Source organism: Microbacterium sp. CH1, assembly GCF_001595495.1.
Classification (GTDB): Bacteria; Actinomycetota; Actinomycetes; order Actinomycetales; family Microbacteriaceae; genus Microbacterium.
On the sequence record NZ_LOSO01000004.1, the window covers coordinates 25,040 to 81,091 of the forward strand.

The 56,052-nt window shown below is 71.9% G+C and carries 53 protein-coding genes, 1 tRNA gene and 1 riboswitch (1 of these 55 running past the window's edge); of the genes, 31 read left to right on the top strand and 23 right to left on the bottom strand.

Going from position 1 to position 56,052, the window contains the following annotated elements:
- A partial coding sequence (locus AUV07_RS02110) for an amidohydrolase family protein (protein ID WP_062633475.1) occupies nt 1-1,228 on the bottom strand: 1,228 nt, incomplete at its 3' end.
- A 164-nt stretch (nt 1,229-1,392) separates the two neighbouring features.
- On the opposite strand from AUV07_RS02110, the gene AUV07_RS02115 reads away from it, so the two are divergent.
- Nucleotides 1,393-2,835 carry a glyceraldehyde-3-phosphate dehydrogenase gene (locus AUV07_RS02115; protein WP_062633478.1) on the top strand — a complete coding sequence of 481 codons (1,443 nt, stop codon included), beginning with the start codon at nt 1,393-1,395 and terminating at the stop codon, nt 2,833-2,835.
- Between the two features lie 98 nt (nt 2,836-2,933).
- Nucleotides 2,934-3,977, top strand: a complete 1,044-nt coding sequence (locus AUV07_RS02120) for a winged helix DNA-binding domain-containing protein (protein WP_062633480.1) — start codon at nt 2,934-2,936, stop codon at nt 3,975-3,977.
- Between the two features lie 89 nt (nt 3,978-4,066).
- Here the strand turns inward: AUV07_RS02120 and AUV07_RS02125 are convergent, their stop codons facing one another.
- Entirely contained in the window at nt 4,067-5,509 is a 1,443-nt protein-coding gene (locus tag AUV07_RS02125) for an XRE family transcriptional regulator (RefSeq protein ID WP_025103893.1), read from the bottom strand.
- Between the two features lie 109 nt (nt 5,510-5,618).
- Between AUV07_RS02125 and AUV07_RS02130 the strand changes: the two genes are divergently transcribed.
- On the top strand, nt 5,619-7,481 hold the full coding sequence (locus AUV07_RS02130; RefSeq protein WP_025103894.1) for a phosphoenolpyruvate carboxykinase (GTP): 1,863 nt from the start codon (nt 5,619-5,621) through the stop codon (nt 7,479-7,481).
- Nucleotides 7,482-7,733: 252 nt separating this feature from the next.
- Here the strand turns inward: AUV07_RS02130 and AUV07_RS02135 are convergent, their stop codons facing one another.
- Nucleotides 7,734-9,620, bottom strand: coding sequence for an ABC transporter ATP-binding protein (locus AUV07_RS02135; protein ID WP_062633482.1), 1,887 nt, complete (start codon nt 9,618-9,620; stop codon nt 7,734-7,736).
- Between the two features lie 76 nt (nt 9,621-9,696).
- On the bottom strand, nt 9,697-9,903 hold the full coding sequence (locus AUV07_RS02140) for a hypothetical protein (protein ID WP_062633485.1): 207 nt from the start codon (nt 9,901-9,903) through the stop codon (nt 9,697-9,699).
- A gap of 119 nt (nt 9,904-10,022) precedes the next feature.
- Here AUV07_RS02140 and AUV07_RS02145 point away from each other — a divergent pair, with 119 nt between their 5' ends.
- A complete protein-coding gene (locus AUV07_RS02145; protein ID WP_126894495.1) occupies nt 10,023-10,268 on the top strand; it encodes a FitA-like ribbon-helix-helix domain-containing protein in 246 nt (81 codons plus the stop codon).
- Complete coding sequence (locus AUV07_RS02150; protein ID WP_082802820.1) at nt 10,265-10,651, top strand: type II toxin-antitoxin system VapC family toxin; 387 nt, start codon at nt 10,265-10,267, stop codon at nt 10,649-10,651. Before AUV07_RS02145 ends, AUV07_RS02150 begins: the two co-directional genes overlap by 4 nt.
- A gap of 72 nt (nt 10,652-10,723) precedes the next feature.
- Here AUV07_RS02150 and AUV07_RS02155 read toward each other — a convergent pair whose 3' ends face one another.
- Nucleotides 10,724-12,184, bottom strand: a complete 1,461-nt coding sequence (locus AUV07_RS02155; RefSeq protein ID WP_060923458.1) for an MFS transporter — start codon at nt 12,182-12,184, stop codon at nt 10,724-10,726.
- A 145-nt stretch (nt 12,185-12,329) separates the two neighbouring features.
- Here AUV07_RS02155 and AUV07_RS02160 point away from each other — a divergent pair, with 145 nt between their 5' ends.
- Nucleotides 12,330-12,827, top strand: coding sequence for a metallophosphoesterase family protein (locus AUV07_RS02160; protein WP_062633489.1), 498 nt, complete (start codon nt 12,330-12,332; stop codon nt 12,825-12,827).
- A complete protein-coding gene (locus AUV07_RS02165; RefSeq protein ID WP_062633492.1) occupies nt 12,824-13,327 on the top strand; it encodes a hypothetical protein in 504 nt (167 codons plus the stop codon). Before AUV07_RS02160 ends, AUV07_RS02165 begins: the two co-directional genes overlap by 4 nt.
- An 8-nt stretch (nt 13,328-13,335) precedes the next feature.
- Here AUV07_RS02165 and AUV07_RS02170 read toward each other — a convergent pair whose 3' ends face one another.
- The 7 genes from AUV07_RS02170 to AUV07_RS02200 all read right to left on the bottom strand — a co-directional run bounded on the left by AUV07_RS02170 (nt 13,336) and on the right by AUV07_RS02200 (nt 19,052).
- Entirely contained in the window at nt 13,336-13,695 is a 360-nt protein-coding gene (locus AUV07_RS02170; protein ID WP_062633800.1) for a hypothetical protein, read from the bottom strand.
- Nucleotides 13,696-13,780: 85 nt separating this feature from the next.
- Nucleotides 13,781-14,254: a 6,7-dimethyl-8-ribityllumazine synthase gene (gene ribH, locus AUV07_RS02175; protein WP_062633494.1), complete on the bottom strand. Its 474-nt coding sequence runs from the start codon at nt 14,252-14,254 to the stop codon at nt 13,781-13,783.
- The gene (gene ribA, locus AUV07_RS02180; protein WP_025103904.1) at nt 14,251-15,519 is read right to left on the bottom strand and encodes a GTP cyclohydrolase II; all 1,269 of its coding nucleotides are present in this window, start codon (nt 15,517-15,519) and stop codon (nt 14,251-14,253) included. Before ribA ends, ribH begins: the two co-directional genes overlap by 4 nt.
- Nucleotides 15,516-16,241, bottom strand: a complete 726-nt coding sequence (locus AUV07_RS02185) for a riboflavin synthase (protein WP_062633496.1) — start codon at nt 16,239-16,241, stop codon at nt 15,516-15,518. Before AUV07_RS02185 ends, ribA begins: the two co-directional genes overlap by 4 nt.
- On the bottom strand, nt 16,241-17,299 hold the full coding sequence (gene ribD, locus AUV07_RS02190) for a bifunctional diaminohydroxyphosphoribosylaminopyrimidine deaminase/5-amino-6-(5-phosphoribosylamino)uracil reductase RibD (RefSeq protein ID WP_062633498.1): 1,059 nt from the start codon (nt 17,297-17,299) through the stop codon (nt 16,241-16,243). The genes AUV07_RS02185 and ribD overlap by 1 nt, the downstream gene beginning before the upstream one ends.
- 64 nt (nt 17,300-17,363) lie before the next feature.
- Nucleotides 17,364-17,508: riboswitch (FMN riboswitch) on the bottom strand.
- A 67-nt stretch (nt 17,509-17,575) separates the two neighbouring features.
- A complete protein-coding gene (locus AUV07_RS02195) occupies nt 17,576-18,439 on the bottom strand; it encodes an Fpg/Nei family DNA glycosylase (protein ID WP_062633500.1) in 864 nt (287 codons plus the stop codon).
- 49 nt (nt 18,440-18,488) lie between these two features.
- The gene (locus tag AUV07_RS02200; protein ID WP_062633502.1) at nt 18,489-19,052 is read right to left on the bottom strand and encodes a GNAT family N-acetyltransferase; all 564 of its coding nucleotides are present in this window, start codon (nt 19,050-19,052) and stop codon (nt 18,489-18,491) included.
- 143 nt (nt 19,053-19,195) lie between these two features.
- Between AUV07_RS02200 and mfd the strand changes: the two genes are divergently transcribed.
- Together mfd and AUV07_RS02210 are read left to right on the top strand one after the other, a co-directional pair.
- Nucleotides 19,196-22,762, top strand: coding sequence for a transcription-repair coupling factor (mfd, locus tag AUV07_RS02205; RefSeq protein ID WP_062633504.1), 3,567 nt, complete (start codon nt 19,196-19,198; stop codon nt 22,760-22,762).
- A gap of 61 nt (nt 22,763-22,823) precedes the next feature.
- On the top strand, nt 22,824-23,420 hold the full coding sequence (locus AUV07_RS02210) for a gamma carbonic anhydrase family protein (protein WP_025103909.1): 597 nt from the start codon (nt 22,824-22,826) through the stop codon (nt 23,418-23,420).
- Nucleotides 23,421-23,492: 72 nt separating this feature from the next.
- On the opposite strand, the gene gdhA is transcribed toward AUV07_RS02210, so the two are convergent.
- Complete coding sequence (gdhA, locus tag AUV07_RS02215) at nt 23,493-24,863, bottom strand: NADP-specific glutamate dehydrogenase (RefSeq protein ID WP_062633506.1); 1,371 nt, start codon at nt 24,861-24,863, stop codon at nt 23,493-23,495.
- A 132-nt stretch (nt 24,864-24,995) separates the two neighbouring features.
- Nucleotides 24,996-27,809, bottom strand: coding sequence for a phosphoenolpyruvate carboxylase (locus AUV07_RS02220; protein ID WP_062633508.1), 2,814 nt, complete (start codon nt 27,807-27,809; stop codon nt 24,996-24,998).
- Nucleotides 27,810-27,887: 78 nt separating this feature from the next.
- Between AUV07_RS02220 and nhaA the strand changes: the two genes are divergently transcribed.
- The 4 genes from nhaA (at nt 27,888) to AUV07_RS02240 (ending at nt 31,919) form a co-directional block, all read left to right on the top strand.
- The gene (nhaA, locus tag AUV07_RS02225) at nt 27,888-29,054 is read left to right on the top strand and encodes a Na+/H+ antiporter NhaA (protein ID WP_062633510.1); all 1,167 of its coding nucleotides are present in this window, start codon (nt 27,888-27,890) and stop codon (nt 29,052-29,054) included.
- A 19-nt stretch (nt 29,055-29,073) separates the two neighbouring features.
- Nucleotides 29,074-29,736 (top strand): MazG family protein, encoded by a 663-nt coding sequence (locus AUV07_RS02230; RefSeq protein WP_062633512.1) that lies wholly within the window; start codon nt 29,074-29,076, stop codon nt 29,734-29,736.
- Nucleotides 29,737-29,803: 67 nt separating this feature from the next.
- A complete protein-coding gene (gene hisS, locus AUV07_RS02235; RefSeq protein ID WP_062633514.1) occupies nt 29,804-31,054 on the top strand; it encodes a histidine--tRNA ligase in 1,251 nt (416 codons plus the stop codon).
- Nucleotides 31,055-31,115: 61 nt separating this feature from the next.
- On the top strand, nt 31,116-31,919 hold the full coding sequence (locus AUV07_RS02240; RefSeq protein ID WP_231868176.1) for an SGNH/GDSL hydrolase family protein: 804 nt from the start codon (nt 31,116-31,118) through the stop codon (nt 31,917-31,919).
- Here AUV07_RS02240 and AUV07_RS02245 read toward each other — a convergent pair.
- A complete protein-coding gene (locus AUV07_RS02245; RefSeq protein ID WP_062633518.1) occupies nt 31,888-32,415 on the bottom strand; it encodes a VOC family protein in 528 nt (175 codons plus the stop codon). The two genes, AUV07_RS02240 and AUV07_RS02245, sit on opposite strands and share 32 nt — an antisense overlap.
- A gap of 92 nt (nt 32,416-32,507) precedes the next feature.
- Between AUV07_RS02245 and AUV07_RS02250 the strand changes: the two genes are divergently transcribed.
- A complete protein-coding gene (locus tag AUV07_RS02250) occupies nt 32,508-33,287 on the top strand; it encodes an AraC family transcriptional regulator (protein WP_062633520.1) in 780 nt (259 codons plus the stop codon).
- A 5-nt stretch (nt 33,288-33,292) separates the two neighbouring features.
- Here the strand turns inward: AUV07_RS02250 and AUV07_RS02255 are convergent, their stop codons facing one another.
- Together AUV07_RS02255 and AUV07_RS02260 are read right to left on the bottom strand one after the other, a co-directional pair.
- A complete protein-coding gene (locus tag AUV07_RS02255) occupies nt 33,293-34,531 on the bottom strand; it encodes an APC family permease (protein WP_062633522.1) in 1,239 nt (412 codons plus the stop codon).
- 41 nt (nt 34,532-34,572) lie between these two features.
- A complete protein-coding gene (locus tag AUV07_RS02260) occupies nt 34,573-35,043 on the bottom strand; it encodes a PaaI family thioesterase (protein WP_062633523.1) in 471 nt (156 codons plus the stop codon).
- A 99-nt stretch (nt 35,044-35,142) separates the two neighbouring features.
- Between AUV07_RS02260 and AUV07_RS02265 the strand changes: the two genes are divergently transcribed.
- From AUV07_RS02265 to AUV07_RS02315, 11 genes are all read left to right on the top strand, one after another.
- Nucleotides 35,143-35,550 (top strand): GntR family transcriptional regulator, encoded by a 408-nt coding sequence (locus AUV07_RS02265; RefSeq protein ID WP_062633527.1) that lies wholly within the window; start codon nt 35,143-35,145, stop codon nt 35,548-35,550.
- Nucleotides 35,537-36,592, top strand: a complete 1,056-nt coding sequence (locus AUV07_RS02270) for a DUF1648 domain-containing protein (protein WP_062633530.1) — start codon at nt 35,537-35,539, stop codon at nt 36,590-36,592. Before AUV07_RS02265 ends, AUV07_RS02270 begins: the two co-directional genes overlap by 14 nt.
- Complete coding sequence (locus tag AUV07_RS02275) at nt 36,589-37,548, top strand: CPBP family intramembrane glutamic endopeptidase (RefSeq protein ID WP_062633533.1); 960 nt, start codon at nt 36,589-36,591, stop codon at nt 37,546-37,548. The genes AUV07_RS02270 and AUV07_RS02275 overlap by 4 nt, the downstream gene beginning before the upstream one ends.
- A 4-nt stretch (nt 37,549-37,552) precedes the next feature.
- Complete coding sequence (locus AUV07_RS02280) at nt 37,553-38,212, top strand: O-methyltransferase (protein ID WP_025103923.1); 660 nt, start codon at nt 37,553-37,555, stop codon at nt 38,210-38,212.
- Between the two features lie 112 nt (nt 38,213-38,324).
- On the top strand, nt 38,325-39,605 hold the full coding sequence (gene eno, locus AUV07_RS02285; protein WP_062633535.1) for a phosphopyruvate hydratase: 1,281 nt from the start codon (nt 38,325-38,327) through the stop codon (nt 39,603-39,605).
- Nucleotides 39,606-39,682: 77 nt separating this feature from the next.
- Nucleotides 39,683-40,216, top strand: coding sequence for an FtsB family cell division protein (locus AUV07_RS02290; RefSeq protein WP_172400116.1), 534 nt, complete (start codon nt 39,683-39,685; stop codon nt 40,214-40,216).
- Nucleotides 40,217-40,263: 47 nt separating this feature from the next.
- Entirely contained in the window at nt 40,264-40,806 is a 543-nt protein-coding gene (locus tag AUV07_RS02295) for a DUF501 domain-containing protein (RefSeq protein WP_062633538.1), read from the top strand.
- Nucleotides 40,803-42,122, top strand: coding sequence for a S8 family serine peptidase (locus AUV07_RS02300; RefSeq protein ID WP_062633540.1), 1,320 nt, complete (start codon nt 40,803-40,805; stop codon nt 42,120-42,122). The genes AUV07_RS02295 and AUV07_RS02300 overlap by 4 nt, the downstream gene beginning before the upstream one ends.
- A gap of 25 nt (nt 42,123-42,147) precedes the next feature.
- Complete coding sequence (locus AUV07_RS02305; RefSeq protein WP_062633542.1) at nt 42,148-43,644, top strand: NAD(P)/FAD-dependent oxidoreductase; 1,497 nt, start codon at nt 42,148-42,150, stop codon at nt 43,642-43,644.
- A 160-nt stretch (nt 43,645-43,804) separates the two neighbouring features.
- Nucleotides 43,805-44,863 (top strand): hypothetical protein, encoded by a 1,059-nt coding sequence (locus AUV07_RS02310; RefSeq protein WP_062633544.1) that lies wholly within the window; start codon nt 43,805-43,807, stop codon nt 44,861-44,863.
- Between the two features lie 196 nt (nt 44,864-45,059).
- Nucleotides 45,060-45,926 (top strand): hypothetical protein, encoded by an 867-nt coding sequence (locus AUV07_RS02315; protein ID WP_062633546.1) that lies wholly within the window; start codon nt 45,060-45,062, stop codon nt 45,924-45,926.
- Between the two features lie 3 nt (nt 45,927-45,929).
- Here AUV07_RS02315 and AUV07_RS02320 read toward each other — a convergent pair.
- Nucleotides 45,930-46,002, bottom strand: a tRNA-Leu gene (locus AUV07_RS02320).
- A gap of 64 nt (nt 46,003-46,066) precedes the next feature.
- Here AUV07_RS02320 and AUV07_RS02325 point away from each other — a divergent pair.
- The 3 genes from AUV07_RS02325 (at nt 46,067) to AUV07_RS02335 (ending at nt 49,274) form a co-directional block, all read left to right on the top strand.
- Nucleotides 46,067-47,311, top strand: a complete 1,245-nt coding sequence (locus AUV07_RS02325; protein ID WP_062633548.1) for an alanine racemase — start codon at nt 46,067-46,069, stop codon at nt 47,309-47,311.
- The gene (locus AUV07_RS02330; protein ID WP_062633550.1) at nt 47,308-48,621 is read left to right on the top strand and encodes a D-arabinono-1,4-lactone oxidase; all 1,314 of its coding nucleotides are present in this window, start codon (nt 47,308-47,310) and stop codon (nt 48,619-48,621) included. The genes AUV07_RS02325 and AUV07_RS02330 overlap by 4 nt, the downstream gene beginning before the upstream one ends.
- Before the next feature lie 86 nt (nt 48,622-48,707).
- Nucleotides 48,708-49,274, top strand: a complete 567-nt coding sequence (locus AUV07_RS02335) for a LemA family protein (protein ID WP_025103933.1) — start codon at nt 48,708-48,710, stop codon at nt 49,272-49,274.
- A gap of 9 nt (nt 49,275-49,283) precedes the next feature.
- Here the strand turns inward: AUV07_RS02335 and AUV07_RS02340 are convergent, their stop codons facing one another.
- Together AUV07_RS02340 and AUV07_RS02345 are read right to left on the bottom strand one after the other, a co-directional pair.
- On the bottom strand, nt 49,284-50,183 hold the full coding sequence (locus tag AUV07_RS02340) for a hypothetical protein (protein ID WP_062633552.1): 900 nt from the start codon (nt 50,181-50,183) through the stop codon (nt 49,284-49,286).
- Nucleotides 50,180-51,439 (bottom strand): winged helix-turn-helix domain-containing protein, encoded by a 1,260-nt coding sequence (locus tag AUV07_RS02345; protein ID WP_062633554.1) that lies wholly within the window; start codon nt 51,437-51,439, stop codon nt 50,180-50,182. Before AUV07_RS02345 ends, AUV07_RS02340 begins: the two co-directional genes overlap by 4 nt.
- Nucleotides 51,440-51,524: 85 nt before the next feature.
- On the opposite strand from AUV07_RS02345, the gene AUV07_RS02350 reads away from it, so the two are divergent.
- Nucleotides 51,525-52,721, top strand: coding sequence for an AI-2E family transporter (locus AUV07_RS02350; RefSeq protein WP_082802822.1), 1,197 nt, complete (start codon nt 51,525-51,527; stop codon nt 52,719-52,721).
- Nucleotides 52,718-53,947, top strand: a complete 1,230-nt coding sequence (ilvA, locus tag AUV07_RS02355; protein WP_062633556.1) for a threonine ammonia-lyase — start codon at nt 52,718-52,720, stop codon at nt 53,945-53,947. The genes AUV07_RS02350 and ilvA overlap by 4 nt, the downstream gene beginning before the upstream one ends.
- A 61-nt stretch (nt 53,948-54,008) precedes the next feature.
- Here ilvA and greA read toward each other — a convergent pair whose 3' ends face one another.
- A complete protein-coding gene (gene greA / locus AUV07_RS02360; protein WP_025103938.1) occupies nt 54,009-54,500 on the bottom strand; it encodes a transcription elongation factor GreA in 492 nt (163 codons plus the stop codon).
- Between the two features lie 97 nt (nt 54,501-54,597).
- Nucleotides 54,598-54,984 (bottom strand): DUF4307 domain-containing protein, encoded by a 387-nt coding sequence (locus AUV07_RS02365; RefSeq protein ID WP_025103939.1) that lies wholly within the window; start codon nt 54,982-54,984, stop codon nt 54,598-54,600.
- 68 nt (nt 54,985-55,052) lie between these two features.
- On the opposite strand from AUV07_RS02365, the gene AUV07_RS02370 reads away from it, so the two are divergent.
- On the top strand, nt 55,053-55,331 hold the full coding sequence (locus AUV07_RS02370; protein ID WP_062633558.1) for a hypothetical protein: 279 nt from the start codon (nt 55,053-55,055) through the stop codon (nt 55,329-55,331).
- A gap of 7 nt (nt 55,332-55,338) precedes the next feature.
- Here the strand turns inward: AUV07_RS02370 and trhA are convergent, their stop codons facing one another.
- Nucleotides 55,339-56,052: the 3' portion of a PAQR family membrane homeostasis protein TrhA gene (trhA, locus tag AUV07_RS02375; protein WP_062633560.1), read on the bottom strand. Its footprint extends 18 nt past the window's final position; the window shows 714 of its 732 coding nt (coding positions 19-732); the start codon falls outside the window, past its right edge; it ends in the stop codon at nt 55,339-55,341.

The window sequence follows — 56,052 nt, forward strand, 5'->3', positions numbered from 1 at the left end:
TGCCGGGCTCGAGGGTGCCCTTCCAGCTCGCGGCGCCGTCCTGGATCGCGGCGTCGGCCGTCATGGTGCGCAGCAGCCGGCGCCGGGTCGCGGCGTCGTCCGCGCGGCCGTCGGCGGCGAGGAGGGCGAGGGACGCGTCGAGGCTGTGGCGCCAGTCCGGCGTGGCGATCGGGGCGTCGCTCGTCACGGTGGTCAGCGCCCCGGTGGAGAGCATCTCGGCCAGCGGCCACGCGGCGGCGACCCGGACCTCGCCGAGCTGCACCGCCGCCCAGGAGTGCGTGTGGGCGGCGATGAGGGGCTGCACGGCGAAGCCGACGCCGAGGCGTTCCGCGCGACGGATCTGCGCGGGGGTCGCGAGGTCGCCGTGCACGATGTGGTGGGGCGCCGGCGGCGGGGGCGTCTGGCCGTGCCGTTCCAGTGCGGTCAGGAACTCCTCGATCGAGCGGTCGCCGGTGGCGTGCACCGCGATCTGGAGGCCGCGACCGGCGGCCAGCGCGATCATCTGCTGGAAGGCGCTGAGCGGATCCGCATCGCCGCGCGTGAGGAGATGCCCGGTCGTCCCGTCGGGGTAGGGGTCCGACGTCCAGGCGGTGGCCATCGGCGGGATGCCGTCGGCGAAGATCTTCACGCCGGGGATCGCGAGCCAGCGGGAATCGGTCGACGGGGGCGGCACCGGGAGTCCGGCGGCGAAGTCCTCCAGGGAGCTCTCGCCGTCGATCGTCCCGAACAGACGCAGCAGTGTCACGCGCGAGGTCTGCGCGCCCTCCCGGTGCAGCTCCACGTACGCGTCGAGCATGTTGGTGCCGAAGCAGCCGGTCTCACCGCGGTCCTCTCCGGGGCCGATGCCCGGCTCCGTGTAGCTCGTGACGCCGAGCTCCGCGAGGAGCGCCCAGGCCCGGCGCAGGGCCGCGCGTCGCTCGTCGGCCGTGGCCACGAGGCGGCCGGTGGGCTGCTCCTCGGGCGGGGTGTCGGAGAAGAACAGGTGCGGCCAGCGTGCGCCCAGCCAGGCGGCGTGGAGGTGGGCGTCGTTGACACCGGGGATCGCGGTGCGACCGTCGAGCTGCACCACTTCGCGGGCCGAGAGGGCTTCGGCAGCGGCGTCGGTGGCGACGATCACCCCGTCCCGGACGGCGATCGCGGTGGCGACGGAATCGGTGGCGTCGACGGTGTGGATCCGGCCGCCGCGGACGAGGAGGTCGGCGTCGTCGCCGAGGAGTGCGCTGCTCATTATTCCACCAGTGTAGACGTAAAACTCTGGTGTGCGGGAGGCCCCGCGCCGGCCGATTCGGCGCGCGGTTCCGCGGCTTGTACCCTGGAGTCATCCCCCGAACACCCCGGCAACCTCGTGCGCGCCGGCGATCTCGGCGCGCGCTCACACATGCAAGGACGCAGATGAACGATTCCGCGGCACACCGCGACGAATGGACGGCGAGCGAAGAGCTGGCGGAGCGGATGATCCCGCTCATCGGGGCTCTCAAGCGCGAGCGCGACGTGGTCACCTCGTTGCACGGCCACCGCCTGCTCGGACTCTCGGCGACCGGCCTCGTCGAGGTGCACGAGCGCGTGGCCCAGCTCGGGCACGAGCGCCTCGAGGTCGAGGACAGCTTGGCCGTGCTCGAGGGCATCCACGCCCTGGCCCCCGGCGCCTCGTCGATCGACGTGGCCCGCCTCGTGGAAGGGTACGCGGAGAGCGGCCGCCCGCTCGAGGAGTACCTGGCCGAGACCCTGGCCCCGGCCGTCGGCGCGGTCCCGGCGCCGCCGACCGACGTCGTGCTCTACGGCTTCGGGCGCATCGGCCGCCTGCTGGCCCGCATCCTCATCGCGCACACCGGCGGCGGGAGCGGACTCCGGCTCCGCGCCATCGTCGTGCGCCGCGGCTCCGAGAACGACCTCGTCAAGCGCGCGTCGCTGCTGCTGCGCGACTCGGTGCACGGCCGCTTCGCGGGCTCGGTCACGGTGGACGAGGATGCCGAGCAGATCATCGCCAACGGCACGCGCATCCAGGTCATCTACTCCGACGACCCGGCCGCCGTCGACTACACCGCCTACGGCATCGACGACGCGATCGTCGTCGACAACACCGGCCGCTGGCGTGACGAGGCGGGGCTCTCCCAGCACCTCCGCGCGAAGGGCGTCGCCCGCGTGCTGCTGACCGCCCCCGGCAAGGGCCCGCTGAAGAACATCGTGCAGGGCATCAACGACGACACGATCACCGACGAGGACCGCATCGTCTCCGCGGCGTCGTGCACGACCAACGCCATCACCCCGGTGCTCGCCGCGATCGACGAGGCCTACGGCGTCGTGAAGGGCCACGTCGAGACCGTGCACTCGTTCACGAACGACCAGAACCTCATCGACAACTTCCACAAGGGCGACCGCCGCGGCCGCTCCGCCGTGCTGAACATGGTCATCACCGAGACCGGGGCGGCGAAGGCCGTGGCCAAGGCCCTCCCGCAGCTGGAGGGCAAGCTCACAGGCAGCGCGATCCGCGTCCCCACGCCGGACGTCTCGCTCGCGGTGCTGCACCTCACGCTGGAGCGCCCCGCCACCAAGGACCAGGTCAACGACTACCTGCGCCGGGTCTCGCTGCACTCGAAGCTCCGGCAGCAGATCGACTACGTGGAGAGCCCCGAGGTGGTCTCCACGGACTTCGTCGGCTCGCACCGCGCGGGCATCGTCGACGGCCTGGCCACGATCGCCGACGAAGACACCCTCATCCTCTACGTCTGGTACGACAACGAGTTCGGCTACTCCTGCCAGGTGATCCGGGTGCTGGAGACCATGGCGGGTTCGCACCCCGTCGTCCTCCCCGCCCGCCGCGAAGTCACCCTCTGACCGTCGACCCACACCCTTCCGCTCGACCCGGCCCCCTGCGCGCGCACGCAACGGGCCGGGGCGCGCGAAAGGGGGTGGGTCGCGGCATGATGAGGGGCATGAAGACCTCACGATGGCGGGAGGAGCGGCTGCGGTTCCAAGGGCTCACGGCGCCGGCGGCGGACGTGACGGGGGCGGCGGCGCGGCTGCTCGCGACGCAGAGCCAGGACTTCACGGCCGGACGGTGGGCGCTGGCCGTGCGGACGAAGGGCAATGTACGGCTTCGGGACGTCGACGCCGCGTTCGACCGTGGGGACCTCGTCCGGGCCTGGACCATGCGGGGGACGCTGCACACGATCCCCGCACGCGACCTCGGCTGGGTGCTGGAGGTCACGGCCGCACGGCAGCAGCAGCAGGCGGCCTCCCGACAGCGGCAGCTCGGCATCGACGACGACATGATCGACACGGTCGTCCGGGAGCTCACGCCGCGGCTCCGTGACGGCGGCCTCACCCGGAGCGAGATCTTCCCGGTGCTCGAGGGCATCGGCATCGACCCCTCAGGGCAGCGCGGCATCCACCTGCTGTTCGCGCTGACGGTCGCGGGCGTGCTCGTGCAGGGGCCGGTCGTGCCGCGGGAGGGCATCACGCGGGAGCAGCGGTTCGTGCTCGCGGCGGACCACATCCGCGATCACGCCCGCCCGGAAGACCCGCTGGCCGAGCTGTTCGTCCGCTACGTCGAGGGACACGGGCCCGCCGGGGTCGCGGACTTCGCGTGGTGGTCGGGGCTGACGCTCGGGCGGTCTCGGGAGGCGGCGGAGCGCGCGGCGGCCAGGGTGACCGAGGTCGAGGACGGGGTCTTCGTCGGCCGCACCCCACCCCGGCGCGCGGCGGGCCGGCCGTCCGTGTTCGCCCTCGGAGCCTTCGACGAGTACTACATCTCCTACGCCGACCGCACCGTCGTCTGCGCTCCGGAACACCTCCCCGCCGTCGGACCGGGGAAGAACGGGATGGTCCGGGCGACCGTGGTGGAGCACGGCCGCGTGATCGGCTGCTGGACGCACGCCGCCGCCGCGCACACCACCCCTCCGACTCTCTTCGAGCCCCCCGAGGACCCCGCCGCCGTCACCACCGCACTCGCCCGCTTCGCCGCGTTCCTCGCCTGACCCCTCGCCGAACCACCCCTTTCCGCGCCTCCCGGCCCCCTACGGACGTTCGTAACAGGCCGGGGCGCACGCAAGGGGATGGGTCGACGTCACTCGCTCGCGTGGCGGCCGAGGAAGTTGTAGACCTCGTTGTCGTCCACACCGGGGAACATGCCGCGGGGGAGCGGCGAGAACATGTGGGTGTGCACGCGGGCGCTCGGCCACGCCCGGCCCTTCCAGCGCTCCGTGAGCTCGGGCGACGGACGACGGCAGCACGCCTCGTCGGGGCAGGTCGACACGGCCCTGTCGTTCGTCTCGCGTCCGCGCCACCACCGGGCATCGTCGAACGGCACGCCGACCGTGACGGAGAACTCGCCCTCGCTCGACGATCCGGTCTGCGTGGAGCACCAGAACGTGCCGGAGGGGGTGTCGGTGTACTGGTGGTGCTCGACGGTGCGGTTCTGCTCCGTGAAGGCGGAGCGGGCCTGGAACTTCCGGCACACCCGCTGTCCCTCCACCGCGCCCGTCACGTCCATCGGCAGGGGCAGGTCGTCGTTCTCGTAGACGCGCGTGATGGCGCCGGTCGAGTCGACGCGCAGGAAGTGCAACGACATGCCGAGGTGCTGCGTGAGCAGGTTGGTCATCCGCATGCCGGCGGCCTCGTGCGTCACGCCGAACCCGTCACGGAAGTCCTCCACCGCGAGGTTGCGGTCCTTCTTCGCCTGCTGCAGGAAGGCCACCGCGGCGGTCTCCGGCATCAGGCAGCACGCGGCGAAGTAGTTGATCTCCAGGCGCTGCTGCAGGAAGTCGGCGTAGTCGGTCGGCGGCGTGTGCCCGAGCAGGCGGTGCGCCATGGCCTGCAGCGCCATGGACCGCAGGCCGTGTCCGCCGGGGATGGACGCCGGGGGCAGGTAGATGCGGCCGTTCTCGAGGTCGGTGACCGAGCGCGTCGAGTGCGGCAGGTCGTTGACGTAGATGAGCTCGAAGCCGAGCTTCTCGGCCATGATGCTCACGGTGCGGTGGGTCAGGGCGCCCTGCGAATGGCCGGCCGCCTTGAGCTGCTTCTCCGCGAGCTTCTCGATGTCCGGGAGGTAGTTGTTCTGCGCGCGCATGCGCAGGCGCAGCTCCGTGTTGGCGCGACGGGCCTCCTCCGGGGTCGCGATGGCCTCGCGCTCGCGGCGCTGCAGCTCGCGGTGCAGCCCGAGGATGGACTCGATGGTCTCATCGCTCATGCCCTTCGTGACGCGGACGGGCGAGACCCCGAGCTGACGGAACACCGGACTCTCCTGCGCCCGCTCCAGCTCGATCTCCAGGGCCGCGCGGCGGTTCGGCGGCTCGCCGGAGATGAGATCGGTCACCTCCGTGCCGGTGGCCTGTGCGATCGCCTGGAGGAGCGACAGCTTGGGCTCGCGCTTGCCGTTCTCGATGAGGCTGAGCTGGGAGCCGGCGACCCCGACGAGGGCTCCGAGCTCATCGAGCGTGTAGCCCTTCTCCAGGCGGCGGTGCCGGATGCGGTGGCCGAGGGTCGTGAGGTGGATGCCGGAGGACGCCATAGTTTGAGTCTAGCGAAAGAAGTGTGATTCTTATCGCTCGATTTGGCCGAAAGTCCGCGCCGAGGGCGAAGAAGATGGAAGCAACGCCCCACACTTCGAAGGAGCAGTCATGGCCATGGCCGAAGTTCTCACCCCTCGCACGTCCCCTGTCGCCCCGACGCGCACGTTCGGCACCGCCCCCTCCTACGACACCCCTGCGATGGCGGAGCTCGCCGCCTGGGTCGAGGAGATCCGCGCGCTCACGCAGCCGGACGCCGTGCACTGGGTGGACGGCTCGCGTGCCGAGAACGACTGGCTGCTGCGCGGACTCGTCGACGAGGGCAAGCTCATCAAGCTGAACCCCGAGTGGCGTCCCGGCTCGTACCTGGCGCGCTCGCACCCCAGCGACGTCGCCCGCACCGAGGCGCGCACCTTCATCGCCTCGGAGCGCGAGGAGGACGCCGGCCCCACCAACAACTGGGCCGACCCCGCCGAGATGCACGCGAAGATGGACGAGATCTTCGAGGGCTCGATGCGCGGCCGCACGATGTACGTCGTGCCGTTCTCGATGGGTCGCGTCGGCGGCCCCCTGTCGCACATCGGCGTGCAGATCACCGACAGCGCCTACGCCGTCGCGTCGATCGGCATCATGACCCGCGTGGGCGACGAGGTCACCCGCCAGATCGCCGAGGGCGCGCCCTGGGTCAAGACCGTGCACTCCGTCGGCGCTCCGCTGGAGGCGGGCGAGCCGGACGTCGAGTGGCCCTGCAACGACGACAAGTACATCGTGCACTTCCCGGAGACCCTCGAGGTCTACTCGTACGGCTCGGGCTACGGCGGCAACGCGATCCTCGCGAAGAAGTGCTTCGCGCTGCGCATCGCGTCGGTGATCGCCCGTGACGAGGGCTGGCTCGCTGAGCACATGCTCCTCATCCGCGTGATCGACCCGCAGGGCAAGGCGTACCACGTCGCCGCCGCGTTCCCGTCGGCGTGTGGCAAGACCAACCTCGCGATGCTGCGTCCGACGATCCCGGGCTGGAAGGTCGAGACCCTCGGCGACGACATCGCCTGGATCCGCCCCGGCGAGGACGGACGACTCTGGGCGATCAACCCGGAGGCCGGCTTCTTCGGCGTCGCGCCCGGCACTGGAGAGTCGACCAACGTCACCGCGGTCGAGACGCTGTGGGGCAACACGATCTTCACCAACGTCGCGCTCCGCCCCGACGGTGACGTGTGGTGGGAGGGCCTGACCGACGAGGCGCCCGCGAACCTCATCGACTGGGAGGGCAACGACTGGACGCCCGACTCCGGTCGTCCCGCGGCGCACCCCAACTCGCGCTTCACGGTGTCGGCGGCCCAGTGCCCGCAGATCTCCGAGGACTGGGAGGAGGCCGTGCCGCTCGACGTCATCCTGTTCGGCGGACGCCGCGCGAGCAACGTGCCGCTCGTCGTCGAGGCCACCGACTGGACCCACGGGGTGTTCCTGGGCTCGAACATCTCCTCCGAGCGCACGGCGGCCGCCGAGGGCACGGTCGGCGAGCTGCGCCGCGACCCCTTCGCGATGCTGCCATTCTGCGGCTACAACATGGCCGACTACTTCGGTCACTGGCTGAAGGTCGGCCGTGGCCTGCGGTTCGACCGTGCACCGCGCATCTTCCAGGTGAACTGGTTCCGTCGCGGAGCGGACGGCCGGTTCCTCTGGCCCGGCTTCGGCGACAACTCCCGTGTCGTCGACTGGATCATCCGCCGCGTGGCCGGTGACGTGCCGGCGGTGGACAGCCCCATCGGACGCCTGCCGCGCGTGGAGGACCTCAACCTCGACGGGCTCGACATCCCCGCGGAAGACCTCGACGAGCTCTTCTCGGTCGACCCCGAGGCGTGGAAGGCCGAGGCCGACCTCACGGAAGAGTTCTACGACACCTTCGGCGACCGCGTCCCGGCGGCCCTGCGCACCGAGCTCGCTTCGCTGCGCTACCGCCTCGCGAAGGCGTAGCCCCCAGACCGGTGCCGGTTCGGGGGAGCCGGCACCCTCGGCCTCCGGGTCGAGACAGACCCGCGAAGGCGGGGCATCAGAGACGAACCCATGGCTGAGTGGTCTCCGACGCCCCGCCTTCGTGGCACCCACTTCCGCCGAGACCCCGGTTTCGCGTCGAGACCCCGCCCCGCATACGTGCGGAAGGCGGGGTCTCGGCGGAAACGCGGGGTCTCGGCGGTGGAGAGGGGGGAAGGAGGGGGGAGGGGGGAGTTAGGCGAGGAGCTGGTGGCGGGCGAGGTCGCGGTAGAGCGGGGTCGACTCCACGAGCTCGGCGTGCGTGCCCTGTCCGACGACCACGCCGTCCTGCAGCACCACGATGAGGTCGCTGTCGACGACGGTGGACAGACGGTGCGCGATCACGACGAGCGTGCGGTCGGTGGCGACGGCGTCGATGGCCTCGCGCATGCGCTGCTCGTTCACGCCGTCGAGCGACGAGGTCGACTCGTCCAGCAGGAGGATCGGGGCGTCGGTGAGGAGCGCCCGGGCGATCGCGAGCCGCTGCCGTTCGCCGCCGGAGAGCATCACGCCGTCCTCGCCGACCGGGGCGTCGACCCCGAGGGGGTTACGCTCCAGCACGTCGCCGAGGTTCACGGCGCGGAGCACGCGTTCGCAGTCCGCATCGGTGGCGTCGGGGGAGGCGAGCCGCAGGTTCTCGGCGAGGGTGCCGGCGAGAGTCGGGGCGTCCTGCTCGACGTAGCCGAAGTGGGCGCGGAGCTCGTCCCGCGCGTAGGTGCGGGTGTCGTGCCCCTTCAGGCGGATGGAGCCGCCCGTGGGGTCGTAGAAGCGCTCGATGAGGGAGAGGATGGTGCTCTTCCCCGCCCCGCTGGGACCGACCAGCGCCACCCGTGCCCCGCGCGGGACCGCGAACGACACCCCACGGAGCACCTCGTGGTCCTGGGGGTCGGGGGCGGCATCAGCCTGCTCCAGGTGCGCGTCGGCGAGCAGGGTCTGCGCCTCCCTCGCGGCGGCGCGGCGGGCGGCGACGACGTTCTCCGGGTAGCGGAAGCGCACGTCGCGGAACTCCAGGACCGGGGCGTCCGCACCGGGCTCCTCGTCACGGGGGAGGGCCGCGGCGGTGGCCGCATCGTCCTGGGTCTCGGTGGGCAGGTCGAGCACCTCCTGGATGCGGCCGAGCGCGCCGAGGGCCTGGTTGACGGAGGTGATCGCGCCGAACGTCGAGGCGAGGGGCATCACCAGCAGGAAGAGGAACATCACGAACGAGATGAGGGCCGCGATCGAGATGGCTCCGGCGGCGACGCGGAAGCCGCCCACGCCGAGCACGACGAGCAGGGAGAGCTGGAGGGCGATGCCGGCGACCGGCACCACGAGCGAGGAGATCTTCGCGATGCGCACGCCGATGCCGTAGGCCTCGGAGGCCCGCTCCGTCACCGCCGCAGTCTCCCGCTCGGTCGCGCCGGAGGCCCGGATGGTGCGGATGGAGCCGACGGCGCGCTCGACGCCCGAGGCCAGCTCGCCGACCTTCTCCTGCTGGGCGGTGGACGCCGTGCGGATCCGGCCGCTGAGGGCGACGACGACCACGACGGAGACGCCGATCACCACGACGATGAGCAGCAGCAGCACGGGGTCGATGAGCAGCATCGCGATGAGCGCCCCCGCGAAGAGCACGACGTTGCCGACCGCGTCGGCGAGCCCCTGCGTGAGGACGGCGTAGAGGAGCGTCGTGTCGGTCCCGACGCGCGAGACGAGGTCGCCGGTGCGCCGGGCGTCGAACTCGGACGTCGGCAGGTGCAGGATGCGGGCGATGAGCTTGCGGCGGCTGGAGTACACGACCGCGGTGCCGGTGCGCTGCAGCAGGTAGTGCTGGAACCCCGAGATGATCGACGACACGATCACGAAGCCGACGAGCAGCCACACGAGGACGCCGATCGTGCCGTCGGATTGCACGGCCTCGATGACCTGTCCGACGAGGAGGGGCTGCACGAGCGAGGTCGCGGCGCCGAACACGCTGAGGACGGCGACGACGACGAGAGTGCGCTTGTGCTCGAAGAGGAAGGGCAGGAGCTGGCGGAAGGTGGCGCGGGGCCCGTCGGCCGGTGCGCCCCGTCCGCGTCGGCGTGCTGTCGCCGTGCGGGACATGGGGGACCTCGATCTGGAGATGGTACTTCGACCGTACTCGGGGGACGGTCGTTTCCTATGGGGCGGCTGTATGGGCTCAGGTGCGACCGAAGCGCCGATGTGCCGCCTGCTTGGTGACGCCGAGGGCGCTCGCGATCGCCTGCCACGAGTAGCCGCTCGTGCGGGCGCGGCGGACCTGGGCCTCTTCGGCGCGTGCGAGCTCCGTGCGCAGCGCGGCCAGGCGGTGGAGCTCGGCGAGGGGTTCGCCGCCCTCGGCCGCGGCGATGGTGGTCGGTTGAGACATGGGGACCTCCTTCGCGTCAATATTCATTGACGCGGTGGGCTGGTGTCAAGAAGTGTTGACGAGCACGTTGTCCACAGCACGGCCTTGCCCACATGTGGAGCGCATGCGATCCTGACAGGATGGCTCGCATGCTGCAAGTGAGGAACCTGCCCGATGAGGTTCACGCCCGGCTCAAAGAGCGTGCAGCGGCGGAACGCATGAGCCTGTCGGACTACGTCGCGCGCGAGCTGGAAGACCTCGTCCGGTACCGCAGCAATGCCGAGGTCCTCGAGGCGTCGCGGGCACGGGCGCGCGCGGCCGGCGTCTCCCTGACGCGCGAGGGCATCCTCGCCGCCCGTGATCGCGAACGGGACGAGCGCGAGTGAGCGGGACGTCCGAGGCGGTCGTGCTCGATGCCTCGGCGGCGATCGAGGCCCTGCTCGGCGAGGAGGTCTGGACGCACGGCGAGGAGTTCCATGCACACGCGGGTCTCGATATCGAGGTCCTCTCCGTGCTCCGACGCCTCACGATGCGGTCCTCGATGCCGGCGCATGCTGCTCATGAGGCTCTCGACGCGTTCGGAGCGCTGCAGATCACCCGCCATCCGCTGCGTCGGCTCATCCCGCGGATCTGGTCGCTGCGCGGTGACGTCTCCGCGTACGACGCCGGTTATGTCGCGCTCGCGGAGGCCCTCGACGTCCCTCTGCTCACGGCCGATCGCCGGCTGGCGAAGACGGCGGGCCGGTACTGCCACGTCGTGGTGCTGTGAGCGTCGGGCGAGGAAGACGAGAACGGCTGCACCCCCGAGGGAGTGCAGCCGTTCCTGTCGTTCGGTCGGCCTCTAGAGCTCGACGGCGGAGGCGAGACCGAGGTCGTCCTCGTAGTCGTGGTCCTTCGTCTCCGGGGTGAAGATGAGCGCGATGAAGGTCAGCACCGCCATCGACGAGAGGTACAGTCCCACGAGCCAGGGCTCGCCGCCGACGGCCGCCCACAGCGCCACCGCGATGAACGGCGCCACGGCCGCACCGAGGATCGACGATACGTTGTACGCGATCGCCGAGCCGGAATAGCGCACGTTCGTCGGGAAGAGCTCCGGCAGGAGGGCGCCCATCGGGCCGAACGTCGTGCCCATGAGCATGAAGCCGAACACGAGGAAGGCCTGGGTGAGAGCGCCGGTGAACTTCGGGTCCGCCTGCGGGAGCAGGAAGATGTTGAACGACAGGCCGAAGACGACGATGAGTCCGGTGACCCACAGCAGCAGCTTGCGGCGCCCGATGGCGTCGGCGATCGGCCCGGACAGCAGCGTGAAGATCCCGAAGAACACGACACCGATGATCTGCATGAGCACGAAGTCCGTGTAGCCGAAGCCGAGGCCCGGGTAGAACTGCGCCGCGAACGCGCTCGGGTCGAAGTCCTTTCCGGTCGCCTCCGCGGCAGCACGGGCGGCGGCCGAGGCGGTCTCGAGGTCGGCGGCCTTCGTGCCGTAGGTGAGCGTGAAGTTCGTCATCAGGTAGAACAGCACGTACGTCGCCAGCATGATGAACGTGCCGAGGATGAGCTGCTTCCAGTGGTGCCGGAACACGGTCGCGAGCGGGAGCTTGCGGATGGCCCCGGTCTTCTCCGCCTTCTTGAACGTGTCCGACTCGACGAGCCGGAGCCGCACCCACAGGCCGATGATGACCATGACGGCGGAGAACAGGAACGGCACACGCCAGCCCCAGGAGAGGAAGGCCTCCGACTTCAGCGCCGGGTCCTCCGGATGGGGGAGCGCGAAGTTGATGGCGAGGAAGATGCCGTTCGCGATGATGAACCCGAGCGGCGCGCCGAGCTGCGGGAACGAGCCGTACCAGGCGCGCTTGCCCTTCGGGGCGTTCTCGGTGGCCACCAGCGCCGCGCCCGACCACTCGCCACCCAGCGCGAAGCCCTGGGCGAGACGGAGGATCAGTAGGAGCAGCGGGGCGACCCAGCCGATCTGCTGGAAGGTGGGCAGGAGACCGATCACGAACGTCGCGATACCCATGGTGAGGAGCGATGCGACGAGAGTCGCCTTGCGCCCGAACTTGTCGCCGAAGTGACCGAAGACGACGGCGCCGATCGGGCGGGCGACCATCGCCGCGCCGAAGACGGCGAACGACGACAGCAGCGACGCGGTGTCGTTCGTGCTCGGGAAGAAGAGTGTGGGGAAGACGAGCACGGCTGCCGTCGCATAGACGTAGAAGTCGTAGAACTCGATGGTGGTGCCGACGAGGCTCGCGGTGATGACGCGCGAGCGGGGGTTCGCGGGGGTGGTGGCGGTGCTCAAGGGGTCTCCGATCCTCCGCCGGTATACCAGCGGACTCGGGCGAGTCTACGCCTTCCTGGGAGTTCGCTGGACGTTGATGACGGGACGGGGTCCAGCGCGTCGGTGCCCCCGCGTAGAGTCGGGGGAGGCCGGCCGGAGGAGGACCATGACCACGCGGATGCTGCTCCTCGCCGACACGCACGTCCCGAAGCGGGCGAAGCGGCTGCCGGACGCGGTGCTCCAGGCCATCGACGAGGCCGATGTCGTCGTGCACGCGGGGGACTGGGTCGATCTCGCCACCGTCGAGCTGCTCCAGTCCCGCGCGCGCGTGCTCCACGGCGTGCACGGCAACAACGACGGCCCTGAGATCCGTCGGGTGCTGCCCGAGATCGCGCGGTTCACCGTGGAGGACACCGCCGTCGCCGTCATCCACGAGACGGGCGCCGCGACGGGGCGGGAGAAGCGGATGGATCTCGCCTTCCCGGACACCGAGCTGCTGGTCTTCGGACACTCGCACATCCCGTGGGACACCGTGACGCCGAACGGACTGCGGCTGCTCAACCCGGGCTCTCCCACCGACCGGCGCCGGCAGCCCGTGCACACGATGATGCACGTCGTGGTCGACGGACGCGATGTCGAGGCGACCCTGGTGCCGGTCCGATGACCGACGACGGAGCCGATGTCCCGATCGCCTACCGGGCACCGATGCGCTCCCGCGACGATGCCGTCGCCCCGGGGGTCGCGGTCGAGCGCGCGCTCGCCGAAGGGGCGTGCGGCATGGGCGGGCGGCTCGACAGCCCGCCCCGTTCCCTGACCGCGGCGCTCGCGGCCGTCGACGCCCGTCATGGCGAGCGGGCCGCGCGGCGGCTGGAGCGGTTCGCGGCGCTTCCGACGGGAACCCTCGTCTGGACGCGGGACGTCGACGGGTACTTCTGGCTCGGGACGCTGACCGGGCCGTGGCGCTACGACGACGATCCAGCGGCGGTGGCGGCAGACCTCGTGCACGTGCGCGACTGCACCTGGACGTCCCGCCCGGTGGCGCCTTCCGATGTCCCGCCGGGCGTCACGGCCACGTTCGCCCGCGGGGGACGCAACGGCCAGCGCATCCGCACGGCCGGGGTCGGGGAGCAGTCAGCCGCACTCTGGGAGCGCAGCCTCCGCTGATCCGCGCCTCAGCGCCAGATCGCGGCGATGGCCGCGTTGACCGCGGTGAGGATGCCCACGAGCCAGAAGACCGCGGACGGCACCACCTGGTCGCGCTTCTGGCGCGCCGTGCCGATCCCGAGCAGGGCGCCGATCGCGAGGAGGATGACGAGCTTCGTGCCGATCTTGGCGTAGTTCATCTCGACGCCCTCGGGAAGGCCCCACGGGGCGGCGAGGGCGAGGCCGGCGACCGCGGCGATCGTCATGCCGATGGTCATCAGACGCGTGAACACCCGCTTGCCACCGAACGCCTGCGCCGCCCAGGCCCCGAAGAGCACGGCGAAGCCGATGAGGTGGACGAAGAGCACGATGTGGCGCAGGGTCTCCATGCCCTCACCGTACGAGAGCGCGGCGTTTCGCGCCACCAAGGCATGCCTGACCTCGCGCCCGCGATCGGGCGCGAGGTGGAGGGAGTCAGCCGCGCAGCTCGCGGATCACGAGGGCGGTGCGCAGCGCGGCGTCCGCGGCCTCTGCTCCCTTGTCCTCCTTCGAGCCCTCCAGGCCTGCGCGGTCCAGCCCCTGCTTCTCGTCGTCGAGCGTGAGCAGCCCGAACCCGACCGGCTTGCCGGCATCGAGGGAGACGCGGGTGAGTCCGTCGGTCGCCGCCGCCGAGACGTACTCGAAGTGCGGCGTGCCGCCGCGGATGATGACCCCGAGAGCGACCACCGCGTCTGCACCGCCGGCGAAGGCGGCCTGTGCGGCCACGGCGAGCTCGAACGAACCGGGCACTCGCACCAGGCGATACGTCGCCCCCGCCTCGTCGAGCACCCGCTGGGCGCCGGCGATCAGGCCGTTCGAGATCACCTCGTGCCAGGTGCCGGCGATCACGACGACCTCCAGCCCCCGCCCGTCGATGTTCCCCGTCTTCGGTGCTCCGGCGCCGCTCATTCCTCGTCCTTTCCTGCCGCGAGGGCCTCGGCGAGCTCTGCTTCGCCGATGATGTGACCCATGCGGTCGCGCTTGGTCTCCAGGTACTGGTGGTTGTTCGGGCCCACGCCCACGATCAGCGGCACCTGCTCGACGACGTCGAGGCCGAGCTCGCGCAGCTTGTTCACCTTGTCGGTGTTGTTGGTCAGCAGCCGGACCTTCGAGACGCCCAGGTCGGTGAGGATCCCGGCCGCCGCGGCGTAGTCGCGGGCGTCCGCCGGGAGCCCCAGTGCCAGATTCGCGTCGACGGTGTCCAGGCCGTCCTCCTGCAGGCTGTAGGCGCGCAGCTTGTTGATGAGCCCGATGCCGCGCCCCTCGTGCCCGCGCATGTAGATGACGATGCCGCCCTCGCGGTCGATCGCGTCCAGCGCGGCGTCGAGCTGCGGCCCGCACTCGCATTTCTGGGAGCCGAACGCCTCGCCGGTCAGGCACTCGGAGTGCACGCGCACGAGGGCGGTCTCGGTCGGCTCGCCCGACACGACGGCGATGTGGTCGGTGCCGGTGACGCGGTCCTTGTAGGCGAGGAAGCGGAACGTGCCGTGGTCGGTGGGCACGGTGGCGTCGGCACGCAGGCTCACGCGGCGTCCGCGCTGGGCAGCCGGCGTCGCTCCGTCCGGGTCGATCTCGTTGAGGTGCGCGATGAGCTGCTCGATCGTGATGACCGGCACGCCGTCGCGGGCGCCCAGCTCGAGGAGCCCGGGAAGCCGCATCATGCTGCCGTCCTCGGCGACGACCTCCGCGATCGCGCCGACCGGCCGGAGGCCGGCGAGCTTCATGAGCTCGACCGCGGCCTCCGTGTGACCGCTGCGCTCGCGCACACCGCCGTCGACGGCCCGCAGCGGCAGCACGTGGCCGGGGCGGATGATGCTCGTCGCCGTCGAGGACGGATCGGCCAGGACGTTGAGGGTGTGCGCGCGGTCGCTCGCGCTGATCCCCGTCGTCACCCCTTCCGCGGCGTCGACGCTCACGGTGTAGGCGGTGGAGCGGGCGTCTTCACTGGCCGCGACCATCGGCGGGAGGTTGAGGCTGTCCGCGAGGTCGGTGGGCATCGGCGCGCAGATGAAGCCGGACGACCAGCGCACCGTCCACGCCACCCATTCGGGGGTGGCGAGCTCGGCGGAGAGGACGACGTCCCCCTCGTTCTCGCGGTTCTCGTCGTCGGCCACGAGCACGGGCCGGCCGGCGCGCAGCGCCTCCAGGGCCTCGGGGATGGTTGCCAGGCTCATCGCGAGCCCCCTTCCGGTGCGGCGCGGAACGCGAGCAGGCGCTCGACGTGCCGCGCGAGGATGTCGGTCTCGAGGTTCACGCGGTCGCCGACCGCGTGGGTGCCGAGGGTGGTCGCCGCCAGGGTCTCCGGGATGAGCGACACCTCGAACCAGTGCCCGCCCCGCGTCCCTGAGCCCTCCTGGGTCCCTGAGCTTGTCGAAGGGTGGGTTCCTGAGCCTGTCGAAGGGTGGGTCCCTGAGCCTGTCGAAGGGGTCGAAGGGGTCGAAGGGCTCACCGCGCTCACGGTCAGCGAGGTGCCGTCGACCGAGATGGAGCCCTTGTCGACGACGAGCGGCGCGAGGTCGTCCGGAAGGCTGATGCGGAGCACGCTCCACTGCGCGCCCGGGCGCACCTCGAGCACGACACCGGTGCCGTCGACGTGGCCCTGCACGATGTGCCCCCCGAGCCGCGCACCGACGGGCATCGCCTTCTCGATGTTGACCCTGGTCCCGACGCTCGCCGTACCGAGGGCCGCGACGTCGAGCGTCTGCTTCATGACGTCGGCGTCGAAGGTCTCGGCCGTGGAGCCGACGACGGTCAGACAGACGCCGGAGACCGCGATCGACTCCCCGTGCACGGCGTCGGCGGCCGCCTTCGGGGCGCGGACGGTGAGCCGCCAGCCGTCGCCCGACTCGGCGATGGCGGTGATCTCGCCGATCTCCTCGATGATTCCGGTGAACATCAGAGGCTTCCCTCCTTCTCCGGGCCCGCGTGGTCCGGGTCGTCCGCGTCCGCAGGATGCGCGATCGCGAGCAGGTCTGCGCCCAACGGCAGCCATTCGTCCACGACGAGGCGGCGCGCCCGGTCGATCGAGCGGACGCCGATGTCGGTCACGGCCAGGCGGCTCCCGCCCAGGAGGACCGGGGCGACATAGGCGAGCACACGGTCCGCGAGCCCGGCGGCGAGGAACGCGCTGGCGAGCGTCGGGCCGCCCTCCACGAACAGCGTCTGGATGCCGCGCTCGTGCAGCGCGGCGAGGACCGCCGACAGGTCGTGCGTGTCGAAGAACAACGGCGTGTGCGGATGACGGTGCACCGCCGCATCCGCAGGGGTGGGCCGCGCGCCGATCACGACCGGGACGGGCTGATGCGGAAGGAGCTCGTCGCCGGCGCGGGCGGTGAGCGCGGGGTCGTCGGCGAGCACGGTGCCCGTGCCGACCGCAATGGCGTCGGCCGCGGCGCGTCGCCGGTGCACGTCGGCACGCGCGTCGGGGCCGGTGATCCACTGGCTGGTGCCGTCGTCCGCCGCAGCCCTGCCGTCGAGGCTCTGCGCCCACTTGACGGTGACGTGCGGACGGCCGCGCCGTGCCGCGAAGAGCCAGTCGCCGATCAGCGCGCGTGCCTCCTCAGCTCGTTCGCCGGACTCGACGCTGACGCCCGCGGCGCGCAGCCGCTCTGCGCCGCCGCCGGAGACCTCACCCGGGTCGTCGAGGGCATAGACGACCCGGGCCACCCCGGCCTCGATGAGCGCAAGCGCGCACGGACCGGTGCGACCGGTGTGGTTGCAGGGTTCGAGGGTGACGACTGCGGTCGCGCCGCGTGCGGCGCTCGGCGCGAGCTTCGACAGCGCGTCGACCTCGGCGTGCGGAGTGCCGGAGCCCCGGTGCCAGCCCTCGGCCAGCACCTCGCCGTCGGGGGAGAGGAGCACGGCGCCCACCTGCGGATTGACTCCGCGGGGGCCTCGGGTCGCGAGGGCGAGCGCGCGATCCATCGCGCGGCGCTCTGTCGCGGTCACTGCCATCCGTCGTCCTCTCTGCGGCCTCGGGGTCGCTGCAGGGTGGCGGAACGGACGCACGCGCGTGCGCCTCGTGCTGCCTCCCTTCCGGACTAGCGAGGTGTCCCTCGCATCACCGTCGGTTCCGGAATTCCACCGGATCGGCATCCCGATCACTCGGAACGCTCGCGGACTGTCACCGCCGGTTCGGATTCCCACCGACCCCGGAGCACGTTGCTGCTCTGAGTGTACTCAACGCGTCCGCGCCCGTTTCATTCCGTGGCAGGGGCCCTTCCCCGCCCCTCACTTGAGCAGGCGGGAGAGCCGCCGGTCGGCGAGCACCTTGCCGCCGGTCTGACAGGTGGGGCAGTACTCCAGGGAGCGGTCGGCGAAGAACACGCTGCGCACCTCATCGCCGCAGACCGGGCATGCCTCGCCCCGGCGGGCGTGCACCCGCATGCCGCGGCGCTTGGCGTCCTTGAGGTCAGCCGGAGGTTTGCCCGCGGCGGCCGCGACGGCCTCGGCGAGGGTCTCCTGCATCGCCGCGAACAGGCGGTCGATCTCGGCGTCGTCCAGCGTGCCGGCGATCGCATACGGCGACATGCGGGCCGCGTGCAGGATCTCGTCCGAGTAGGCGTTGCCGATGCCCGCGATCACGCCCTGGTCGCGGAGCAGCCCCTTGATCTGCATCCGACGGTCGTCCAGCAGCGCGGCGAAGGCGTCGCGCGTGAAGGACGGATCGAGCGGGTCGGGGCCGAGCCGAGCGATGCCGGGCACCTCGGCGGGGTCGCGGACCACGTACACGGCCAGCGACTTCTTCGTCCCGGCCTCGGTCAGGTCGAAGCCGCTGCCGTCGTCGAGGGCGATCCGCAGCGCGATGGGCGACTTGCCCGGCTTGAGGAGCGTGGTCGGCAGAGTGTCGTACCAGCGCAGCCATCCGGCCTTCGCCAGGTGGAAGACGAGGTGCAGCTCGGACCCGCAGGACAGCACCACGAACTTGCCGCGGCGCTCCGCGCCGGTGATCGCCGCGCCTTCCAGTGCCGAGATCGGCGGCTCGTAGGTCTTCAGCGCGGCGATCGCGGCCACGGAGGCACGGGTGATCGTGCGTCCGGTAGTGCGCTCGCCGAGGAACGCGACGAGTCCTTCGACCTCCGGCATCTCAGGCATGCAGCCATCCTGTCACCGGGGTCCGACGCTGTCACGCGTGGACGTGCGGTCAGAGCACCGACCACTCGACCGGCGTCCGGTCGTCCTCGCGCAGCAGCCCGGCGAGCCAGCCGTCGTCCCGTCCGCGCTGGCTGGTGAGTCCCTGGCGCATGGTGCCCTCGAAGCGGAAGCCGAGGGCGCGGGCGGCGCGGGCGGAGGGGACGTTGCCCACGACGGCCTGCCAGCGGATGCGGGCGAGGCCGAGCTCTGCGAAGCCCCAGTCGAGCACGGCCCGCGCGGCCTCGACGAGGTAGCCGCGGCCGCGGGCGTCGGCGACGACCCAGTAGCCGAGCTCGGCATGGCCCCCGGCCGGATGCTCCCCGATGTGGTGGAGCCCGACCATGCCCACGAGGACGTCGTCGGCGTAGGCACCCCAGACGGTCTGCGAGCCGTCCTCCCACCACTGCTCGACGAGGGCGACGAAGTCCTCCGCGTCCTGCCGGAAGTAGGGGGAGGGCACCGTCGTCCACCGCGCGATCTCCGGGTCCTGGCACGCCTCGGTGATCGCGTCGACATCCGCCTCCGTCGGGGCGTGGAGGACGAGTCGTGCGGTGGTGAGGGTGACCGGACGCATCCGTCCAGCCTAAAACGCTCGACCCGGCCCCTTCGGTTCGCCCCGGCCCCTTCCGCGCGTCCGTAACGGGGTGGGAGGCACGGAAAGGGGTGGGATGCAGGGAAGCCGACCGCAGTGTCCGTGGGCGCGATTAGGCTTGTCCGGTGACTGTTCCGGGGATTCTGCGCGCCTTGGAAGAGGCGTCTCTGTATCGTGACGCTCTCGCCTGGGCGCACACCGACGCCGACCTCGGCCTGGTCGACGGGCTCGACGCGCCCGTGCTCGCCGGTCTGCTCGCCAAGCGCGCGGCGGCCGGCCACCCGGCGGCACTGCTGGCCGTGGTGCCCACGGGGCGCCGCGCGGAATCGGTCGCGCAGGCCCTGGAGACCTACGTGCCGGACGCCGAGGTGCTCACCTTCCCCGCCTGGGAGACGCTGCCGCACGAGCGCCTCAGCCCCAGCCCGGACACGGTCGGCCTCCGACTGCAGACCCTGCGGCGCGTCGCCGAGTGGTCCGGGGAGCGTCCCCTCGTGGTCGTGGCCTCCGTGCGCGCCGCGCTCCAGCCCATCGCCGGGAACCTGGGCGACATCGTGCCGCTCGAGCTGACCGTGGGCAGCCGCGGCAACGAGCTCGACCACGTCGCCGAGCAGCTTGTGGAACGGGCCTACTCCCGCGTCGACATGGTGTCGCGACGAGGCGAGTTCGCCGTCCGCGGCGGCATCCTCGACGTCTTCCCTCCCACGTCGGAGCACCCGTACCGCGTGGAGTTCTTCGGCGACGAGATCGATCAGATCCGGGCGTTCTCCGTGGCGGACCAGCGTTCCCTCCCCGGCGATGTGCCGCGCGTCGACCTCCCGCCCAGCCGCGAGCTCCTGCTCACCGCCGAGGTGCGGGAGCGCGCCAGGGCGCTCATCGGCGGCTTCCCGGCCATCAGCGGCATGCTCGAGAAGATGGCCGAGGGCATCCCGGTCGAGGGCATGGAGTCGCTGCTGCCCGCGGTCGCCGGCCCCCTCAAGTCGCTCGTCGAGTACCTGCCCGAGGGCACGGCGACCGCCGTGATCGACCCGGAGCGCTCGACCGCCCGCGCCCTCACCCTCGGCGAGACGAACCGCGAGTTCCTCGACGCCGCCTGGAGCGCGGCGACTTCCGGTGCCTCCGCCCCCATCGATCTCGGCGCCGGTGACTTCCTCACCATCGCGGAACTCCGGGAGGTCGTGCGCGACCGCGGCGGCGTCTGGTGGCGCCTGAGCCCGTTCGGGATCGGCGATGCGACGGCGGAGAGCGTCGAGGCGGCCACGGTCATCCCGTCCTTCCACGGCAACGTCGACGGCGCCATCGCCTTCGTCGACGCGAAGGTCGCCGACGGCTGGCGGGTGGTCGTGCTCGCGACCGGACACGGCCTCGTCGACCGCGCCCGCGACGTGCTGTCCGACCGCGGCATCGCGGCGCGGGTCGTCGAGACCATCGCGGACGCGCCGGACCCGGGGGTCGCGACCCTCACCGTGGGCGGCGTCGAGGCCGGCTTCCAGGTGCCGGAGGCGAAGCTCGCCGTCCTCACCGACAACGAGTTCTACGGCCGCACCATCGGCGGCGACCAGCGCGTCGTCAAGAAGCTCGCCTCCCGTCGGAAGAACGTCGTCGACCCGCTGCAGCTCAAGCAGGGCGACTTCGTCGTGCATGCGACGCACGGTATCGGCCGGTTCGTCGAGATGACCCAGCGCGAGGTCTCCACCGGGGGCCGTAACGCCGCGAAGTCCGTCCGCGACTACCTCGTGCTGGAGTACGCGCCGTCGAAGCGCGGCTACCCCGGCGACAAGCTGTTCGTCCCCACCGATCAGCTCGACCTCCTGTCGAAGTACGTCGGCGGTGAGGCCCCGACCCTGTCGAAGATGGGCGGCAGCGACTGGGCGCAGGCCAAGGGCAAGGCGCGCAAGGCGGTCCGCGACATCGCCGTCGAGCTCGTCAAGCTCTACTCCGCCCGGATGAGCGCCAAGGGATACGCCTTCGGCCCGGACACCCCCTGGCAGCGTGAGCTGGAGGAGGCGTTCCCGTTCGCGGAGACGCAGGACCAGCTGCAGACCATCGACGAGATCAAGGCCGACATGGAGCGGCCCATCCCGATGGATCGGCTGCTCTCCGGCGACGTCGGCTTCGGCAAGACCGAGGTCGCCGTCCGTGCGGCGTTCAAGGCCATCCAGGACGGCAAGCAGGTGGCGATGCTCGTCCCGACGACCCTGCTCGTCAAGCAGCACCTCGAGACGTTCACGGAGCGCTTCGCCGGGTTCCCGGTCAAGGTGCGGCCGCTGTCGCGGTTCCAGACCGACAAGGAGGCGCGGCTCACGCTGCAGGGCCTCCTCGACGGTTCGGTGGACATGGTGATCGGCACGCACCGCATCCTCACCGAGCAGGTGCTGTTCAAGGATCTCGGCCTCATGATCATCGATGAGGAGCAGCGCTTCGGCGTCGAGCACAAGGACGCGCTGAAGAAGATGAAGACCAACGTCGACATCCTCGCCATGAGCGCCACCCCGATCCCGCGAACGCTGGAGATGGCGGTCACCGGCATCCGCGAGATGTCGACGCTCGCCACACCGCCGGAGGACCGGCACCCGATCCTCTCGTTCGTCGGACCCCGCAGCGACAAGCAGATCGCCGCCGCCATCCGCCGCGAGATCCTCCGCGAGGGGCAGGTCTTCTTCGTGCACAACCGCGTGCAGTCGATCCAGCGGGTCGCGGCCGAGCTCGCCGAGCTGGTCCCCGAGGCGCGGATCGCCGTCGCGCACGGGCAGATGGGGGAGCACGCGCTGGAGCAGGTCGTCGACGACTTCTGGGAGCGCAAGTTCGACGTCCTCGTCTCGACCACGATCATCGAGACCGGCCTCGACATCTCCAACGCGAACACGATCATCATCGACCGCGCCGACAAGTACGGGCTGAGCCAGCTCCACCAGCTCCGCGGACGCGTGGGTCGCGGACGGGAGCGCGCCTACGCGTACTTCCTCTACGACGACATGAAGCCGCTGAGCGAGACCGCGGCCGACCGGCTGCAGACCATCGCGGTCAACAACGACCTCGGCTCCGGTATGCAGGTCGCCCTCAAGGACCTCGAGCTGCGCGGTGCCGGAAACCTCCTCGGCGCGGAGCAGGCCGGACATATCGCGGGGGTCGGCTTCGACCTGTATCTGCGCATGATCGGCGAGGCCGTCGCGACCTTCCGCGGCGAGGAGGTCGAGACCGGGCAGGAGCTCCGGCTCGAGCTGCCGCTCGACGCCCGCATCCCCGAGGACTACATCGACAGCGAACGCCTCCGGCTCGAGGCGTACCAGAAGCTCTCCGCCGCCTCGGCCGCGACCGCGAAGGACGACGCCATCGACCTCGTGGTGGAGGAGCTCGTCGACCGGTACGGCACGCCGCCGGAGGAGGTCACCGGACTCGTGTCGATCGCACGGCTGCGGCGCCGGGCGGCCAGGGCCGGGCTCACCGACGTCGTGGCCATGGGCTCGAACCTGCGCCTCGCGCCCGCCCGCCTCGAGGACTCCATCAAGGTCCGGCTGCAGCGGCTGTATCCGAAGGCGAAGCTCGTCTCCGGCGGGGAGGCCCTGGTCGTGCCGATGCCCACGGTGCCGGCGGCGGTCGGCGTGGGCGTGGAGCCGCTGCCCGACGCGGAGCTGCTCGCCTGGGTCGACCAGCTGTTCACCGCCATCTTCCCCGAGCCCGCCAAGCCCGAGTGACCCGGTGGTGATGATCCCCGAAGTCGTGCACGCCGCAGACGCCGAGGGCTAGTCTGGCCGCATGTTGTACGAGCACCTCGGGGCTCGCCCCCGCATCCACGACACCGCCGTCGTCGCTCCCACCGCCGTCATCTCCGGTGACGTGGAGCTCGGACCGGGCTGCCAGGTGCTGCACGGCGCCGTCATCACCGCGGAGGGTGGCCCGATCACCCTCGGGGCACACGTCATCGTGATGGAGAACGCGCTGATCCGGGCGACCGCGGCCAACGCCGTCCACATCGGGGCGCACACCCTCGTCGGGACACTGGCCAGCATCGCCGGGGCGACCGTGGGCGAAGAGGTGTTCTTCGCGTCCGGAGCCCGGGTCTTCAACGGCGCGCTCGTCGGGGATCGCTGCGAGGTGCGGGTCAACGCCATCGTGCATCGCCGGGCCGTGCTGCCGTCGGGGACGGTGGTACCGATCGGGTGGGTCGCGGTCGGCGATCCGGTGCAGCTGCTCTCACCCGACCGGGACGCGGAGATCGCGGCGGCACAGCCCGAGCTCGACTTCCCCGGACACGTCTTCGGCGTCGACCGGGACACTCCCGACCTCATGGTCCAGCTCACGGAGCGCTACGGCAGCTCCCTCGCGCGGCACGCCGACGACCGTCAGGTCTGACCCCCACCCTTCGAATCGCCCGAATGGTCGCATCTCGGCCGGATTTGCGACCATTCAGGCGATTCGAACGGGTCAGATGACGCCCTGGGCGAGCATCGCCGCGGCGACGCGCTCGAAGCCGGCGATGTTGGCGCCGGCCACGTAGTCGCCGGGGACGCCGTGGCGCTCGGCGGCCTCGAAAGCAGCACGGTGGATGTCGCCCATGATCTCGCGCAGCTTGTTCTCGCTGTCGCCGAAGCTCCAGCGCTGCCGCGAGGCGTTCTGGCTCATCTCCAGCGCCGAGGTCGCGACACCGCCGGCGTTCGCGGCCTTGCCCGGGGCGAACAGCACGCCCGCCTTCTGGAAGGCCTCGACGGCCTCGGGCACGCACGGCATGTTGGCGCCCTCGGACACGGCGCGCACGCCGTTCGCGATCAGGGCTTCCGCATCGGCGAGGCTGACCTCGTTCTGGGTGGCGGAGGGCACCGCGATGTCGACGGGCACCTCCCACACACTGCCGCTCTCCACGAACCGGGCGCTCGGGCGGCGGTTCGCGTACTCGACGATGCGGGCGCGCTCGACCTCCTTGAGCTGACGCAGCAGGTCGAGGTCGATGCCCGCGTCGTCGACGACGTAGCCGGAGGAGTCGGACGCCGTGACCGCGGTCGCACCGAGCTGGGCGGCCTTCTGGATCGCGTAGATCGCCACGTTGCCCGAGCCCGAGATGCCGACGCGCTTGCCGTCGAGGGAGTCGCCGTGCACGCCGAGCATCTCCTGCGCGAAGAACACCGCACCGTAGCCCGTGGCCTCCGTCCGCACCTCGGCGCCGCCCCACCCGGTGCCCTTGCCCGTGAACATGCCGGACTCGTGGCGGTTGGTGACCTTGCGGTACTGGCCGAAGAGGTAGCCGATCTCGCGGCCGCCGACGCCGATGTCGCCCGCGGGGACGTCGGTGTGCTCGCCGAGGTGCCGGTACAGCTCGTTCATGAACGACTGGCAGAACCGCATGACCTCGGCGTCGGACTTGCCGTGCGGGTCGAAGTCGGAGCCGCCCTTGCCGCCGCCGATGCCCTGACCGGTGAGCGCGTTCTTGAAGATCTGCTCGAAGCCGAGGAACTTGATGATCGACAGGTTGACCGACGGGTGGAACCGCAGGCCGCCCTTGTACGGACCGAGCACGGAGGAGAACTGGATGCGGTAGCCGCGGTTGACCTGCAGCTTCCCGGCGTCGTCGACCCACGGCACGCGGAACATGATCTGCCGTTCCGGCTCGACCAGGCGCTCCAGGATCCCGCCGTCGACGTACTCCGGACGCTGCTCCAGCACCGGGGCGATGGAGTGCAGCACCTCGTGGACGGCCTGGTGGAACTCCGGCTCGTGCGGGCTGCGCGCCAGCACCGTGTCGAAGACGGGCTGCACGGAGGCGGCGAGCGGGTGGAAGTCGGTGGGGGTGGTGACGGTCACGCGGGAGGGCTTTCTGATGGGGGATGGGGTGCGGGCGATCGTGTCGCGCGCGAAAGCAGAGCCGGGTGAGGCGGAGGTTTCACTCTAGCGTCGGCGACGAGGGCCTCCGCGCACACGGCGGAGCGGCCGGGGTCACCCGGTGTTCTGCAGGCCGGCGGCGACCCCGCTGACGGAGAGGAGGAGCAGGCGCTGCTGCTCGGCGTCCGCGCCGGAGCCCTCCGGCTGCTCCGGCGCCGACCGGAGCGCGCGGAGCGCCCGCAGCTGCAGGAGCGAGAGGGCGTCGACGTACGGGCTGCGCAGCTGCACCGCCCGCTGCAGCACGGGCTTGTTCTCCAGCAGACCCTCGCCTCCGGTGAGACGGATGACCCAGCGCCGCGTGAGGGCGAGCTCGTCGAGCACCAAGGTGGCGAGGTCGTCGCGGTCGCCGAGGGCGAGGTACTGCCGGGCGATGCGCTCATCGGTCTTGGCGAGGCTCATCGCGACGTTGTCGACCATCGTGCGCAGGAGTGGCCACTCGCGGTAGGCCTCCGTGAGCAGCTCCTCGTCGCCGAGGGCCTCGAGCGCGGTGCCGAGTCCGAACCAGCCGGCGAGGTTGATCCGGGCCTGCGTCCACGCGAAGACCCAGGGGATGGCTCGGAGGTCTTCCAGCGACTCCACCGAGAGGCCGCGGCGGGCGGGCCGCGAGCCGAGCGCGAGCAGGCCGATCTCCTCCATCGGGGTCACGGTCGCGAACCACGGGGCGAAGCCCTCGGCCTTGACGAGCGCGAAGAACCGCTCGCGGGAGGCGGCGTCCATCGTCGCGGCGACGTCGGCGTAGCGGGCGGCCGCGCGGCTCGTGCGCTCCTCGACCGTGGGGGAGGAGGCCAGCAGCGTCGCGGCGGCGACCTGGTCGATGTGCCGCATCGCGATCGCGGGCTCGCCGTAGCGGGCGAAGATGACCTCGCCCTGCTCGGTGAGCTTGAACCGGCCGTCGACGGAGTGCGGGGGCTGCGCGAGGATCGCGGAGTTGGCGGGGCCGCCGCCACGGCCGAGCGCACCGCCGCGGCCGTGGAAGAGAGTCAGCTCGATGCCGGATTCCTGGGCCCAGCGGGCGATCTTCTCCTGCGCCGTGTACAGCGCGAGGTTCGCGGCCACGGGCCCGACGTCCTTGGAGGAGTCGGAGTAGCCGAGCATGACCTCCAGCCGGTTGCCGGTCGCGGCCATCCGCTCGCGGAACTCCGGGAAGGTGACGGCCTCCGCGAGGATCCCCGGGGCGGCCTGGAGGTCGGCGAAGGTCTCGAACAGCGGCACGACGTCGAGCACCGGGGCGTCGTCGCCGAGCGCATGACGGGCCAGCTCGTACACGTTCGCGAGGTCGGAGGCCGCCTGCGTGAAGGAGACGACGTAGCGACCCGCGGCGCGGAGACCCCGGTCGCGCTGGATGTCCGCGATCGCGCGGAACACCTCCAGCACCTCCTCGGTCTGCGTGCTGATCGCCCCGCCGGCCTCGAGCTCGGCCAGGGCCTTCGCGTGCACCTGGGAGTGCTGGCGCACCTCCAGCTCGGTGAGGTGGAAGCCGTAGGTCTCGACCTGCCAGATGAGATGCTGCACGCCGCCGAACGCGTGGCGGCGGGCTCCGGCGGCGACGAGGGAGGACTGCACGGCGCGCAGCTCCGCGAGCAGCTCCTCCGGACCCGTGTAGCCCTCGTCGTCTCCGCGGCGCGTGGCCGCCACGCGGCGGGCCATGACGAGGACGACCCGGCGGTGCGGCTCGTCAGGGGAACGGGCCGCGAGCTCGTCGGCGACCGTCGGCTCCGCGGCCGCGAAACGCTCCCAGAGCGCCGTGACCTCGGCGCTGGGCGGGGTGTCGTCCGCGGCGAGCGTGAGGGTGCGGCCGATCCGGTCGAGCGCCCGCTCGAGGCCGCGGAGCACGTGGTCGGAGGCGATCTGCGACGCTTCGCGGGTCACTGCGGCGGTGACGAACGGGTTGCCGTCGCGGTCGCCGCCGACCCAGGAGCCGATCCGCACGAACGCCGGGACGACCGGGGCGCTGGCGCCGGACTCCTCGCCGCGGAGGGCGTCGTCGATCCGGCGGTAGACGTGGGGGACCGTGGTGAACAGCGTCTCGTCGAAGACGCCCATGACGGTGCGGACCTCGTCGGTCGGGGAGGGCTTCTGCGCGCGCAGCGGCGCCGTGCGCCACAGGGTGTCGATCTCCTCGAGCATCCGGCGGCGCGCGCGGTGCTCCTCGGAGCCGCCTGCGCTCGCCGCGTCGTGCTGGGTGAGCAGCTCGGAGAGCCGGCGGATGCTCGATGAGACCGCACGGCGGCGGGCCTCGGTCGGGTGGGCCGTGAAGACGGGGTGGAAGCGCAGGCCGTCCAGACGACGACGGGCCTCGTCGTCGCCGACCTCCTCGCGCAGCCGGGCGTACGCCCCCGCGACCGTGTCCGTCGCCTGGGCCCCTGAGCCTGTCGAAGGGCCCGAGCCCACCTGGGCCCCTGAGCTTGTCGAAGGGCCTGAGCCCACCTGGGTCCCTGAGCCTGTCGAAGGGCCCGTGCCCCCCTGGGCCCCTGAGCCTGTCGAAGGGGCCTGTCCCGCCCGCTCCCGGAGCACGCGCACCCGCTGGTGCTCCTCGGCGAGGTTCACGAGGTGGAAGTAGCAGGTGAACGCGCGGGCGACCTCGTCGGCACGGGCGATCGTGAAGGAGTCGGCGATCGCCGCGGCGCGGTCGAACGCGTCGGAGCTGTGGTCCTCGTAGGCCTGGATCGTCGCGAGGCGCAGGCGCTCGACGTCCTCGAACAGGTCGTCGCCGCCGGCCTCGCGGAGCACCTGGCCGAGGAGCTGGCCCAGCATCCGCACGTCGGAGCGCATGGCATCGGGGATGCCGCGACCGGCTTCGAAACGACCGATCACGCGGATGGCCTCGGTGGGCGTCGGCTCGGAGAAAGCGGGGGAATCGGGGGTCACCCTCCGAGAGTAGCCGGGCGGATCGGGGTGTCCTGCACGCATGACGACCGTGTGACGCCGCGGCCTACGATGGACGGGATGCGCATCACAGCGAACCCCCTCCGCGGGCAGCAGTTTCCCGCCGTCCTCCTGCTCGTGGCCGCCGGCCTCGGCCTCCTCTTCGCGAACCTGCCGACGCACGACGCGATCGCCGGGCTGTTGGAGACGCACCTCACCGTCCCGGGGACGGCGCTGGACCTGTCGATCGCGCACTGGGTGTCGGACGGCCTGCTCGCGATCTTCTTCCTCGTCGTGGCGATCGAGCTGCGGCACGAGCTCACCCACGGCGAGCTCGACTCCCCGCGGAAGGCCGTGCAGCCGGCCATCGCGGCCACCGGCGGCGTGCTCGTGCCGATCCTCGTTTACCTGCTGATCGCGGGAGGGCCGGCGACGGCGTCCGGGTGGCCGATCCCGACCGCCACCGACATCGCCTTCGCGCTCGGCGTGCTGGCAATGTTCGGACGCGGACTCCCGTCCCGGGTGCGGGTGTTCCTGCTGGCCCTCGCGATCCTCGACGACATCATCGGCATCATCTTCATCGCGGTGCTCTTCGCGCACGACGTGCAGTGGCTCCTGTTCGGGCTCGCGATCGTCGGAGTGGCGGTGTTCTGGCTGCTGAGCCGCCTGCTGCACGCCACCGGACACACGCTCGTCGCGGTCGCGATGGCCGTCGTCGGCGTCGTCACGTGGGGCCTCGTCGCCTCGTCCGGCATCCACGCGACCATCGCCGGCGTGATGCTCGGCCTCGTCATGGCGCCGGTGCCCGCCGGACGCACCCGGCATGCGCTGGAGCCGACCGTGAACGGCGCGATCCTGCCGCTCTTCGCCTTCGTGGCGGCCTTCGTCGTCATCCCCGCCGTCTCGCCGACGGCCCTCTCCCCGGCCTTCTGGGCGATCGTGGTGGCCCTTCCGGTGGGGAAGATCATCGGCATCTCCTTGTTCGGCTGGCTCGCCATGCGCATCCGTCCGAAGGGGGCCGACCCGGCGCTGCCCTTCGCGGACATCCTCGCCGCTGGCGCCCTGGGCGGCATCGGATTCACCGTCTCGCTCCTGCTCGCGAACCTCGCGTTCGAGGGCGACGCGGTCATCCGCGACCAGGCGATCCTCGGCGTCCTTGTAGGGTCGCTCCTCGCGCTGATCCTCTCCGGCATCGTCGTCACCCTGCGCGCCCGGTGGTACCGTCGCGCTGCGCCCATCCCCGCCTGAGCCGGAGTCCGGAGGAAGCATGACCAGCGAGCAGCGAGGCCCCGAGGACATCGACGATCCGCTGCGCGCGGCCGCGGAGACCATGCGTGCGGTGCGGGAGCGGTGTGTGTGGTCGCAGCGCATCACGCACCGTGATCTCGTGCCGTACCTCATCGAGGAGTCGCACGAGGTGATCGACGCGGTCGAGGACGGCTCGCGCGCCGACCTCCGCGAGGAGCTGGGCGATCTGCTGTGGCAGGTGCTGTTCCATGCCGCGATCGCGGCACAGGATCCGGACGACCCGTTCGACATCGACGACGTCGCCCGCACGGTCACCGAGAAGATGGTGCGGCGGCATCCGCACGTGTTCGGCGACGAGGTCGCGGAGACGCCGGAGGAGGTGCTCGTGCACTGGAACGCGGCGAAGGCGGCGGAGAAGCGCACTCGCCGCAGCGTGCTCGACGGGATCCCGCGCGCGATGCCCGCCCTCGCGCGTGCGCAGAAGATGTCGGGTCGTGCCGCCGGTGCCGGCGTGGTGCCCGCGCAGCCGTCCGCCCTGCACCCGTCGTCGGAGGAGGAGCTGGGCGATGCGCTCCTCGCCCTCGTGGACACCGCTCGGGCCGAGGGCTGGGACGCGGAGCGCGCCCTCCGGGAGCGGCTGACGCGCCTGGAGGACGAGGTCCGCGCCGCCGAGGCCGGTTGACCCGACACGGACACCGTCGCCGACCTGGGAAGATGGACGGGTGGCTACCGTGAACGCGCCGCGCGGCATGCGCGACTTCCTCCCCGCCGACAAGGCCCGCCGTGAGCGGGTGCTCTCCGTCATCCGCGACCGCTATCGTGCGCACGGATTCGACGAGATCGAGACCCCCGTGGTCGAGGAGTACGACCGGCTGCACGCCGGCATCGGCGGCGACAACGAGAAGCTGTCGTTCAACATCCTGCGTCGCGGCCTGGATGCGGAGGCCGTCCGCGCCGCCGCCGACGATCCCGCGGAGCTCTCCGACCTCGGCCTGCGCTACGACCTGACGGTGCCGCTCGCCCGCTTCTACGCGAGCAACCGGGGACAGCTCCCCGGCGTCTTCCGGTCCATCCAGATCGGTCCCGTCTGGCGGGCCGAGCGTCCGCAGAAGGGGCGCTACCGCCAGTTCGTGCAGTGCGACATCGACATCATCGGCGACGCGTCCGCGCGCGCCGAGGCCGAGCTGCTGGCCGCCTCGCTCGACGCCGTCGACGCCCTGGGGCTGGAGGGCGCGAGCGTGCGGATCAACGACCGCCGCGTGCTGGAGTGGATGCTGGGGCACTTCGGGTTCACCGAGGACGAGCGCCCGCAGGTGCTGATCACGATCGACAAGCTCGACAAGATCGGGCCGGAAGGTGTGGCCGCCGAGCTCCGCGAGCGCGGGGCCACGACGACCGCGGTCGACGCGTTCCAGGCCTTCCTCGGTCGCCCGCAGACGCTCGAGTACCACCCGTTCGGCGACCGCCAGATCCGCAAGGCGCTCCCGGGCGACGCGCCCGACGAGCTCGTCGCCCACCTCGTCGGCATCGGCGAGGCCGTGGCGGCGGGCCGCGGGCAGGACGACATCCCGCTCGTGTTCGACCCGTTCCTGGTGCGCGGCATGGGGTACTACACGGGGACGATCTTCGAGCTCGCGCACCCGTCCGTCACGTACTCGCTCGGCGGTGGAGGACGGTACGACGGCATGATCGGCCGGTTCCTCCAGCAGGACGTGCCGGCGGTGGGCTTCTCCCTCGGGTTCGAGCGCCTGGTCGACCTCGTCTCGACGGACCCGGCCACCGCGGCCCAGGCGATCGTGCTGGTCCACGACGCGGCCGTCCCCGTGGCGGAGCTCGTGGCGCACAAGACGGCCCTCGTCGCGAAGGGCGCGCGGGTCCGCCTCGAACAGCGCACGAAGAACCTCAAGGCGCTGCTGGAGCGCTCCGCCGCGGACGGCTACACCCACTTCGCGAGCGTGCGCCCCGGCGACGACGAGCTCGAGGTGAAGACGCTGGCCTGAGTCGCCCCCGTCGTGACGAGGCGTTCACCGGACGTTCACGGCGGTCGGCTGAAATCGCGCCGTGCGTCGTCTGCCTTTGCTGACCCTGGTCGCGCTCGCCGCCGCGCTCGTCGCGGGCTCCCGCGTGGTCCTCGACCGGCAGGCGGCCGTCGCGCGCCGGCGCATCGGGAAGCCGCTGGGGGAGCAGTCGCTCGACGCCGACCGTGTCTGGCGCCCGGGGCTCGAGGGCGAGCCGCTCGACCTCCTGCTGCTGGGCGACTCCCTCGCTGCCGGCCTGGGAGCGGCACGGCGGAAGGAGACCCTCGGGGCACGGCTCGCGAAGGCAACGGCACGCCGACTCGGGCGTCCCGTGCGGCTGCGCACCGCCGCGGTCGTGGGGGCGGAGTCGCGGGATCTCGACGGGCAGCTCTCCCGCCTCCCCGCGGACTATCGCCCTGACGTCGCCGTGATCGTGGTCGGTGGCAATGACGTCACCCACCGCCTCCCGGCAGCGGAGTCGGCCCGCCACCTGCGCGCGGCCATCGTCCGGCTGCACGCTCGCGGTGCCCGCGTCGTCGTCGGCACCTGCCCCGACCTCGGCGCCCTGCGCGCGGTGCCGCAGCCGCTGCGCCGCATCGCCTCCGGTCTGTCCCGACGGCTGGCGGAGGCGCAGGCGGAGGCCGCGCACCGGGAAGGAGCGGAGACGGTGGACCTGCGGCGGGCTGTCGGCCCGATGTTCTTCGACGAGCCGGAGGAGATGTTCAGCCTCGACCGCTTCCACCCGAGCGCCCTCGGCTACCGCCGCACCGCGGAGGCGCTGCTGCCGGCCGTCGAGCGGGCCGCCCTGGTCGCGCTCAGCTCTCGGCACTCTCCGGTGCCGCGCTGAACGAGGCCGCCCACTCCGCGACCCGTCGTGCGCTCTCCTCGTCGGAGAGGTCCTCCACGCGGGTCATGATCGACCAGCGGACGCCGAACGGGTCGCGGATGCTGGCGTAGCGGTCGCCGGAGACGAACAGGGACGGCGCCTCGCGGACGGTCGCCCCCGCCGCGACGGCGCGTGCGACCACGGCGTCCACATCCCGGACATACAGGCCCATCGAGTAGCAGTCGTCGTCGCCGGAAGGCGCGGGCACGAGGTGGTACTCGGGGCTCGGCTCGCCGAGCTGGAGCCGTCCGAGCCCGAAGTCGAGGTCGGCGTGCGCGACGACACCGCCGAACTCCGTCACGTCGACCACGCGGGCGCCGAAGACGTCCCGGTAGAACTCGACGGCGCGGGCGGCGTCGGGGATCGCGAGGAAGGGGGTGAGCGAGGTCGCGCTGTGCGGGCGGCCGTCGGTGGTGTGTGCGCCGGTCACACCGGCCGGAGGTGTCTGTGCGGTCATGCGGCCACGGTAGGCGGGCGAGGGTACCCGCCGCTTGAAGATCCGCGACACGTCGCCGACGCCGTGTCGGTGGCGCGTTCTACGCTGGGCCCATGGTGGACCGGACGCGCGGAGTGCTCTATCCCGCACAGCTGCCCTCGTTCCATCGGCTGCCCCCGCCCCCACACGCCGCCGCGCTCGTCTCCTGGTTCTGGATCCCGGAGTGGAGCCTCCCGGACGGCGAGGTGTCCCGGCAGGAGATCGTCTCGTATCCGGCCGTCAACCTCGTCGTCGCCCCGGAGGGCGTGTCGATCTCGGGCGCCACGACCCGCGCGTCGACCAGGGAGCTGCGGGGGTCGGGGTGGGCTGTGGGCGCTCTGCTCCGCCCCGCCGCGGTCCCTGCTCTCACCGACGACCCTCCGGCCCTGATCGACGCGGAGCACTCCTTCGACGCCCCCGAGCTGCATGCGGCGGTGACGACGGCGATGCGGACCGCGCCCGAACGCCGGGAGCGCGCCGTCGCGGTCTTCTCCGCGTGGCTGTCGCAGCGCGTGGGCCCGGTCGGCGCGGCGGGGCGGCAGGCCAACGCGATGCTCGACGTGCTGCTGGGGGAGGGGGCGGCGCTGACGCCGGAGGAAGCGGCGACCCGACTCGCGCTCTCGGTGCGCACGCTGCAGCGGCTCACGCACCGCACCGTCGGGCTCTCGCCGGGCGCGATCATCCGCCGCCGTCGGCTGCAGGAGGCGGCGCAGCGTCTCCGCGAGGAGCCGGAGACGGACCTGACGGCGCTCGCCGCCGCGCTGGGGTACGCCGACCACGCCCATCTCACGCGCGACTTCGCGACCGTCCTCGGCCTGCCGCCGCGGGACTATCGCGCCAGGCTCTCCGGCTGAGGCGATCAGCCGTGTCGCTGCTGCTGCCGCCGTACCCGCAGCGCCCGTCCGGCGACCCCGAGCAGCACGACGCCCATGCCGACGAGCGAGGCGAGGGCGGGAAGCGTGCTCACGAGCACGAGGCAGCCGAGGGCTCCACCCACCTGCAGTGCCCGGGGGTATCGTCGGGCCGCGCCGTGCTGGCGGAACGCGGCGGCGTTCGCGATGAGGTAGTACAGCAGCACGCCGAAGGAGGAGAACCCGATCACCTCGCGGAGATCCCCGACGAGCACGAGTGCGATCACGATGACCGCGAGGATGATCTCGGCGCGGCGCGGCACCTGATGGCGCTCGTCGATGCGGGCGAGGAACCGGGGGAGGTCCCCCTCTCGCGCCATGGCGAGCGTCGTGCGGCCGATGCCGGTGAGCAGGGCGAGCAGAGCGCCGAGGGAGGCGGCGGCCGCGGCGATCCGCACCACGGGGGCGAACACCGGCCAGCCGGCCGCGGTGAGGACATCGGCCAGGGGCGCGGCGGCTCCCCGCGCGTCGCCACCGAGGACGAGGAGCACCACGACGCCGACGAGCGCGTAGACGACGACGGCGCCGCCGAGAGCGAGCACGATGGCGCGGGGGATCGTGCGCGCGGGGTCGACGACCTCCTCGCCCATGGTGGCGATCCGGGCGTAACCGGCGAAGGCGAAGAACAGCAGTCCGGCGCCCTGGAGCACGCCGTACACGGTCGTGTCGGGGAGCGGCGCGGGAGTGGCGGTCGGCGCGGCGCCGAGGCCGACCGCCACCACGACCGAGAGCCCGAGCAGCGAGCAGGCCACGAGGATGCGGGTCGCCAGCGCGGTCCGCGTCACGCCCAGGCAGTTCACGACCGCGAGGGCGGCGACGGCGATCACGGCGATCAGGGTCTGCCACCCCGCCGGAGCGGCGTAGGCGGCGAAGGTCATGGCCATGGCGGCGCAGCTCGCGATCTTCCCGATCACGAAGCTCCAGCCGGCGACGAAGCCCCACCACGGTCCGATCTCCGCGCGCGCATAGGCGTACGTGCCTCCTGCCACGGGGTGCACGGCCGCGAGCTGCGCGGACGCGGTGGCGTTGGCGTAGGCGACAGCGGCGGCGATCGCGAGGGCGAGGAGGATCCCGCTGCCGGCGACCTCGATGGCCGGTCCCCAGACCGCGAACACGCCGGCACCGATCATCGATCCGAGGCCGATGGCGACGGCGTCCGGCAGCGTCAGGCGGCGGGCGAGGGGCACCCGGTCATCGTCCCACGCCGGGGTGAACGGCCGGTGACGCGTCAGCCGCGGGACGCGGTGACGCGCTTCTTCTCGCGGATGTAGACCTCGCGGCGCACCGTCGCCACGACGTCTCCGTCGCGATCGGTGATGACCGTCTCGAACCACTCGAGCACCTTCGCGCCGCCGTGGGCGCGCTGCCGGAGCTCCTCCGCCTTCTCCCGCGTCACCTCGAACTCCGCGGTCAGCACCCCGCGCCCCGGCTTGAGGAACTCGATCTCGCCTCGGGTGTCCCACACGACGTAGTCCCGCCCGAGCTGATGCATGACGAGCATGAAGAAGTACGGGTCGGTCATCGCCGACATCGACCCGCCGAACGCGGTCTTGACGTAGTTGCGGGTGAGGAGGTTCACGTGCAGCTCCACGGTCGCCTGGGTCCAGTCGTCGCTGAACCGGCGGACGCGGATGCCGCTGCAGAGGTTGGGGATCCAGAGGCTCATGCCGAGGGCGAGGCGGCGGGGCGTGATGCGCATGAGGTCAGTGTGGAGGATGCGCCGAGTCCCCGCGAAGACGTCTGGAGGGTTGGCACAGTTGTTCTAGTTCGCATAGAATAACTAGCGAAGGGAGGCATCATGCTCATCCGCGTCGATGTCGACAGCCCGCTCGCGCTCTACGACCAGGTCGCCGCCTCGGTGCGCGCCGACATCCTCTCCGGTGCCCTCGCGCCCGGCGATCGTCTGCCGGCCGCCCGCGACGTGGCCGCCGCGCTCGACATCAATCAGCACACCGTCCTGCACGCCTACCAGCGCCTCCGCGACGAGGGCCTGGTCGACCTCCGGCGGGGGAGGGGCGCCGTGATCGCCGCCTCCGCCGCGCCGCTCGCCGAACTCTCGCACGAGATCGATGGGCTGATCCGGCGGGCGGCGGCCCTGGGCGTCTCCGCCGAGACCCTCGCCGGCATCGTCCGCACGCACCGCGCAGAAGCCGAACCTCCCACCCCCGCCGCGAGCCCCCAGGAGGCCTCCCATGACGACGCCTGACCCCACCCGCACCCCTCCGGCCACCCTGCGCCGCGCACGACGGGCCTTCGTCCTCGTGGCGCTCGTCCTCCCGGTGCTCATCGTCGCGATCTCCGCTCTCGTGCTCACGGCCTGGCTCCCGTCGTTCCCCGCCGACGTCGCGATCCACTGGGGCGTCGACGGCGCGGACGGGTTCGGCCCGGCCGCCACCTACCTCTGGGTGCTCCTCGGCGTCGGTCTCGGCATCCCGGTGCTCCTGACCGTCACGACGCTGGTCGCCGTCGGGGCGCACTGGGGCGCGACCGCCCGTCTCCTCGGAGCGACCGCGGCCGGCATGTCGGCGTTCGCGGGCGTGATCTGCTTGGGCTCCCTCGCGATCCAGCGCGACCTCCCTCCCTCCGGTGAGGTCCCGGGCATCGCGGGAGTGATGGCACTGGCCTTCGCGGCTCTCCTCGGCGTGGGCGCGATGGCGTGGTTCGTGCAGCCGCGCGTGCAGTCGGTGCCCGGCGCCGCTCTCGAGCCCCGCCACGACGTGCGGGTCGGCGACGGCGAGCGGGTCGTCTGGGTGGGCACCACGACCATGCCCACCGGTGCCCTCGTCTTCCTCCTGCTCGTGCTGCTCGGGCTCGTGGCGCTCGCCGTGACGATGCTCGTCATGGGCACCCCGCTGGCCTGGGTCTCGGGTCTGGTCGCCCTCGTCGTCGGGTTCGCGCTGGCGGCGACCGCCTCGTTCCGGGTGCGCGTCACGCCGGACGGCATCGACGCGCGTGCCGTGATCGGGTGGCCTCGAAAGACCATCCCGGTGGCGGAGATCGCGTCGGCCAGGGCCGTGCGCATCTCGCCCTTCGGCGAGTTCGGCGGCTGGGGGTGGCGTCTCGCTCCGGACGGCCGCAGCGGGATCGTGATGCGCCAGGGTCCGGCGATCGAGGTGCATCGCCGCGACCACGGACCGTTCGTCATCACGATCGACGGGGCGGAGGAGGCGGCGGCGCTCCTGCAGGCGTACGTGGACCGATCCGCGGGGCCTGCGCCCTCCGGAGGAACGGAGAGGACGGCACGATGAGCGCTCTGACGCCGACCCGCGTGCCCTGGCGCGCGGTCCTCATCTTCACCCTCACGGCCTGCGGGCTCGCGGCTCTCGTCTGCCTGCCCCTCTGGCTCGGCGACGGCCTCGCCGAACCCTTCGCGGGAGCGCTCCTCCCTGTGATGATGTTCACGCCCGCGGCCGCGGTGCTCGTCGTCACGCTCACCACGGGCGTACCGGAGAAGGGCAGTCGGGCGCGCTTCCTCGGGATGTGGCCGCTGCGGCCCGCGAAGCGCGTCGTCGGGCTGCTGGTCGCGGCCTGGCTCGTGCCGCCGCTGCTCGTCGCCCTCGGCGTCCTCCTCGCGGCCGCATTCGGGTGGGTGCGGCTCGACCTCACCTTCTCGACCTTCGCGGATCAGCTCGCCCAGGCTCTTCCCCCGGGGACACCGGTGCCGCCGGTCGGCGTGGTCGTGTTCGCGCAGCTCGCCGCGATCCCGGTCGGGGCGCTGGTGAACAGCGTGCTCGCCTTCGGTGAGGAGCTCGGCTGGCGCGGCTGGCTGCTCCCGGCGCTGCGTCCGCTCGGCACCTGGCCGGCGCTCCTGCTCAGCGGGGCGATCTGGGGACTGTGGCACAGCCCCGTCATCCTCCTCGGTTACAACTTCGGCCGGACGGACGTCACCGGCGTGCTGTTCATGATCGGCGGCTGCGTGGCGTGGGGGGTGCTGTTCGGCTGGCTGCGGCTGCGCTCCGGCTCGCTGTGGCCGGCGGTCGTCGCGCACGGGGCCTTGAACGCCGCCGCGGGCCTGGTCGTGATCGTCGCCGCCGAGCAGCCCGACCTCGCCCTCGCCGGACCGCTCGGTGTCGCGGGCTGGATCGTCGCTGCCGTCGTGGCCCTCGTCCTCGTGCTCACGGGGCAGTTCCGCCGACAGCCGGAGCTCGCCTCACCGCCCACCCCGCCGACGCTTGACGGCCGGCCGGCGCCGGGGGTTGGCTGAGCACATGGAATCCACTCCCGCCGCCTGGGCCCGCGCCGACACCTTCCTCGCCGACATGCTCGTGGGTCCGGACCCGGCCCTGGCGTCGGCGTTGGAGGCGCAGCGCGCGGCGGGGCTGCCCGAGATCGAGGTCGCCCCGGTCGCGGGGAAGCTGCTGAATCTCCTCGTGCGGATGAGCGGCGCGCGCCGCGTGCTGGAGATCGGCACCCTCGGCGGCTACTCGACGATCTGGATGGCCCGCGCGGTCGGACCGGCGGGACAGGTCGTGACGATCGAGGCGGAGGCGGACAACGCCGCCGTCGCCCGGGCCAGCATCGACGCGGCAGGAGTGGGGGACCGCGTCGACATCCGGATCGGTCGGGGAGCCGACGTGCTGCCGACACTCGCCGGCGCCTTCGACCTCGTCTTCATCGACGCCGACAAGGAGTCCAACACCGTGTACCTAGACTGGGCCGCGAAGCTCGGTCACCCGGGCACCGTTGTCGTGCTCGACAACATCGGCCGCGACGGCGAGATCGTCCGCGACGACTCGACGGACCCCAAGGTGAACGGCACGCGCGCGGGGCTGCGGATGCTCGGGGAGGACCCGCGCTTCGACGCCACGGCGCTGCAGACGGTCGGGATCAAGGGATGGGACGGCATCGCGCTCGCCCTCGTCGTCTGACGCGGGCGGATCCCCCCGGCTCGTCTCCGGGTGCGGTCCGACGCCGGGGATAGACTGGGCGCGGATCGACGACGCTCCACACACCCTTCCATCCTGAGCAAGGAGCACATCAGTGGCACTGATCGAGGCTGTAGGCGCACGCGAGATTCTCGACTCGCGCGGAAACCCGACCGTCGAGGTGGAGGTGCTCCTCGACGACGGCATCGTGCAGCGCGCCGCCGTCCCCTCCGGTGCCTCGACCGGCGCCTTCGAAGCGTACGAGCTGCGGGACGGCGACAAGAGCCGCTACGGCGGCAAGGGCGTGCTCAAGGCCGTCGAGGCGGTCATCGACGAGCTCGGCCCGGCCATCGAGGGCGTGGAGGCGAGCGAGCAGCGCATCGTCGACGAGATCCTCATCGAGGTCGACGGCACGGACAACAAGAAGCGTGTCGGCGCCAACGCCATCCTCGGCGTGAGCCTCGCGGTCGCGAAGGCCGCCGCGGACTCCGCCGACCTGCCGCTGTTCCGCTACCTCGGCGGTCCGAACGCGCACGTGCTGCCCGTGCCCCTGTTCAACGTCATCAACGGCGGAGAGCACGCCGACAATGGCATCGACATGCAGGAGTTCTTCCTCGCCCCGATCGGCGCGGAGACCTACTCCGAGTCGCTGCGCTGGGGCGTGGAGACCTACCACGTGCTGCGCGCGGAGCTGAAGGCCGCCGGCTACGCGACAGGTCTCGGCGACGAGGGCGGCTTCGCCCCCGACCTGCCCAGCAACCGCGAGGGCCTCGACTTCCTGGTCAAGGCGATCGAGAAGGCCGGCTTCACGCCCGGCACCGACATCGCCCTGGGCCTCGACGTCGCCGCGACCGAGTTCTTCAACGACGGCGTCTACCGTCTCGACAACAAGGACTGGGACGCCGAGGCGCTCACCGAGTACTACGTCGGGCTCGTCAACGACTTCCCGATCGTCACGATCGAGGACGCGCTCGCCGAGGACGACTGGGACAACTGGAAGCACCTCACCGAGGCCCTGGGCTCGAAGGTGCAGCTGGTCGGTGACGACCTGTTCGTCACCAACCCGCAGCGTCTCGCCGACGGCATCACGCGCGGCGTCGCCAACTCGCTGCTCGTGAAGGTCAACCAGATCGGCACGCTCACCGAGACGTTCGACGCCGTCAGCCTCGCGCAGCGCTCCGGCTACACGGCGATGCTCTCGCACCGTTCGGGTGAGACCGAGGACACGACGATCGCCGACCTCGTGGTCGCCACGAACGCCGGCCAGATCAAGGCGGGTGCCCCGGCGCGCAGCGAGCGCGTCGCGAAGTACAACCAGCTGCTGCGCATCGAGGAGGAGCTGGGCGACGCGGCGGTCTTCGCCGGCCGTTCCGCCTTCCCGCGCTACCAGGGCTGAGCGCCCGCGACAGCGACCACGCCGCATCCGCGGCACGACCGCGCCGCCCGGATGGCGGCTGACACGAAGGAGGAGCCGTGGCACGACGACCGGCTCCTCCTTCGCCGTCGATCGGAGCGGCGACGCCTCGCTCGACGTCCTCGTCGCGACAGCCGCGGAGCGGCGCCCCCGCCGCACCCCGCGTGGACGTGCGCGAGTGGGCCTCGGGCATGCGGCTCTCGGCCTTCTCCGTGATCATGCTCTCCCTCGTGGTGCTGGGAGCCTGGGTGCTGGTGCCCACGCTGGGCACCTTCATCGATCAGCGGCAGAAGATCGCGGCGCTGGAGCAGTCCGTGCAGGTGAGCGAGGACGAGATCGCCGCGCTGACCGCGGAGCGCGAGCGCTGGGACGACCCCGCGTACATCACGACCCAGGCCCGTGAGCGCCTGTACTACGTCAAGCCGGGCGAGGTCGTGTACCTCATCGACAACGACCTCGATCCCTCCACCCTCCCGCGCGAGCAGGAGCCGGTGAGCGACACCCTCGAAGAGAAGCCCGCCGACTGGATGCCGCAGCTGCTGCGCACCCTCGTCTCCGCGGGACTGAGCGACACCGCCGTCCCCGCAGGCTGAACCCGGGCTCCGAGCATCCTCCCGGACGGCTCCCCTACGCTGGTGGGGTGACCACCCCGCCGTTCCCCGCGCCCACCTCCGCCGAGCTTGCCGTCGTCTCGACCCAGCTCGGACGCCCCGCCCGCGGTGTCGTCGGCATCGCGGCCCGCTGTCGGTGCGGGAACCCCACGGTGGTGGCCACCACCCCGCGCCTGCCCGACGGCACGCCGTTCCCCACGTTCTACTACCTCACGCATCCGGCGGCGACCGCCGCGATGTCGACGCTCGAGGCGAACCAGGTCATGCCCGAGCTCGCGGCGCTGCTCGCGGAGGACGAGACCGTGGCCGCAGCCTACCGGTCCGCCCACGAGGCGTACCTCGCCGACCGTGCGCAGTTCGGCGAGGTGCCCGAGATCGACGGGATCTCCGCCGGAGGCATGCCCACCCGGGTGAAGTGCCTGCACGCCCTCGCCGGACACGCCCTGGCGGCGGGAGCCGGTGTGAACCCGATCGGCGATGCCGCGCTGGCCCGCAGCTCGTGGTCTCCCGAGGTCTGCCGCTGCGAAGAGCCCGGCGCCGCCCTCCGCGACGATCCGGCACGTTCGGCATGACGCGGCGGCGGATGCTGCGCGGCGCCGTCGCCCTCGTGGCGGTGGCGGCATCCGTCCTGCTCCTCGGTTCCACGGCGACGCCGACGCCGACGCCACCTCCGGTCGCCGACGACCCTGCCGATCCGGTGCGGGCGGCCGAGTACTGGCTGGACGGTGCCCGCATCCGCGACGCCTGGCAGACGACCCGCGGGGAGGGCGTCACCATCGCCGTCATCGACACGGGCATCGGCAAGGTGCCGCAGGTCTTCGACGACGCCGTCGTCGGGGGAACGGACGTGTCCGGAGCCGGGACGCCGGACGGCCGCACGCCGCTCGGTGCCGTCGACGGCAACCACGGCTCGTGGGTGGCGTCGCTCGCGGCGGGCCGCGGCAAAGCGGACGGCACCGGCATGATCGGGGTCGCGCCCGAGGCGGAGCTCCTCTCGATCTCCGTGGGGTTCGGCGCCGCCGCGGCGGTGCCGTTCACCGAGCAGGTGGCCACCGGCATCCGCTGGGCCGTCGACCACGGCGCCGACATCATCAACCTCTCGTTCACGACGAACACGCTCGACTGGGATCAGAGCTGGGACGACGCCTTCCTCTACGCGTTCGAGCACGACGTCGTGGTCGTCGTCGCGGCCGGCAACCGGGGGAGCGGCACGAACATCATCGGCGCGCCCGCCACGATCCCCGGCGTGCTCACGGTCGGCGGCGTCGACCAGACCGGCACCGCGAGCATCGAGGCCTCGACGCAGGGCATCACCATCGGCATCTCGGCGCCGAGCGAGGGCCTGCTGGGGGTGTCGGCGGACGGCGAGGTCGTCTCCTGGAGCGGGACCAGCGGCGCGGCTCCGATCGTCGCCGGCGTCGCGGCGCTCATCCGCTCCGCGCACCCCGACATCTCAGCGAACGACGTCATCAACCGCATCATCAAGACGGCGATGCCGGTGGCGGATGCGAAGAAGCCGCGCGATCCGCTTTACGGCTTCGGCCTGGTGGACGCGGAGGCGGCGATCTCGGCGAACCTGCCGTCCGTGAGCGAGAACCCCATGGGCGATCTCGCGGAGTGGGTGCGGCTGTATCGCCGTGCCGACAGCGCGCCCACGCCCGAGCCGTCGCTCGCCCCCGTCGAGGTGCCGCCGCTGCCGGACGCGGATGCCCCCACCGACCCCGGTTCACCGCTGCTTCCCAGCGCCGACTCCCTGCGCTACGGTACCCTGCCGCTCATCGCCCTCACTGTCCCTGGTATCCTGGTAGCGCTTGGCGTCACCGCAGCTGCCCGGCGCATCCGATCGGCGCGCGTTCCCGTACGCCACAATCCCGACTCCGAGGAGTAGTTCTTCTGTGCCTCAGAACAGCACTGTGCCCAAGATCCTGATCGTCGGCGGAGGGTACGCAGGTTTCTACACCGCGTGGAAGCTCGAGAAGCATCTGCGCAAGGGCGAGGCCGACGTGACCATGGTCGACCCGCTGCCGTACATGACGTACCAGCCGTTCCTCCCGGAGGTCGCCGCCGGATCGATCGAGGCCCGGCACTCCGTCGTCGCGCACCGCCGTCACCTGAAGCGCACGCACGTGCTCACCGCCAAGGTGACGAACATCAACCACGCGCAGAAGGTCGCCACCATCACGCCGCCCGTCGGTGAGCCGTACGAGTTCGCGTACGACCAGATCGTCGTCACCGCGGGCGCCGTCTCGCGCACGTTCCCGATCCCCGGCATCGCCGACAACGCGATCGGGCTCAAGACGATCGAAGAGGCCGTTGCCATCCGTGACAAGGTCATGTCGAACTTCGACAAGGCCGCGTCCCTCCCCGCCGGTCCCGAGCGCGACCGCCTGCTGACCGTCGTCGTCGTGGGCGGCGGCTTCGCCGGCATCGAGGTCTTCGCGGAGCTCCGCTCCCTCGCGTCCTCGCTGGTGAGCAAGTACCCGCAGCTGTCCTTCGAGGACACGCACTTCCACCTCATCGAGGCCATGGGGCGGATCATGCCCGAGGTCTCGCTGAAGACGAGCGAGTGGGTGCTGAAGGACCTCGCCAAGCGCGGGGCCAACGTCCACCTCGACACGCAGGTCACGGGTGCCATCGACGGCAACGTCGAGCTCTCCACCGGCGAGGTCATCCCGACGGACGTCATCGTGTGGACCGCCGGTGTCATGGCCAACCCGACCGTCGTTCGCGGCGGTGATCTGCCGGTGGAGGAGCGCGGTCGCATCCAGACCCGCGCCGACCTCCGCGTCGGCACGCCCGAGGCGTTCGTCGAGGGTGCCTGGGCCGCGGGTGACGTCTCGGCCGTTCCCGACCTCTCGGGCGGCGGCGTCGGCGGCTTCTGCGTCCCGAACGCACAGCACGCCGTGCGTCAGGCGAAGCTCCTGGCCAAGAACGTCGTCGCCGTGCTCCGCGGCGAGGACCCCAAGGAGTACTTCCACAAGAACCTGGGTGCGGTCGCCGGCCTCGGCCTGTACAACGGCGTCTTCCAGTCGGGCAAGATCGCGCTGAAGGGCTTCATCGCCTGGCTCGCGCACCGCGGCTACCACGGTCTGGCCATGCCGACCTGGGAGCGCAAGTGGCGCGTGCTCTGGGGCTGGTGGAACAACCTGTGGCTGGGCCGCGACCTCGTGAACCTGCAGACGGTGCAGAACCCTCGCTACGTCTTCGAGGAGTTCGCCGCCCGCCCGCGTCCCGCGGCACCCGCCGACGCCACCCCGGCAGCCAAGGCGCCGGTCGCTGAGAAGCCGGCCGCTGCGCCCGCGGCGGAGACGCCGTCCGAGATCAAGAAGCCGGCCGCCAAGCGGCCCGCAGCGAAGAAGGCTCCGGCCTCCTCCGCGAAGGACTCCGCGGAGACCGCTGCGGCGAAGTGACCGTCCGGTTCTGAGGAGAAGGCCCTGAGCGCGTGAGCGCCGGGGCCTTCTTCCGTTGACCGGGGACGGGAGTTGGTCACGTAACATCTCACATTGTACGCTCGCAGGGGTGCTCGGGAGGGGTGTGTGCGAGGCACCCCCGATGCGGGGAGGAGGTCCGGTGAGCGCGCACGGGGGAGAATCGCCGACCGTCAGTGTGTCGATCCGGACGGGGCCGGGCGAGGACGCGCATGCCGCACAGCTCGCGGCACGGCTCGACGGCGCTCCCGTCCGCATCTGCCCGACGGGCGCCGCGGCATGGCGGCCCTGGACGCGACGAGCCACGCATCATCTCGTCCTCGACGCTGCGGTGCGCCCGCACCCTCACCTCCTCGCCCAGGTGCAGGAAGCCGTCGCCGCGCAGCCCCGGGCGGTCCTGAGGCTCTTCACCCGCAGTGACGGCTACGCCTCGCATGCGTCCCGGGTGGCGGCGTTCTCCGGGTGCTCGTGGTTCGTGCCACCGGGGCCCGTTCCGTCGTCCGTCGCCGTCGTGCTGCCGGTTCCCGAGGCGGCGGAGTTCGCACGTTCCGTCCCTGGTGGCGATCTCGACCCCGTCGGGCTGCTGCTGCAGCGGTTCGCGGCGGGACAGGGCCTCCGCCTGCTCGCGAGCACGGCCGATCTCGTCCAGCTCGAAGGGCCGGGGGCGCACGCTCCGGCCACCGCCTTCCTGTCTGCGGCGAGGGCGCCGGCGGACTGGTGGCGGCGGCCGTCGCTCGTGTCGCCGTCGTCGATCCCGGTGGTCCATCTCCGGGACGGCGAGCCGCTGTCGTTCGAGTCCGTGCCTGGCGCGCCGGATGGTTGGCGCCTCCGCGCACGCCGGGAGGTGCCGACGCCGCACGCCCGACGGCTCGCACGAGTGATGCAGGAGCGCCTTCTCGGCACGGAGGTGGCCCGCAGCCATCTCCGCGCAGCGGCCGTGCTCCTCGGCGTGGCGGGAGTGCTGCGCGACCAGCTCCTCCTCGCCGCGGGGCAGGGCCGTCCGTCCGATGAGTTCGGCACGGCGGTGGCGCGGGAGGCGGCGGCGACCCTCGCCCTCGGGCCGCTGGCGGAGGCGGTCCCGGCTGCGAGTCGACCGGATGGTGCCGCAGAGCTCCGCGACGCCTTCCGAGTGCTGTACGACGAGATGACCGCCATCCTGGGCACGGCGCCTCCCGGACCGGCGCGTGGAGCCGATCCATAGGCCGCCTCGCTAGCGTGTCGACCGCAAGGGGAGTACTCCCGTCTGCAGCGACGTCGTCATGACGGGCATGTCATCGTGCCCCGGCCCGCTGGCCCGCGAGGGTGGAGGAGACCTTGGCACCCGAATCGCGGGCTGCCCGGAACCTTGCGTCGACAGACGTCGCGGAGACGGCGGTCCGTCCCACGAAGGGACCCCCATGTCGAAGCTCTCCCGCCTGATCCGCCTCGCCACCGACGCCATCGACGCGAAGGGGGGTAGCCCCGGCGCGCGCCGCGGCGAGGGCGCGCGTGCCTCCACCGACTGGAGCGGGATGATCCGCGGGGCGGTCGACGCCGTGCGCGGCACCGATCCTCAGGCGCAGCGCCCGACCACGCCTCCTCCCGCGTCCCCGGCGCCCGCCCGTCCCGCCGGACGAGCATCCGCCGCAGGGGCGTACGCCCCGCCGCCCGCCCCCGCGGCCGGGGGTGCGTCGGACGTCTCCGCGGCGGACCGCGCGGCCATCGCCCGGTACGACTACCTCCTGCAGACAGCGGATCCGCATCGGATCGAGCAGATCCATCGCGAGGCCTTCGCGCGCCTCACGCCGTCGCAGCGCGCGCACGTCGACGCCCGCATGCGGGCGGAGCTCCCGGCGGAGGAGCGACCGCGCTCGTCGTCTGCGGACGACCTGGCCCGCGCGGCCGGGCGGGCCGAGGCGGTGCAGCCGGGCCGCCTCCGCGGACTCCTCTCCCGCACCCGTGGCGGCGGGGCCGCGGTCGCCGCGGGCGGCGCGGCGGTCGGTCTCCTCGGCGTGGTGGCCGGCGGAGCCGTCGTGAGCGCCGTGGCCGCACCGCTCCTGGAACAGGCGGCGGGGCTCGGGGTGGACTTCGACGCGCTGGCGCAGGGCATCGACCTGGATGCGCTCGCCTCCGGCGTCGACATCGATGCGCTGGCCGGCGGCGCCGACGAGATGCTCGGCTCGGCCGGCGAGGTCGTCTCGGGGCTCGGCGAGACGGCGACCGGCTGGGGGGAGCGGCTCGGCGATCTCGGTATCCCCGGGATCGGCGACATCCTCGGCCGCTGACGGTGCCCCCGCTGGGACTCGAACCCAGACTGAGGCGATTTTAAGTCGCCTGCCTCTGCCATTGGGCTACGGGGGCTGCGCCGCCAGCCTATCGTCGGCGGGGTCGTGACCCGGCGGGGCTCAGGCCGTAGGGTGGGGGAGTGCTCGACCTCACCGACGAACTGAGCCCCGTCCCGGGTGGCCCCGCGGTCGCCCCCGAATGGGAGGACCCGGGCCGCTACTGGCCGCGCCTGTCGGCCGCGACCGGGCATCTTCCGGCGCCCGTGGCGGTCATCGATCGCGAAGCGCTGCGCTACAACGCTATGGACCTGCTCGTCCGTGCCGGCGGTCTGCCGATCCGCGTGGCGTCGAAGTCGGTGCGGGTGCGTGCGGTCCTGGATGCCGTGCTGCGCCTCCCGGGTTTCCGCGGGATCCTCGCGTTCACGCTCGAGGAGGCGCTCTGGCTCGCGGAGACCCACGACGACATCGTCCTCGGCTACCCGACCGTGGACCGGGCGGGCATCGAACGGCTGTGCGCCGACGAGCAGGCGGCGCAGCGCATCACGCTCATGATCGACGACCCCGTGCACCTGGACCTCGTCGACAGCGTGGTGGCCCCTTCCGCGCGCCCCGAGCTCCGCGTGGCCATCGACGTCGACGCGTCCTGGCGATCCGCGCTGCTCGGTCACATCGGCGTCCGCCGCTCGGCCCTCTTCTCCGCCGGGGAGGTCGCCGCGTTCGCGCGGACGGTCGTCGCACGCCCCGGCTTCCGCCTCGTGGGGCTGCAGATGTACGACGCCCAGATCGCGGGACAGGGCGATGCCGGCCCCGATGGGCCGCTGATCCGTCGCGTCCAGGCCCGCTCGCGCGAGGAGCTACGGGAGCGAAGGGCGGCGATCGTCGCCGCGGTCGGCGCCGTGACGCCGCTCGAGTTCCTCAACGGCGGGGGCACCGGCTCCCTGGAGTTCAGCGGCAGCGACGAGTCGCTCACCGAGGCCAGCGCGGGCAGCGGTCTGCTCGGCGGACACCTGTTCGACGGGTACCGGTCCTTCCATCCGGCGCCGGCCGCGGCCTTCGCCTTCGACGTCGTGCGCCGTCCCGCTGCCGACATCGCCACGGTGCTGGGCGGCGGCTGGATCGCCTCGGGTCCGGCGCTGGCCTCGCGACAGCCGCGCCCGGTGTGGCCGGCGAACCTCCGCACGCTTCCGCGAGAGGCTGCCGGCGAGGTGCAGACGCCGCTGCAGGGGCCGACAGCGGCGACGCTCGGCGTCGGCGATCGTGTCTGGTTCCGTCACGCCAAGAGCGGCGAGCCGGCCGAGCGCATCGCCGCGTACCAGCTCGTGTCCGGCGACGAGGTCGTGGATGAGCTGCCGACGTACCGCGGCGAGGGGAAGGCGTTCCTGTGACGAGAATCGGCGGCACCTGGCAGAACTGGGGCCGGTCGGCGTCGGTGCGCCCCGTGCGGGTCGAGCGCCCGCGCAGCCCCGAGGGCGTGCAGCGTGCTGTGCGAGCAGCGGTGCGACAGGGGCTCACGGTCAAAGCAGTCGGCGCCGGTCACAGCTTCACCGGGATCGCCATCGCCCCCGGTGTGCTCCTGGAACTGGACGACCTGCAGGGACTCGTGTCCGCGGACGTCGCGAGCGGACGGGTCACGCTCCTCGCCGGTACCCGGCTGCACCGCATCCCCGGGCTGCTCGCCCGCTACGGTCTCGCGATGGAGAACCTCGGCGACATCGACCGCCAGTCCATCGCCGGCGCGATCTCCACGGGCACGCACGGAACCGGCGCCGGTTTCGGTGGACTCGCCACCCAGGTCGTCGGGGTGACCCTCATCACCGCCGACGGGGAGTTCCTCCGCATCGACGAGGGGCACAGTCCGGAGCTCCTGCCCGCGGTCGCTCTGGGGCTGGGCGCGCTCGGCATCATCGTCGAGGTCACCCTGCAGTGCGTGCCCACGTTCGTGATGCATGCGGTCGACGAGCCGCTGCCGCTGGAAGAGGTGCTCGGCACGATCGACGAACGCGTCGCCGCCGCCGACCATTTCGAGTTCTACTGGTTCCCGCATACCGACGTCGCGCTCACCAAGCGGCAGTCGCGTCTGCCGGAATCGACGCGACGGAGGCCACTCCCGGTCGTGGGCCGGTGGGTGGATGAGACCCTGCTCGCGAACGGCGTCTACCGCGTCGTCTGCGCGGCGGGACAGGCGGTCCCGGCGATCACGCCGCCGTTCAACCGGCTCGCGGTGCGGCTCACCGGTGACCGTGAGTACACCGACCTCTCGAATCGCGTGCTCACCCAGAGCCGGACCGTGCGCTTCCGCGAGATGGAGTACGCGCTGCCGGCGGCCGAGGTGGTGCCCGCATTCCGCGCCCTCCAGGAGCTCATCGCCGAGCGCGGCTGGCGGATCGAGTTCCCCGTGGAGGTCCGCTTCGCTGCCGCCGACGATCGCTGGCTCTCCACCGCGTACGGCCGCCCCAGCGCCTACATCGCGGTGCACCGGTACTGGCGCGCGGACCCGACGGCGTACTTCGGTGCGGTCGAGAAGATCATGCGGGCCCACGGCGGTCGCCCGCACTGGGGCAAGCTGCACACCATGACCAGGGAGACGCTGCGGGAGAGCTACCCCCGCTTCGACGACTTCGTGGCGCTGCGCGACCGCCTCGATCCGGATCGCCGCTTCACGAACCGCTATCTGGAGCGGGTGCTGGGACGCTGATCGGCGGCGCTGGTCCGTCGCATCCCCAGTCCACGTGCAGGCACCGCGTCTAGGATGAGAGAAATACGGGAAAGGGTGGGGCACTGATGGAATGGCTCGTGCCGGTACTGATCGTCGTCGGGGTGATCCTGCTCGTCGGCGTCTATCTCTGGGCGACGTACAACTCGCTGGTGCAGCTGAACGTCCGCGTGGACGAAGCCTGGAGCGGCATCACCGTCCAGCTCAAGCGCCGAGCCGACCTCATCCCGAATCTCATCGAGACGGTCAAGGGCTACGCGTCCCACGAGAAGGCGGTGTTCGAGAACGTCACCCGCGCCCGTGCCGAGACCCTTTCCGCCGGCAGCCCCGGCGAGGCGGGGATCGCCGAGGGGCACCTGCAGCAGGCCCTGCGCAGTCTCTTCGCGGTGGCCGAGGCCTATCCGCAGCTGCAGGCCAGCCAGAACTTCCTCCAGCTGCAGCAGGCCCTCGTCGACACCGAGGACAAGATCCAGGCCGCGCGGCGCTTCTACAACGGCGGCGTCCGCGAGCTCAACACCAAGATCAAGGTGTTCCCCAACAACCTCTTCGCCAAGGGACTCGGCTTCACCGAGCGCGAGTTCTTCGAGGTCGCCGACAGCGGCGCCATCTCGGAGCCGCCGCGCGTGCAGTTCTGATCCTCGCCCTCACCACACGGTGAGGGCGAGTTCGTCTGCGGTGATGTCCACGCCACCGCGCACGCTCCACGCGGTGCTGCGGTAGGTGACGGTGCGCGCGGCGCCGTCCTGGCCGGTGCCGGTCACGGTCGCCTCGAGGATGCCGTCGTCCGCGGTGAACCCGCCGGCGGAGAGCGTCACCACGGGGAACCGCTCGACGCGGAACGCCACGTCGGAGACGTCCCGGAACTCCGTGCCCCACGGGATCCGGATGCCGCAGTTGTCGGGAATCGCGTGGCCGTCGGCGGTGCAGGTCTCCAGGTAGCCGTCGAGCTGCGTCTGCGCGGCCTCCGTCGCCTCCGGGCGGAGCTCGGCGGTCACGCGTGCGGTGGCGTCGTCGCCGGGGAGGACGACGGCCTCGGTCGTGCCGGCCAGCAGCGCCCGCGGCGCGGCCGCGACCGGGTACACGCCAGGGAGCAGCGCGGTGTCTTCGGTCACCGGGAGCACCGCATCGCCGACCTGGACCGCCGTCCCGATCGTCGTCGTGGCGCGGAGGGCACCGAGTCCGGAGCCGTCGACGGTCCAGCGGCCGCTCTCCGGCGTCAGCCGGACGTGCGCCTGGTGCTCCTCCCCGTCGAGTCGGAAGCGCACCGTCGCGGACGCGTCACCGTCTCCCTCTCGCACAGCGGTGACCTCGGCGTCCGCGATGGTCGACGACGCTCCGGCGAACGCGGTGAGGGCGGCGTCGGACACCGCGGTCCCGGTCGCCGCGACCACCTCGGGATCGCCCGACTCCAGCGCCCGGAGATAGGCCAGCGCCGCGTCCTCCGCGGTCGGCGAGCGGAGCACGGACAGCCCCCACCACACCGCGCCGGTCAGGGCCACGGCCACGACGACACCGCCCAGGAGCCACCAGCGACGACGGCTCACGCGACGCCCTCCCGGACGTGGACGTGACGACGCACCGTGTCCGGCGCGGTGGAGGCGAGCGCGGTGTGGACGGCAGCGGTCGCATCGCCCCATCCGGAGACCGACACCTGTTCGAGACCCTGCCACCGCGCGGCGCGGAGGAGCTCCGCCGCGATCGCCTCGGCGTCGCCGGGACGCGCCTGCGGCTCCCACCACGCCGACTGCACCTGCAGCGTGGACGTGGCGCGGTCGGCCTTGAGGTCGACCCGCGCCACGATCCGGTCGCCGACGAGCACGGGCAGCGAGTAGTAGCCGTAGCGGCGCTTCGCCGCCGGCACGTAGATCTCGATGCGGTAGTCGAGCTCGAAAGTCCGCAGCGCCCGTTCCCGGAACCACACCACCGGATCGAACGGGGTCAGCAGGGCGGCGGTCTCGACCCGGCGCGGAAGAACTGCGTCGCGATGCCGCCAGGCGGGGAGGGGCCGGCCTCCCCGCTCCCAGCCGCGGACGGTCACGGGCTGCACTTCGCCGGCGTCGACGAGATCGGCGATCGCCCCGGTCACCGCGGCACGGTCGCGGAGGCGGTAGTAGTCGGCCAGGTCGGCCACCGTCGCGACGCCGCTGGACCGTGCGGCGCGTCGGACGAGCTCGCGGACGGCGTCCTCGCGCGGGATCTCGCGGGACCGGATGCGCTCGGGGATGACCTGCTCGGCGAGGGCGTAGGTGCGCTCGAACCCCCGGCGCCCGCTCACCGCCACGTCTCCCGTACGCCACAGATGCTCGAGGGCGAGCTTGACCTCGTCCCAGTCCCACCAGGTGCCGCGCTCGCGCGGGGCGTCGGCACGGAGGTCGACCGGGCGGAGCGGTCCGCGCGCACGGAGCTCGTCCTGCACCCACTGCACCGTCCGGGCGTTCGTGCGGAGCCAGGAGTCCTCCGCGGACCAGCGCCGCCGGAAGTCGTCCATGCGGAATCGCCACAGGGGCCAGTCCTCGACGGGGATGAAGGTCGCCTCGTGGGCGAGGTACTCCACATAATGCGTCGTGCGCGACAGGAAGAGGCGGTCGAGGAGTGCGGGATCGTAGGCGCCGAGCCGGGAGAACAGCGGGACGTAGTGCGACCGGGCGAACACGTTGACCGAGTCGATCTGCAGCACGCCGAGCCGGTCCATCACCCGGTGCAGATGGCGACCGGAGACGATGGCCGGGCGTGCGCGGGTGAAGCCCTGAGCGGCGAGAGCGATCCGTCGTGCCTGGGCGGGACTGAGGGTGTCGGTCACGCCGCCAGCGTATCCCCGCTCTCCGACATCGTCCTGGCGTTCAGGATGCGTCGAACGGCATGCGGCATGACCGTAGACTGAGGCGATGAGCGAGGACCAGCGACCCCGGCTGCGCGATCTGTTCCGTCCGCGCCCCGTGGTGACCGATCGGACCGTGACCACCGAAGCTGACGAGGCGGTGCCGCTGCCCCTGCGCATCACGGCGAGCTACGCCTGGCGCCTGCTGCTCATCGCGGCGGCCATCGGCGTCTTCATCTGGCTGGTGATGCTGCTCAAGCTCCTCGTCATCCCGCTGATGGTGGGCATCCTCATCACCGCCCTGCTGTGGCCGGCGTTCTCATGGATGCTGCGTCACGGATTCCCGCGCTGGCTCGCGATCGCCGTCTCCCTCATCGGCACGATCGCCATCGTCACCGGGCTGATGTGGCTCGTGGTCTGGCAGGTGCGCGCCCAGCTCCCGGACGTGCAGCAGCGCACCACCGAGGCCTTCGACCAGTTCCAGGTGTGGCTGCACGACGGTCCGCTGAACCTGTCGGACACGCAGATCGCCGACTACCTGCAGCAGGGCCTCGACTTCATCAGCGAGCAGGCGCAGGTCCTCTGGACGGGGGCCCTCGCGATCGGGACGACCGTCGGGCACGTCGCCACCGGCGCGCTGCTGTCGCTGTTCATCCTCATCTGCCTCCTCGCCGACGGCGCCGGCATCTGGCGCTGGACGCTGCGCATCTTCCCCCGGAAGGCCCGCCCCGCCGTGGACGGCGCCGCGCGCAACGGCTGGACGACGATCGTCAACTACGCCAGGACGCAGCTCTTCGTGGCGACGATCGACGCGATCGGCATCGGCCTCGGCGCCTTCCTGCTCCAGGTCCCGCTCGCGCTGCCCGTCGCCGTGCTCGTGTTCCTCGGTTCGTTCATCCCCATCGTCGGTGCAGTGGTGACCGGTGCCGTGGCCGTCTTCCTCGCGCTCGTCTACAACGGGCCGTGGATCGCTCTCTGGATGCTCGTCGTCGTCCTCGCCGTCCAGCAGATCGAGGGCCACATCCTGCAGCCGATCATGATGGGCTCCGCCGTCAAGGTGCACCCCCTCGCCGTCGTCCTCGTGGTCGCGGGCGGCGCGATGATCGCGGGCATCCCGGGTGCCCTGTTCGCCGTCCCGCTGGCCGCGTTCGTGAACGTGGCGGCGGTGACCATCAGCTCGGGATCCTGGCGCACCGGCGTCGGGCCGAGCGGAGATCTGATCTGGAGCACAGTTCCGCGCGAGCGGAGACGGAGGAATCGATGAGCGCAGTCCCCAGCCTGACCGAGTTCCAGGACGCGGCTCGAAGTCTGGCTGAGGTGATCGCGCACACCCCGACGCTGCCCTCTCGGGCGCTGTCCGACGCGCTCGGTGCGCCGGTGCTCCTGAAGATGGAGAACCTGCAGCGCACGGGGTCCTTCAAGATCCGCGGCGCGGCGTACCGGCTCTCCCGGCTCAGCGCGGAGGAGCGCTCCCGTGGCGTCGTGGCGGCCTCGGCCGGGAACCACGCGCAGGGTGTCGCTCTGGCCGCCCAGGCGCTCGGCATCCCCGCGACGATCTTCATGCCGCTCGGGGTCCCCGTGCCGAAGCTCCTCGCCACCCGTGGCTACGGGGCCGAGGTGGTGCTCGAGGGGGAGACCGTCGCCACGTCGCTGCGCCTGGCCGCCGAGTTCGCGGAACGCACCGGCGCCGTCCTCATCCACCCGTTCGATCACCGCGACATCGTGATCGGGCAGGGCACCCTCGGCCTGGAGCTGCTGGAGGATGCGCCCGAGATCGACACTGTCGTCCTCGGCATCGGCGGAGGAGGGCTGATCGCCGGCGTCGCCGCCGCGGTCAAGGCCAAGGCCGCCGAGCTCGGGCGGACGATCCGCGTGATCGGCGTCCAGGCGGAGAACGCGGCCGCGGTGCCGCCGTCGCTCGCGGCCGGGGAACCGGTCGACATCGTCACGCGCCCCACCATCGCCGACGGCATCCTCGTCGCCCGCCCGGGAGCTGTGCCGTTCGAGATCATCAAGGACCTCGTCGACGAGGTCGTCACCGTCTCGGACGACGACCTCGCGCGCGCCATGCTCGTCCTCCTGGAACAGGCCAAGGTCGTCGTGGAGCCCGCCGGTGCGGCGGGCGTCGCCGCGATCCTCTCCGGACGTGTGTCGGCGACCGGCACGACGATGGCCGTGCTGTCGGGCGGCAACATCGACCCGCTCCTGCTGCAGCGCGTGGTGTCGCACGGCCTCGCCGCCTCGGGTCGGTACCTGACGATCCGCATCCCGCTGCCGGACCGTCCCGGCCAGCTCGCCCGCGTGTCCGAGCTCATCGCGGAGGCGGGAGCGAACGTCATCGAGGCGATGCACACCCGTCACGGCCACGGACTGCAGATCAGCGAGGTCATCCTCGAGCTCAGTGTCGAGACCCGCGGCGCGGACCACTCGGCCCACACGCTCGACACTCTCCGTCGCGCGGGCTTCGCGCCCATCGTCGTCCAGGACTGACCCCCGGACGCGCGACACCCCCTCGACCGTGGCGGTCGAGGGGGTGTCTCGTGAGGGGGCGTCAGCCCGTGTAGGTCTCCACCTTCACGATCTCGACGCTGATCGAGCGGCCGTTCGGTGCCTCGTACGACGAGGACTCGCCGACCTTGAGGCCGAGGATCGCCTGGCCCAGCGGGCTGGCCTCGCTGTAGACGTCGAGGTCGCTGCCGGCGGCGGCGATCTCGCGGCTGCCGAGGAGGAAGACCTCCTCGCCGCCCGCGACGATCGCGGTCACGACGGTGCCCGGCTCGACGATGCCCCGGCTGGCAGGGGCCTCGCCGACCTTGGCGGTCTTCAGCAGCGCCTCCAGGGTGCGGATGCGGGCCTCCTGCTTGCCCTGCTCGTCCTTCGCCGCGTGGTAGCCGCCGTTCTCCTTGAGGTCGCCCTCCTCGCGGGCCGCCTCGATGCGCTTGGCGATCTCGTCGCGACCGACGGTGGAGAGGTGTTCCAGCTCGGCGACGAGCCGGTCGTAGGCTTCCTGCGTGAGGAAGGGGACCTGAGCATCGGTGGACATGACGAAGCTCCTTCTATCGGGATCCCGCCGAGATGCCGCGGGGGATATGCCAAGACGCCCCGGCACGGTGCCGGGGCGTCGTCTGTCTGGCATCAGTCTAGGCGACCCAGCAGGTGTTCACCAAACCTGTCGTGGCCTCCGCGACGGTCGGGATGCGCTCCGCACGGGTGAGCGCATGGGCGTCTCCCGCCGGGATCTCCACGATCTTCCAGCCCACGACGCCGAATTCCTCGTCGAGGGCCTCGAGCACGCACACGACGTCCTTGCCCTGGACGCCGGTCACCTGGAAGCGCACGTCGACGGCGTGCTCGTCCACGAGCTCGAAGCCCAGATCGTCGGCGTCGACCGAGCTCAGCGACTGGCCGACGATGGACCACGCGAGGGCGGCGAGGAGGAGGAGCGCGACGGCCCCGGCGAGGAACCACGGCCACCGGCGGCGGCGGGTGCGGCCATAGCGTTCGTCGAGCTGGAGGGCGGTCGTCACAGGTGGGGTCTTCCGGTCGTTAGGCTGGTGATACCAGGTTATGCGACCTGCGTACGAAAGGCCGATTCATGCGCTTCCTCTCCGAGACCCCGATGCCGACACCGTCGATGACGGTGGCTCCGGAGTCGGTCACGCCGGGCTTCGCGGGCTTCGCGGTGATCGTCATCGTGCTCGTCGCCGTGATCCTGCTGATCTGGGACATGAACCGCCGGATCCGCCGCGTGCGGTACCGGGAAGAGGTCCGCGAGGAGCTCGACGCGGAAGAGGCCGCCCGCGCCGCCGAGAACGCCGCGGACGACGGCCGCACCGCCCCGGACGCGCCCGACGAGGAGCCGCGCGAGCGCTGACCCCCGCTCAGGGCGCGCCGAGCGACGGCGAGAGCGGGTGCAGGGCGATCAGCAGGCACGCGGTCCAGTGGCACAGGAAGGCCAGGACCGTGCACACGTGGAAGATCTCGTGGAAGCCGAAGTGGCCCGGCCACGGGTTCGGCTTCTTCAGCGCGTAGACGATGGCGCCGCCCGTGTAGAGCAGACCGCCGACGATCACGAGCACCATCATGGCGACGTTGGCGTCGAGCAGGTCGACGATGTACATCACCGCGGCCCAGCCGAGCAGCAGATACAGCGCGACGTAGAGCCAGCGCGGCGCGTGGATCCAGAACACGCGGAAGAGGATGCCGAGCAGGGCCCCGCTCCAGACCAGGGTCAGCAGCAGGACGCCCTTGGCCGGCGGCAGCGCCAGGGTCGCGAGCGGGGTGTACGTGCCGGCGATGAGCAGCAGGATGTTGGCGTGGTCGATCCGCTTGAGGATGCCCTTCACCCGGGGCCGCCAGTTGAAACGGTGGTACAGGGCGGAGTTCCCGAACAGCAGCAGCGAGGTGGCCATGAAGACCACCGCCGCCCACTTGGCCGCCGCTCCCTGGGACAGGGTGACGAGGACGATGCCAGCGGCGATCGCGACGGGGAACGTGCCGGCGTGGATCCACCCGCGCCAGGTCGGTTTGATCTCGGTCGCCGCGTCGGCGGCCGCCGCTTCGAGCAGCGGCAGCTTCGGGAGGTCGGCGCCGGT

What these genes read in the sequence shown, in the direction of transcription:
- AUV07_RS02115 (WP_062633478.1), top strand. Translation starts at nt 1,393, where the DNA reads ATGAACGATTCCGCGGCACACCGCGACGAATGGACGGCGAGCGAAGAG.
- AUV07_RS02120 (WP_062633480.1), top strand. Translation starts at nt 2,934, where the DNA reads ATGAAGACCTCACGATGGCGGGAGGAGCGGCTGCGGTTCCAAGGGCTC.
- AUV07_RS02125 (WP_025103893.1), bottom strand. Translation starts at nt 5,509, where the DNA reads ATGGCGTCCTCCGGCATCCACCTCACGACCCTCGGCCACCGCATCCGG.
- AUV07_RS02130 (WP_025103894.1), top strand. Translation starts at nt 5,619, where the DNA reads ATGGCCATGGCCGAAGTTCTCACCCCTCGCACGTCCCCTGTCGCCCCG.
- AUV07_RS02135 (WP_062633482.1), bottom strand. Translation starts at nt 9,620, where the DNA reads ATGTCCCGCACGGCGACAGCACGCCGACGCGGACGGGGCGCACCGGCC.
- AUV07_RS02140 (WP_062633485.1), bottom strand. Translation starts at nt 9,903, where the DNA reads ATGTCTCAACCGACCACCATCGCCGCGGCCGAGGGCGGCGAACCCCTC.
- AUV07_RS02145 (WP_126894495.1), top strand. Translation starts at nt 10,023, where the DNA reads ATGGCTCGCATGCTGCAAGTGAGGAACCTGCCCGATGAGGTTCACGCC.
- AUV07_RS02160 (WP_062633489.1), top strand. Translation starts at nt 12,330, where the DNA reads ATGACCACGCGGATGCTGCTCCTCGCCGACACGCACGTCCCGAAGCGG.
- AUV07_RS02165 (WP_062633492.1), top strand. Translation starts at nt 12,824, where the DNA reads ATGACCGACGACGGAGCCGATGTCCCGATCGCCTACCGGGCACCGATG.
- AUV07_RS02170 (WP_062633800.1), bottom strand. Translation starts at nt 13,695, where the DNA reads ATGGAGACCCTGCGCCACATCGTGCTCTTCGTCCACCTCATCGGCTTC.
- ribH (WP_062633494.1), bottom strand. Translation starts at nt 14,254, where the DNA reads ATGAGCGGCGCCGGAGCACCGAAGACGGGGAACATCGACGGGCGGGGG.
- ribA (WP_025103904.1), bottom strand. Translation starts at nt 15,519, where the DNA reads ATGAGCCTGGCAACCATCCCCGAGGCCCTGGAGGCGCTGCGCGCCGGC.
- AUV07_RS02185 (WP_062633496.1), bottom strand. Translation starts at nt 16,241, where the DNA reads ATGTTCACCGGAATCATCGAGGAGATCGGCGAGATCACCGCCATCGCC.
- ribD (WP_062633498.1), bottom strand. Translation starts at nt 17,299, where the DNA reads ATGGCAGTGACCGCGACAGAGCGCCGCGCGATGGATCGCGCGCTCGCC.
- AUV07_RS02195 (WP_062633500.1), bottom strand. Translation starts at nt 18,439, where the DNA reads ATGCCTGAGATGCCGGAGGTCGAAGGACTCGTCGCGTTCCTCGGCGAG.
- AUV07_RS02200 (WP_062633502.1), bottom strand. Translation starts at nt 19,052, where the DNA reads ATGCGTCCGGTCACCCTCACCACCGCACGACTCGTCCTCCACGCCCCG.
- AUV07_RS02210 (WP_025103909.1), top strand. Translation starts at nt 22,824, where the DNA reads ATGTTGTACGAGCACCTCGGGGCTCGCCCCCGCATCCACGACACCGCC.
- nhaA (WP_062633510.1), top strand. Translation starts at nt 27,888, where the DNA reads ATGCGCATCACAGCGAACCCCCTCCGCGGGCAGCAGTTTCCCGCCGTC.
- AUV07_RS02230 (WP_062633512.1), top strand. Translation starts at nt 29,074, where the DNA reads ATGACCAGCGAGCAGCGAGGCCCCGAGGACATCGACGATCCGCTGCGC.
- hisS (WP_062633514.1), top strand. Translation starts at nt 29,804, where the DNA reads ATGCGCGACTTCCTCCCCGCCGACAAGGCCCGCCGTGAGCGGGTGCTC.
- AUV07_RS02245 (WP_062633518.1), bottom strand. Translation starts at nt 32,415, where the DNA reads ATGACCGCACAGACACCTCCGGCCGGTGTGACCGGCGCACACACCACC.
- AUV07_RS02250 (WP_062633520.1), top strand. Translation starts at nt 32,508, where the DNA reads ATGGTGGACCGGACGCGCGGAGTGCTCTATCCCGCACAGCTGCCCTCG.
- AUV07_RS02260 (WP_062633523.1), bottom strand. Translation starts at nt 35,043, where the DNA reads ATGCGCATCACGCCCCGCCGCCTCGCCCTCGGCATGAGCCTCTGGATC.
- AUV07_RS02265 (WP_062633527.1), top strand. Translation starts at nt 35,143, where the DNA reads ATGCTCATCCGCGTCGATGTCGACAGCCCGCTCGCGCTCTACGACCAG.
- AUV07_RS02270 (WP_062633530.1), top strand. Translation starts at nt 35,537, where the DNA reads ATGACGACGCCTGACCCCACCCGCACCCCTCCGGCCACCCTGCGCCGC.
- AUV07_RS02275 (WP_062633533.1), top strand. Translation starts at nt 36,589, where the DNA reads ATGAGCGCTCTGACGCCGACCCGCGTGCCCTGGCGCGCGGTCCTCATC.
- AUV07_RS02280 (WP_025103923.1), top strand. Translation starts at nt 37,553, where the DNA reads ATGGAATCCACTCCCGCCGCCTGGGCCCGCGCCGACACCTTCCTCGCC.
- AUV07_RS02300 (WP_062633540.1), top strand. Translation starts at nt 40,803, where the DNA reads ATGACGCGGCGGCGGATGCTGCGCGGCGCCGTCGCCCTCGTGGCGGTG.
- AUV07_RS02315 (WP_062633546.1), top strand. Translation starts at nt 45,060, where the DNA reads ATGTCGAAGCTCTCCCGCCTGATCCGCCTCGCCACCGACGCCATCGAC.
- AUV07_RS02335 (WP_025103933.1), top strand. Translation starts at nt 48,708, where the DNA reads ATGGAATGGCTCGTGCCGGTACTGATCGTCGTCGGGGTGATCCTGCTC.
- AUV07_RS02350 (WP_082802822.1), top strand. Translation starts at nt 51,525, where the DNA reads ATGAGCGAGGACCAGCGACCCCGGCTGCGCGATCTGTTCCGTCCGCGC.
- ilvA (WP_062633556.1), top strand. Translation starts at nt 52,718, where the DNA reads ATGAGCGCAGTCCCCAGCCTGACCGAGTTCCAGGACGCGGCTCGAAGT.
- greA (WP_025103938.1), bottom strand. Translation starts at nt 54,500, where the DNA reads ATGTCCACCGATGCTCAGGTCCCCTTCCTCACGCAGGAAGCCTACGAC.
- AUV07_RS02370 (WP_062633558.1), top strand. Translation starts at nt 55,053, where the DNA reads ATGCGCTTCCTCTCCGAGACCCCGATGCCGACACCGTCGATGACGGTG.